The organism is Mediterraneibacter hominis (genome assembly GCF_014287475.1).
Taxonomy (GTDB): domain Bacteria; phylum Bacillota; class Clostridia; order Lachnospirales; family Lachnospiraceae; genus Mediterraneibacter; species Mediterraneibacter hominis.
Genome location: NZ_JACOPF010000001.1, coordinates 461,373 through 519,043, shown reverse-complemented (window position 1 = coordinate 519,043; position 57,671 = coordinate 461,373). Strand labels below are relative to the sequence as shown.

Genomic DNA, 57,671 nt, shown 5'->3' with positions numbered 1-57,671 from the left:
GTATGATTAAGGTAGTATGGAAGGTTCTCTCTAGTTTTTTTGCATATGCATCAAACTGGCCAAACACATTTTTTTCGTGTTCAGCCGGTATCTCCATCATCAGTTCTGCCAGACTCATCCTGTTCAACCCTTTCAATTGTTAATATCTCTGTATCGGCCTCTTCGGTAATAGGCTGGTTTAAATAAAGTATGCCCGAAGCGGTAGCCTTAGTTTGGTCTATGTGTATTTTAACACTATTTTCCTTAATTTGAATACCTTTTTCCTCCAATTCCATGCAAAATTGGTGGAAATTTTCACTGAGCTGTTCTTTTAACTCTTTTTTTGTATACTTTTTTTCTCGAAAAGCATACGATTTTACATTTTTAGCGCCGAACGAAATGGGAAGATAAAAATTTTCTCCCATTTTTACCTGATGTTCCTCTGTAGAAATTTCAGCATGTTTATATGTATTCTTTATTGTTCCGACAGAAAAACGCCAGTCTCCAAGCTGGATATAGTACTGCGTTCTGTGCTTTTTATCATATATTTTCTCTTGATAAGAAAGCGGCATACTGTCCGAATATTCCATGACCGTATCTGCATATATATCTGCATCCGCGACATGATACTGATAGTCGATTATCTCTCCACTGTCGTCCACAACATCTACTCTGCCAGATACCAATATGTCTCCTTTTGATACAGTATCGCCGCTGTGTACCTGTGGAACGCCAGAACGTGTCACAATTTTTGTGATAACACCGTCTTCAGCAGCGATTAAGTCTTTCGCCGCTGTCTCTTTTGTTCCGGCTTCCTCTCCCAGCAGCCGATCCTCATTTTCTTTTATCTGAATTTTGAGTCGCGTGCCATCAATAGATGCAGATACCCATACGATATCATTATACTCCTTACGGATTTCTTTTACAATTTCCGGGCAATCCACTTCACTTTTTCGCATAAAAGGTGTCACTTCTCTTGAAGCTAAAAATTCTGTCAGGTTTTCATCTGTCCATTTTTCATTTCCCTCAAAATGAATGTCCCAAATAAAACCGGAATAGAGATACATAAGTGCCGCGCATATAAAGAAGCCTGCAAAAAACAATTTCCTTTTTCTGTATCTATACATAAAAAAAGGAAATCCATATCTTTCTACCACATTGATTTTCGTGTGTGTTTTTCGGATAATTGGTTTCAGCTTGTAGAATCCTTTTAAGCTTATATACATCTCATAGGCATTTTTTGCCGGAACAAGCCCCCAAATATAGATATGGTGATGCCTGCACAGATTTAAAAACCTTTCCGGAGAATACCCTTCCACACGGATTTTTAAATATCCTTTAAGACAGCGTATCAGCGTTTGAATCACGATTCTGTCCTCCTGTCTCCAAATTCGAGTGCCTCAATCCTTCCCGTTATCTTCATCTCATCATTGGTATAATACTCTATCTGCAAATGTTTTCCTGACAGCTTTATCAATCTTTCTTTTGTCTGTACACGTATCAGATTTTCTGTATATTCAAGAATTCCCCGATAATTTTCAATACATACTTCACAGGTTCCTAAAACTGTAATAACTGAAGCGCCCAATACTACATCTTTCGGCATACTTGCAGCGGATGCCAGCTTTTCCCTGATATGTTCACGATCTTGTTCTCTTCCCATAAAAATGCCACACATACGCCTTTTATAAATAGTATATGTGCGGCAGTTGTACGCTTATTCCTTCTCTTATATACGATTTTGCTTTTATCTTACTTCTCTTCTTTCAGCCTTGCATACGCCTCTTTTGTAAATCTATGATATTCCAGCCCAAATGCGTCCTCTTCTATATAATATACATACACATCTGGATTTCCGTCAGTAAACCAGACTGCCCATTCACTCTTTGTTTCTTTATCCACCGATACCTTCTTTGAAAAAGACTGAAATACTTTAAGGGCATCTTCTAATTTCTTGTCCGGTGTTGTAATTATACGAAGCAAGGCTTTTAAAAATACATTCTCAGGAATATTTTTATGGATATACTGCGTCCCTTCCGGAGGAATTTTTACACAATATCTTCCGCGTTCTTCTGTCTCTTTTATTTCTATATCTCCTAGTTTTCCCTTCATCTGGCAGCAGAACTCTTTTATTTTTAAAGGAAGCTCCACCGAATTGGTAGAGAGAAGTTCCAACAAAGACTCCTCCGGATAATAAAGCCGAAGCTCTTCCTTCCGGTACCCAATCTTTATCTCCCATTCCTTTACTGTATCGTAAATATTTCTTTCTAGATCCATATGCCCTCCTTTATACAAAAAATCATATGATTGATTATAACATAATCATCCAGAAAACATTACATCTTTCTTTTTTTATGTTTTATCCAGAGAAAACATATTCCAAAAAACAAAATTCCATATATAGTGGTAATAGGCGTTGCAAGTCCTACCAAAGTAAGATTTGTATCAGGCAGCCTGGACATCAGAATAGATACCGGAATACGGATACAAAAGGCAGAGGTAACTCCCTGTACCATGACAGGAAAGCTATTGCCACAACCATTAAAGTAACCAATGCTGCTAAACAAAACACAGGTCATAATACATTCAGGCGAAAAGCCTTTTAAGTAAGCAGCGCTTTGCACAATGACTTCTGTATCGCCGGTAAAAAAAGACGACAGAATATTTCCGCCAAAAAATCCTGCCAAAAAGATCAAGACTCCCACACTGCATCCAGTCAGTAGTGCTGTAAAAAATCCCCTGGAAGCTCTTTTTTTCTTTCCTGCTCCTATATTCTGGGCTACAAATGCAGACACACTCTGCATGATTGCGGAAGGAACCAGCATAATAAAAGAGACTATTTTTTGCGCCACTCCATATCCGGCAGAGGGAAGCAGCCCCATATGGTTTATGATGGAGTTGATAACTAAAAAAGAAATCTGAACCGTTGTTTCCTGCAGTGCAATGGGAACTCCTACCCGCAAGATAAGGGATAATTCCCGTTTGTTTACTTTAAGCTGCTTTTTGGTAAATAAAAAAGGAAGTTTTTTCCTCTTTAGCAGGATAAGAGAAATGATGACAGATACCAACTGAGCAAATACCGTTGCGATAGCAACTCCTGCCACATCCATTTTCAAAAGACCTGTTAAAAGAAGATCCCCTATGATATTTACCACACACGCGATTCCTACAAACAAAAAAGGAAGATTTGCATTCCCTACACCTCTTAAAATACTGCTAATGACATTATATGCAATAATAACTACAATACCTCCGGAACAAATTCGAAGATAGAGAACTGCTTTGTCATAAGAGGCTTCCGGCACCTGCAGGAACTGCACGATATTTCCGGCAAAGACTTCTAAAAGTATCGTTAGAACCACACCTATCCCGATAAAAAGCAGTATCGTTGTTCCTACTGTATCTCCCGCGTCTTCAGGACGCTTTTCACCAATATGCTGCCCGATAATTACAGTCGCTCCCATAGCGAGACTGGTAATAATAAAGGTGACCATCTGCATAAAAGAGCTTCCTGTTCCTACAGCAGAAATGCTGCTCGCATCCCCGAACTGTCCCACCACCAGTAAATCTACTGCTCCATATGCCGCTTGCAGAACTAACGCCCCAAATACTGGTATGGCAAAACGAATAAGAGCTTCAAATACAGAACCTTCTGTAAATGAAATCTTTTTTTCTTTAATTCTCTCCATACTTTTCTCCTCCTTTCGGCATAGTAGCATAAAGCTTCTCCAAAATATGAACGGTTTCTTCTGCTTGTTTATTTTCAACGTCTGAAAGAGCATCTGCCCATGCTGTATGTAAATCTGTAACGTGTCTTTTCACACATATTTCTCCGTCTGCCGTCAATCGGAGCAAGGTTACCCGTTTATCCTGTCTGTCTGCATATTTTTCAATCATTTGCAACTGCTCTAGTTCCTGTATCAATTTAGAAATGCTGGGAGTCGTAATATTTAACTTTTCGCTCACTTCTCCTACTCTGCATCCTCCTTGTTCCTTTGTAAGCTCATATACTGCCTCCAGAACATGAATATGGCGTGGTTTCATTCCTTTTGGCAGTTCTGGCAGTGTTTCTATAATACGTTTTGCCAGAAAACAGCTATCTAATAATTTCTTTAAATAAATAATATCCATATCTCATATCTCCTTTTATAAAGCTCTTATATAGTTACTATTAGTAATTACTAATAGTAACTATATAAAGATTCAAAAAAATTGTCAAGAGATTTCCCTCAATTTAGGAAATTCCCTGTAACAGTTCAGCCATACAGTGTGCGGGAAGCACAAAACATGCTTGCATGTTTTTGCGAGCGTACATCTGTATGAGCTTAAGCGCCCGTCAATGAGTAAAACGGTGGCGGTAGCCACGATAAGCACGCAGTGCGGTTTTACGAATGGCGCGGGCTGAACTGTTACAATCCCCCGACCTTCTTTTAAATTTTAGCTTCTTTTGTTCTACGAATTATACTCCCATTTCCTGCATTTCACATTTTATCTGTTCTTCACACGAACGCATTGCCAGGATTGTCTTTTCAAACAATTCTTCCAATTCCCACCCCAGTTGTTCTGCTCCTCTTTTTATAACATCTCTGGAACATCCTGCCGCGAAGCGTTTATCCTTGAATTTTTTCTTTACACTGGAAACCTCCATATCCATCACACTTTTTGAAGGGCGCATCAATGCTGCTGCACCAATCAGGCCTGTCAGCTCGTCTGACGCAAACAATATTTTCTCCATCTCGTGAACTGGTTCGATATCACAGCAGATTCCATATCCATGGGAACAAATAGAACGTATCATATCTTCCCCCACTCCTGCTTCTCTTAATAATTCCGGTGCTTTTTTGCAATGCTCCTCCGGATAAAGTTCAAAGTCAATGTCATGTAAAAGCCCGACGATTCCCCAGTAATCCTGCTTGTCAGTGTATCCTTGTTCAGCGGCATACCAACGCATGACCCCTTCTACTGTCAATGCATGCTGAATATGGAATGTTTCCTTGTTATATTTTCTCAATAATTCTATTGCTTCTTTCCGTGTTATCTGGTTTGTCATGCCTGTTGTTCCTTTCATTTTTATCTGCATACTGCGCACAGTGCTTATATTTTCTATCCCAAATTGCCCGACAGTATTCTCTCAATCATCTGCGACGCCTCATTTTTTGTCAGTTTCTTCTTGTCTAACTCGATATCCAGACCTTTTTGTTTTACCAGACGTTTTAAAAGAGACAACTGCTTTTCTGTAGCTGGAAAGCTGACTGTAGCAGAACATTTTAATGGTTCAGGAGCAAATACCGACGGCATCTTTTCTTCATAATAATGCGCCAAAGTCTGGTATAGCTTTGCCGTTGCAAGTGCATCGTGATAGGCGCGGTGTGCTGAATGATTCTGTATTTGATAATGTTCACATAAGGCTCCCAATCTTTTGGAGGGCATCGATGGATGAACAGCCTTGGCAATTTTCAGAGTATCTATTCCTTGATGTTCAAACATATATCCATTTTTATGTGCATGATTCCAGATAAAGTTAAAATCAAACTGTACATTGTGCCCAATTAAAATGTCTTCCTGGCAGAATTTTACAAAATCAGAAAGTACCTCTTGGCAGCTTCTCGCTCCTTCTACCATTTCCTCTCGAATTCCTGTTAGTCCGGTGATTTCTGCAGGAATACCAAATTCTGGTTTAATAAATTCTATAAATCTTTCCGCTACTTTTCCTTCCCGTACCTTTAGGGCCCCTATTTCGAGAATTTCATGTTCCTGTGGATTTAGTCCTGTCGTCTCAATATCGAAAGCAATATACGATTTTTGCATATGAGCTTCTTTTTAACTCCCTTTTCTTTTGTATTATGTTTACATTTCCTTCTTTCTTATTTTCGTATAAACTCGCTGAAATGTCAATAAAGCAACACACATTTGGAAAGAATCCTTCAATACTTTCCTTTGTCACTTCTCCCTGTCGTTTTATCAATTAGTCCATTTACTGTCTTTTCCATCATCTGCCCATATACTGAGCCACATATATTATTAAAAATTCTAAAAAAAACTGCTCCAGGAACTCCAAGAAATCCGACTGCAATCGCCATTGCCCCCAGAGAGTTAAAGACCGCCTGCCATTGGTATGTCGCTGACAAGCCTACACCAATTCCGCCTAAAATACCAATGTAGGAATAAAAGCTTTCGGGTAAAACCAAAGAAATGGCTAAAAATATGATTCCCTCTGCTATATTGCCGGGGATTCTCTTTTTTACTCTGTCTTTCAAATCAGATTGGAACGGAAGCAATACAGACATTGCTGCAATTCCCGCCCACATTCCACGCGGCAAATGGAATACCTCAAAAAAGTAAAGTATTGTAGCTACTCCTATTGTCAGTGTAAACTGCCATCTTGTCCTAGAAGAGTCAAGGCGTATCTCCTCTCGGATAGATTTTATATTTCTTTTATATTCCTTATGATGATGCCCACGGTAATAGACAACCGCGGTAACAACTGCCCCTGCCGCCAAACCGACAATACGAAGCAGATATGCCCGCCCTGAGACATCATAGCCATAGAAAAGCAAATATCCAAGAACCAGTGTAGAGTGGTTCGCCATCATTACATTATGACAGCCTAAAAAAACAAGCGCTCCTATGAATACCAGATTGATTATCAATCCGCCTGCTGGATTCAGCTCATTAGCAAGTCGTGGTCCTACCGCAAGCATACCAAAAATCAAAAATAAAATTCTGATTCCTTCCCTGGTCTGAATCCCGAAATCAGCGTATCGAAATACCATAACGCAAAGAAGGACAACTACTCCTGTTATACTGTTATCCTCTCCAAAAAGCTGGGTATAGCCAATCACAAATATCATACAAAAAGCCATTGTCAATAAAATTTTAAACAGATAAACCATGATATGATATATTCGTTCTTTCTTTTCTGATGCGTTTTTTATCAAATTCTTAGAACCAGCCTGATTCAACTGCAGCTCCTGATAAAAGGTCATATGATTGTTTTCCTCCTTCACGCTTATATCTGCCGTTATCGGGGAGGAAGTATATCATCCCTGTTTCCTTTTGTCAATTTTTCCGAGATAATTTATGTATATTTAATAATCTAGCTGTTTTGCTTCTTTCTAAAATATTTCAAAAGACGATATTCCCTTTCGAATCAATACATTTCCATCCATCGGCTGTCTCTATCCATGCTCTCTCATCATAAAACGGTACATGCTTTTCCCCAGTGATTTCACCTATTTTTTCACCATTCCCCCCCCCCATAAAATATCCATTTTTGTCGTTTTCCATAAAGAAAATTCCTTCAGACAATGCCCCATGTCCATTATCCTTTACAGGACTGAACATTTCTTTTCCGGAAGTATCAATTACAGTTAGATAATTACTTCCTTGTTCATTTTCAATTTCAAGAATCGCATAGCCGCCTGTAAATTCCGGATTATTCACGATATTATAGCTGCTCAAATCGATGACAAGATTTCCATTTTGCTCATAAAATCCGGTAACGTCTCTCTTAAAATCAAGGGATATATCTGTATTTTCACTAAAAATAAGATTGTTATGCTGCGAGAAGAAAAACTCCCTTTCCTTACTTTCCCTCAATGTATCCTGTTCTTCCTCTGCCGTACTGTCTTCATCAGCATCTCCTGAAAAATACTGAACATTTCCTTCTGCATAATCGAAAATATATGCATTTGTTACAATGCCATAATCCTGCAACGTCCATGCATAACTATGAGAAGGAACCGAAGGTTCTACTACCCATTCGCCTGATGAATCCAAAATCCCAATATATGTTCCTGTATATTCGTAATCATCAACTGAAAACTCTACAGGAAAATAGCCGTAGTACGTGTCCCTTTCTGATGGAAGAACATTGAAAAACGATGAAATTTTAGTAACTTCTTTTCCATCAAAAAAATTTTCGGCTGCCATTTTCCCATCTGTATCCATAGCCCAGATTACGTTTCCATCTGTATCTATAATTGCATTTGCATAGCCTTCCTGCCCTGCTCCTATATCAGCTAAGGCTGTCCCCTTGCAAAAATTAGATATTTTTGCACTCGAAACTTCCGTCATATCGCCGTCTTTAGATAATATAAAAAATCCGTTATCGTCTCCTCCGTTTGAGGAAGCTCATACCAATAAACCGTTCTGGATTCCGAAAGTTGTTCTTTTTCTACATCTGTAACATGCATTACATTTTCAGGGCCTATTCTACATCCTAAAACCTCCGCCGCAGATAAACCTTTCGGAATTTTAAACGTTACAGAAACCTCTCCGTCTTCCGTCACATCCACTCCCTGTATTGATTCTTCTCCGCCGGTTCCGCCAGAATTTCCTCCGCAGGCTGTCAGAAATACGGTCACCGCCGCTAAACAGTGATAGAACACAAGCTCAAATCGCTGAATTTTTAGGATGTCAGCGCGAAGTGTACCGCAGATATGAAAAAGGAACCCGTCAAATTCCAGTAGATATGCTTATACAGCTTTCCAGATTGTACAATGTAAGTATTGATTATCTTGTAGGATTAACAAATGAGAAAAAGCCATACCCAAGGAGGAAGTAAATGTTCTCTCTCCTTCCCTGGTATGACTTTTTAGTAGAATGCCCTTATCATTATTTCTGAAATATGAAATGATAAACTATATCAGCGGACTTTTCCGCATTGGAAAAAAGAGATGGGTGTCCGCCGTTTTGGAAAAGATACACAGAAGATTGAGGAAATATGGCAGCCATTTCTCTATACTCTTCTTCCAAATCGTTTCGGCAGCTTTTATCTTCTTTGCTTCCCATGAGTAAGATAGGCGTTTTTAAGTTCTTTAATGGCTTATGAAACAGCGGACGCTTTTTCTCCGCACACTTCAATAATGCTTCTGTATCAAGGTCAACTACCTTTTCCCAGTCTGCGCCCTGACACCATTCATAAAATTTTCTTGACTGTATATCTTCTTTTGCCGCTTTTCTTTCAGATAAAAGGTTAGCGTAAAAATTGGGGTTAAGAGTACGTCCGTCAAAGCTGTCTGCTATGACTGCATGGAATAAGTCAGGGCGTTCCAGAGCCGCATTAACGGCCACCCATGCCCCGCCGCTTGTTCCAATAAGACTGACCTTTCCGCATTGCAAATGTTCAGTGAGGGCAATCGTCTGCAAGGCTTCATCATACCATATATCCGGCGAAAAGCTCTCTACTCGTTCTGACTGTCCATTGCCTAAAAAATCAATCAAAATACATCTGAACTTTTCCGCATACAGCGGCATGAGAAGTTCGGACATTTTAGAGGAGGCGGTATTACCATGCAGGAAAATAAGCGGTTCGCCTTGCCCATGTTCTTCATAATAAACCGATTTCCCTTGATACTTAAAATATGCCATTATATCACCTCTCTTTTCTGATTTTGTTAATACGACAATTTAGCATTTACTTAATCATTTATTTCAAATATATTTCAAATAATTTTTTTATTTCCAAAGAACAAGTATTTCTTTGAATACATTTATATTATAAATAAATTTCCTCAAAAAGTAACTTGTCAAATCGTGAGTTCAATTTGGTTGCCCTCTATCCCAATAATACAACTTTCGTAATATCCATCTCCTGTTGTCCGTGGGCCACTCACAACCTCATATCCATCGTTTTTCATTTGTTGCGTCAAAAAATCAACCTTTTCTTTGCTTCCAACACTGAATGCCATATGGATATAGCCTGTTCTCGCTAGTGGTTTTGCTTCGTCTTCTAACTGAGGTTTGTTCATAATCTCAAGTTTTGCTCCATCTTCAAAGAAAAGAAAGTAAGAGCGAAAATTTGTTTTGGGATTATGATAGCCATCATTAGACATAGCATCCAGATATTTCACGAAAAACTCTCTGGTACTCTCTAAATCATTTACATACATCGCAATATGTTCAATTTTCATTATCCGTCTGCCTCCACAACTTCCATGTTTTCACTCCATTTTTATCTATTATACCACCCACATATTCCCCTGTCATTTTCTTTCTTACATACAAAAAAGAGGGAGGAATAACATCTGTCCACCCTCTTTCAAACATTTTACAAAATCTATTTTCTTCGCGTCATATCCTCCCAACGCAAAAATACACTTATTTATGATACAACTCTCCATAACATATGCAAGTGCGGTTTCTCTGCTTATGGAAACAATTCTGTCTCGTTTTTAATAAGCTCCTCTGCAAGGTATATTCTCTGTACCTTATGTTCCTTGTTCAATCTGTCCAGCCAATTTACTCTGATAACTTATTTTTAATTTTGTTAACTGATTATTTCCTTCTATCTTTAAATTTTCTACATTCTCTTACATCATCCGGGTCTTCATATGTTTTGTACTCTGTACAATACCATTTATAACCTTTTCTTTCAGTGGGATCGACATTTTTACATTCCTTACATTTGCACCAATAATCAATTGACATTTTCTTTCCTCCATATTTTCTTATATTATCATTTAAACCACTATTTCGTTTGCTGCTCTGCACGATTGTAATCTTCAACAATCCTCTTGGTATTTTCTTTTGTACACGGTATCTCACCTCTAAGGAGTCCATATAACCGCTTCCTATACGCAATTATATATTGCGGGCAATTTTTCTCATCCCCACCTCCGCAAACCCATATAAGATTTCGTATAATATTCTCTTCTCGGTTTTCCAACTCAGAAATAGTTCTGTCAGAATCAGAATCATCTAAAAGAAGATTTAAGGCAAAAATTTGCCTTAGCCCAATATATCTAAGATTTGATTCCATATACTCTGCTATTTCTGGGTAACGGCTTTCCTCATAAAGAAATCTATTCTCAAAATATAAATCGCTATTAAACTCTGTTGTTCTCTTATCAAAACATTTTGTTGTAATATCATCAACTTCTTGATAAAGCTGCAGTTTTATACTATTTTCCTGCATTGATCCTTTTTTTGGAGTATAATCTTTTGATTTTCTCATAATGACTATCACTATTATCACTATAATTATAAAAATTAAACCTCCCATTTTCACTTCCTCCTTTATATGAGTATTTATTTACTCATGTAAATATACCATACTTTATTACTCATTACAATATGAAGGTAAATAAAATATTCTATTTTCAGGAGGACATAGTTATATGAATGATTTAGAATTTGGCACTATACGGTTACACTTAGAAGAATTAATGAAAGAGCGTAATATTTCAATCAATAAACTCTCTTTTCGCGCTGAAATGCAAAGAACACAATTAAAAAAATATTGCCGAAATGAAGTTCAACGGTTGGATATCGCTGTTCTGTCACGCCTTTGCTATGCTTTAGACTGCGATTTAAATGATCTTTTAGAATATATTCCGCCTGAAAAATCAAACAACTAAAAAAGCCCTGCCAAGAAGATAGATTTTTGTTTTTTCTACCTTCTTTAGCATGGCTCTTTCTTTTTACAAAAATGACATTATGGATAATTGTAAAAAACCGCCCTTACTTATGATACGGTTCTTTGCTGTTAATTCGAAAGCTTCTGTAAATCTGCTCCAGAAGTATCACTCGCATCAACTGATGCGGGAATGTCATCTTAGAAAAACTAAGTGAAAAGTCCGCACGCTTTAGAACCTCTTTTCCTAATCCAATTGAGCCGCCGATGACAAACGCAATACTGCTTTTCCCCTGTATGCCTAAATTTTTTATCTTCTCCGCTATTTCTTCCGAAGTCAGCATCTTTCCTTCTATCTCCAATGTAATCACATACATATCGTCTTTGATATATTTTAAAATACGCTGGCCTTCTTTATCGCGAATCCCTTCCTCCACTGTCTGACTTGCTGTATCCGGCGTTTTTTCATCTGACACCTCAATCATTTCCAGCTTGCAATATTTAGAAAGTCTTTTTGTATATTCCGCAATGGCATCTCTTAGATATTTTTCCTTTATCTTTCCTACTGTCAGAATTGTAATTCTCATCTTTGCTCTCCTGTCTGATACATATAGAGTTCATGCAGCGCCCTGGTTGCACATATATATGCCGCCTGCTTGAACAACGGATTTTTGTCATCATTTAAAACGGCAAATACCTGGTCAAACTCCAGTCCTTTTGCCAGATAAAATGTTGTGACAGTAAGTCCCTTTTGGAAGGTACTACTGTTTCTGTCTACATAGTTGGCATGCACATTCCATTTTTTCAGCAAAGAAAACAGATGCCGCGCCTCTCCTTCTGTCATTGTGAGAATCGCCGCTGTTTCATACGTATCTTCTCCAATGGATACATTCTTTAAGACCATATCCAGAAGCGCTTTTTCTGTCTGAAATTGCTGTTCGTCTACTTCCTTGCCATGCCGGTGAAACAGCTCCAAATCTGTAATACCGCTGATACGTTCTGCGAACTTAGCGATCTCTACTGTATTACGATAACTTTTCTTTATTTCAATACTACGGTATTTTTTTCCAAATATTTTCGTAAAAAACTTCAAAACATCCTGCGGTTCTGTTCCTAATGTCTGCGCCTTATCTCCCAATATCGTCATCCGGCAGGAAAACAGCCTATGAAGTATAAGATATTGTATATACGAATAATCCTGCATTTCATCAATCACCAGGTGCTTGATATTTTTGTGGACATTCTTTTTCTTAAGGCGGTATTTCAGATACAACATTGGATACACATCCTCATAGCAGAGCTTTCGCCTTTCATAAGGCACCTCCGGCAGCGTATCCATACCGCACCATGCAAGCAGCCGGTTATAAATCTCATAGATGTCCTTAGTCATGTACAACGCGTCAAATTTGCTTTTGAGATAGTCCTTTTCTTCATCAGAAATGTCTCGGCTATACAGCGTTTCGTATGAGTCCACAAAATATCCATCACCGCGTCCATTCTTTCAAGCAGCGGTGTATCTTGAAATTTGAAATAAAATAAGCGAATTAACTCTTCTTCTGTCAGTTTCATTCCCTTGAATATAATCTCCTTGAACTCCATCAGCTCATCTTCCAGTACCGCCAGAAATCCTTCTATCTCTCCTGCGAATTGTGCTGACTGCTTTCTGTTGAATGTATCTGCCTGCACGCAGTCCGGATATTTCATTCTTTGTTCTAAATCCTGGTACTTGTCTTCACAGTCTTCAGCTATATCTTTTAACTCGTGATAGGCAAACACATCAAAGCTCATCTCCTGGATGTTCTCTTCTCCCAGCTCTGGAAGGATATGAGAGATATAATCCGCAAAGACACTGTTTGGAGAAAGGATCAAGATATTAGAAGATTTCAGATTCTTTCTGTCATGGTACAGAAGGTATGCAATTCTATGCAGTGCTATCGATGTCTTACCACTTCCGGCAGCTCCTTGAATAACAAGAATTTTATCGTTTAAGTTGCGGATAATTGCATTTTGTTCTTTCTGGATTGTACGCACAATATTTTTCAGGCGTATATCTCCATTTTGTCCTAACTCCTGCTGCAAAATTTCGTCATCGATCTTCGTATCACATTCAAAAGCATATATCATTTTTCCGTTTCTTATTTTATACTGCCATTTTGCACATACTCTGCCTTTTACTGTGCCGGACGGGGCTTCATAGGCAGCGTCTCCATTGTCCGCATCATAAAAAAGGCTGCATACCGGCGCTCTCCAGTCATAAATAAGAGGGGTCATACCGGCTCTCAATGCAAAATTTCCTATACCGATATAAAACGGCTCTTTCTCGCTCTCTCCCTAAAAAAGAAAATCTACCCTTCCAAAAAAAGGTTCTCTGTACATTTTTTCAAAACGTTGTTTTAAGAGAAGCTTTTCCTGATTGGTATTTATCTGGCTTAAAAGGGCCTGTTGGTTATCATACTCTTCATAGCCATACTGATCCATTTCCGCATAATTTTCCCAGTAATATTCTTGTATACTGGCAATTTCTCTCTGCCCTTCGCTCAAAGTCTGTTCTATCTCTTCTATACGATTTTTCAGCTTTTCCGTAACCTCTTTTAAAAACTGTATTCCATCAAAATAACTGTACTCTTTCATTTCTTCCCTTTCTGCGATTTATGTCATCTAAGCCTTCCCTTCTTTAAGCACTGAAGATACTGCGGACGATAGTCTTATGGGATAGTATATCATGTATTTTGTAAAAAATAATCACATTTTCTTCATATTTTCATGCTAGAATAAACAAGTCGAAAAATAAAACGACTGTAAAAAAATACATTTAAGATGAAACGAGGTACTAGGTTTTGAAAAAAGAAAATCGTAAATTGGCACAGCAGCAGAGAGCTGCTGAAAGAAAAAAGAAAGAATTAACAAGAAAATTTAAGAAGTTTCTTGTTATTTTTATTCCCCTGCTGGCTGTTCTGCTTCTTGTTGCTGTCCTTGTATGGGACTCTGTCCGTTCAGATTCATCCGATAATGATTCTGCCTCTTCCGCGGACTCCCAGACAGATGCAAATAGCGGCGGCACAGATACATCTTTGTCAACAGATTCTTCCTTAAGTGTTGCGGACGGAAATACAGTAAATATTGACTATGTAGGCACTGTAGACGGCGTAGAATTTGATGGAGGAAGCACAAATGGCGCTGGTACAGATCTCACCATAGGTTCGGGGCTTTATATTGACGACTTTGAAGAACAGCTCATTGGCTCTCATCCAGGAGATACAGTAGAGGTTCATGTAACTTTTCCGAATCCCTATACAGGAAACCCTGATTTAAGTGGAAAAGATGCTGTGTTTACTGTAACGATAAATGGAATTTATCAGTAAAAAGCTGTCGGTATCTGCTCTATAACGGATGAAGCGGGAGTACAATACACTTCTTTTTATTTTGGCTCTCGCTTTTTCCCTGTAAATTCTGTCACATCAATGCGATATACGGCAACACGCTGCAGCATCTCTTCCTTAAACTGAATTTCTGCCTCTGGAGCCAAATTTTCCATCAAAAGTTTCAGTCCATATATTTTTTCCTTATTTTCCTCGATTTTGTGTATAGTTCCATTCCCCATAATGCTGCGGTACGCATAGGAGTAGCTGCATGTATAGTCTCCCTGAATCAGTGCATGTGTACAGTCCATTTCAAATGCAACCTGCATATTTTTTTTGAATGCCTCCGCCTTTCTTCCTTCACATGCACTGTGCACATACAGCTTTAGCTTCCTTTCTTCCTTTGAAAACACATACCCGAAATTCATCGGCACGATAAACATTCCATGTCCGTCACAGGAGCCAATACGAACCACTTTACATTCTTTTAATATTTCCTGCATTTCTTTCATATCGTGGATCTCTCTTTTATGGAGACGCATTGGGTACATTTTATTCCCTTCTCTCTTTTACAACTTTCGCGCTTGTTCTTATTTTTCATTTAAAAATACTTCTGCCAGCGTAACAGCATCTGTAATACATTTGTCACAAGGGGAAAGAATCTTTCCTGTCGCAACTCCTTTTAGCTCACGACAATATACAGAACCATTTTTCTCGCGGAATTTATCTGCATAATCTCTCACCTTCTTATAAGTGTCCGCTTTTGTCAGTCCTGCATTTTCAGTGCCGCCGCTGTTTTTCATTCCTATCAGCATAAACAGACCGGTCAGGGCGCCGCATGTATCCATAGAACCCATACCAAGTCCAAACCCTTCCGCCAGCTTATATGCTTGTTCCTCTTCCATTCCCAATTCTTTGCAGAAAGAACACAATACTGCCTGTGCACAGTTATATCCTTTTTTGTGATTTTCAAGGGCAAGTTCTTTTTTTGTCATTTTCCTTATCCTTTCTTACAGAAAATGCTCCGCATAAGTCTATTTGCCTGGTATATACCGGACACAGATCTGTGCGGAGCTTGATTTTGTTACATTTTGCTGTTTACTTCTTATTTTTCTTTTTTCTTTAAATACTCGTCAATTCCCTTCGCACCTGCTTTTCCCGCACCCATTGCGAGGATAACTGTGGCAGCGCCGGTTACGGCGTCGCCGCCTGCAAATACGCCTTCCTTAGATGTCTGCCCGTTATCTTCATCTGCAACAATACATTTTCTACGGTTTGTATCCAGCCCTTTTGTGGTAGAAGAAATCAGTGGGTTTGGTGAAGTACCAAGCGACATAATGACTGTATCTACCTCAATATCATACTCGGATCCAGGGATTTCAACAGGACGTCTTCTTCCAGAGGCATCCGGTTCTCCCAATTCCATTTTGATAACCGTCATACTTGTAATGTTTCCATTATCATCTACATTGATCTTCTTTGGATTTGTAAGGAGATCAAAGATAACTCCTTCTTCCTTCGCATGATGCACTTCCTCTACCCTTGCCGGAAGCTCTGCTTCACTTCTCCTGTATACAACATGCACTTCAGCGCCAAGACGCAGCGCTGTTCTGGCCGCATCCATAGCCACATTTCCACCGCCGACTACCGCAACCTTCTTTCCGGCTGCAATTGGTGTATCATAAGAGTCGTCGAATGCTTTCATTAAGTTGCTTCTCGTCAGATATTCATTTGCAGAAAATACTTCATTTGCATTTTCTCCCGGAATTCCCATAAACATCGGAAGTCCTGCCCCAGAACCGATAAATACTGCCTCAAAGCCTTCTTCCTCCATCAACTGATCAATCGTAGTAGACTTTCCGATCACTACATTGGTTTCAAATTTTACGCCTAACTCTTTTACCTTTTCGATCTCTTTTGCCACTACCTTCTGTTTGGGAAGACGGAATTCTGGAATTCCATATACAAGAACGCCCCCCAATTCGTGAAGAGCCTCGAATACTGTCACATCATAGCCCAGCTTTGCCAGATCACCGGCACAGGTAAGTCCCGAAGGGCCGGAACCAATTACAGCTACCTTATGCCCATTCTTTTTCTCTGCTCCTACTGGTTTTATATCATGTTCCAGAGCATAGTCAGCGACAAATCTCTCCAATTTACCGATAGATACAGGCTCTCCCTTGATACCGCGGATACATTTTCCCTCGCACTGCGATTCCTGCGGACACACACGGCCACAGATAGCCGGCAGAGCAGAAGATTTTCCAATCACCTTATATGCTTCTTCAATATTGCCTTCCTTTACTTCATGTATAAATCCAGGAATGTCAATCGCAACAGGACAGCCCTGCACACATTTTGCATTCTTGCAGTTTAGGCATCTTGCCGCCTCTTCCACTGCTTCTTCCTGATTATATCCAAGACAAACTTCTTCAAAGTTTGCTGCACGCTCTTTTGGATCCTGTTCTCTTACAGGCACCTTCTTCATTACATTTCCCATTAGTTGTCACCTCCACAATGTCCACAGCCGCCGTGATGTGTGTCACCTTCCTGAAGCTTCAGCATCGCGCGTCCTTCTTTTGTCTTGTACATCTGGCTTCTCTTCATCGCCTGGTCAAAGTCTACCAGATGTCCGTCGAATTCCGGACCGTCTACACAGGCAAATTTGATTTCATCGCCTACCTGAAGACGACAGGCTCCGCACATTCCGGTTCCATCTACCATAATCGGATTCATGCTGACAATTGTAGGAATCTCCAGCTTTTTCGTCAGCAGACATACGAACTTCATCATAATCATAGGGCCAATGGCTACGCATACATCATAATGCTTTCCTTCGTTTACCAGCTCTTCTACCATCGTTGTAACCATACCTGCATGTCCATATGATCCGTCGTCTGTACATGGATAATAATTACCTGCTACTTCCTTCATTTCTGATTCCAGGATCAACATATCTTTTGTTTTGGAACCAACAATTACATCTGCATCAATTCCATGCTCATGCAGCCATTTTACCTGCGGATATACAGGAGCTGCTCCGACGCCGCCCGCGACAAACAGCATTTTTTTCTTCTTCAGTGACTCCATATCTTCGTAAACAAATTCTGAAGCGCATCCAAGAGGACCTGTAAAATCGCGGAAACTGTCACCTTCTTTTAGTTCACCCATTTTTGTAGTAGAAGCGCCAACCTCCTGCACAACGATTGTAATTGTGCCTGCTTCTCTGTCATAGTCGCAGATTGTAAGGGGAATACGCTCTCCTTTTTCATCCATTTTTACAATTACAAACTGGCCGGGCTGACAATGACTAGCTACACGCGGTGCATGTACATCCATCAGAAAGATTTTATCAGCCAGTTTTTCAGCTTTTAATATCTTATACATGTTCTTCCTCCTTGTTAAAATCACCCTTTCCCTATAATACGCTATTTGCTGTGGAAAGGCAAGTATTCTTTCATGCCTGTACACACAACAGGGACAGACACAATCTCTTGCGCCTGTCCCTGAATGTATTCTTCCTCTTAGAAGTCAACCTCTGTTCCGTAGTATGTACATGTAAACAGTTTTTCCATTGTTGCGGGATCAATTTCACGCGGGTTGGAACCTGTACAGGCATCCCCTACTGCTAATTCTGCAATTTTAGCAATTTTCTCTTTAAATTCTTCTTCATTGATTCCGAAATCTTTCAGAGTCTTTGGAATATTCAGTTTTACATTGAATTCATCAATCTTTGCTACAAGACTGTTAATCAGCGCTTTTTCTGATGTTCCAGGAAGTCCCATTCTACGTGCGATTTCTGCATAACGTTTTGCTGCTATCGGGTCTTTTGCATTATATTTGATAACATAAGGAAGATAAATTGCATTTGCACATCCATGTGGAATATGTCCTGTTGAGAATGCAGCACCTGTCTTATGTGCCATAGAATGAACAATTCCGAGCAGTGCATTTGAAAATGCCATTCCTGCCAGACACTGTGCATAATGCATCTGCTCTCTGGCTGCCATATCGCAGTTATAAGAAGCCGGCAGATAATCCAGAACCATTTCAATCGCCTGCAAAGCAAGTGGATCTGTAAACGGTCCGTTCAGTGTTGAAACGTAAGCTTCAATTGCATGTGTCAGTGCATCCATACCTGTGTATGCAACCTGTTTTACAGGAAGTCCTGAAACAAGATCTGGATCCACAATCGCAACATCTGGTGTAATGTTAAAGTCTGCTAAAGGATATTTTACACCTGTTTCATAGTTCGTGATAACAGAAAATGCTGTTACTTCTGTAGCTGTTCCTGATGTGGAAGGAATTGCCGCAAATTTTGCTTTCTGTCTTAATTCTGGGAAACCAAACGGCACACAAAGCTGTTCGAATGTCACATCTGGATATTCATAAAATGCCCACATTGCTTTTGCTGCGTCGATCGGTGAACCGCCTCCCATAGAAACAATCCAATCCGGTTCAAACGCACGCATCGCTTCAGCACCTTTCATAACTGTCTCTACAGATGGATCTGGTTCAACACCTTCAAATACCTGAACTTCCATTCCAGCCTCTTTCAGATAATTAACGGCTCTGTCAAGAAAGCCCTGACGTTTCATAGAACCGCCGCCCACTACTAAGATTGCCTTTTTTCCTTTCAAATTTTTCAGTTCTTCCAGACATCCTTTTCCGTGATAGATGTCTCTTGGTAAACAAAATCTGCTCATAATCTGCATCTCCTTTTGCTTATGTTATTTTTTTAACAATTGTATTATAACACCGCCCTTGAAGTTGCGCAAGACTTTTTATAAAATTTTAAGTAACAGTTCAGCCATACAGTGTGCGGGAAACATAAAACATGCTTGCATGTTTTATGTTTCCCGCACACTGTATGGCTGAACCGTTACTCCAGATTCAAACTGTAGCGCTTTGTTGTAACCTGCGTTGTCTTTCCATTGTTGTTATTTACAAGAATCGCTTTAAATGTTGTCCATTCACCGACTGCTACTTCCGGCATATCCACCGGCCCTGTGTACTGTGTAGACGCTGTAGTGGGTTCTGTCCCATCCATTGTATAATATGCCGTATACCCCTCCGGTACATTTACAGTGATCTGTGTTGCAGAATTATACGTTCCTGTAGATGGGTTAACAGACGGCGCATCCGCAATTGGAATCTGCACACTGTAGGTTTTTGAAACAACAACACTTGGAATTCCTTTTTTATTTACCGCAAATGCCTGTATCTGTGTTTCTCCTTCTTTTAATAAAATCGGCTCTGTATACTGCGTGCTTGAAGTAGTCGGTTCGGATCCGTCAACTGTATAATAAATTGTACTTCCTTTCGCTTCAAGAGACACCTGCTGTACTTCCTCATAATTTCCCTCCTCTGGGGTAAATACCGGTGCATTTGAGACATACGCCTTTACTTTTGACAGTACACTTTCATCCTCACATCCTTGCAAAAGCTCTGAAATCTTTTCCAGTTGTTCCGTATCCATATAAAACTGGATTGCAGCCTCATAAATATCTGCATTGGAAGGCTGCGTTTCCAATGCTGCCAAAAAGACTTCCTCAGCCATCTCTAAATCTTCCTGCTGCATATATACTTCAGCCAATCCTGTATAGGCTTCCGGTTTTCCGGGGCTTCTTGCAATTGCACGATTAAAAAGGCTTTCCGCCGAACTATACTCACTGGTTTTAAGCGCCTGGTATCCCTGGTTTACAATCCCCGTATAGGAATTGCGGTAAAGCAGAAAACCTGCTATTCCAAGTAATATCACAAATACAAGACAAGCAATAAGAATTTTCTGCATTCTCTTTTTTGCCGCCTGTTTTCTTTTTGCCTGTTGTTGTCTGCGCCTTGCTTCGGGGCTTTTCCGGATCATACCTGTATTTGCCCTTATGTTGGATGTTCCCTGTTTGTTTTGACGCATATTCTCTGTATTCTGCCGCATGGTTCCAGTATTTCTTTTCGTACGCATACTCCCAGTTTCACGTTCCTGTCTCATACGTCCGGTTCCTCTGCCTTGCTGCGTATTTCCAGTGTCTCTTCTCTGCGCTAAGTTTTCCTGTCGTGCCTGGTACTGCCCTCTTTTGCTTCCCCTGATTCTGTCAAGCTCTCCCTGACTTAGGACACGTGTGGAATTTCCATATTCTATTGTTTCTTCTTTTCGTATCTTACGCAGATCTTTTGTCCCAATTGGCCGCGTGGCGTCCTCTACAGAGCCTTTCACCTGCTGCGCGAGGACATCCTCCAGAGGATTATAATCCGGCACAATCTGAATTTGCGTACCACATTTTGGACAGATCAGCTCTTCATCCGAAAATACAGCTCCACAATGCCTGCATCTCATAGTACTTCCCCCTACCTGCGTGCTGTTTCTACACAGTTATTCATCAACATGGCAATTGTCATCGGTCCTACTCCTCCTGGAACAGGAGTAATTGCAGATGCCTTAGGTTCTACATCTGCAAAATCGACATCCCCGCATAAACGGTTCTGTGCATCTCTGTGCATTCCGACATCAATTACCACTGCCCCCTCTTTTATATATTCTGACGTGATAAACTGTCTTTTCCCTATGGCAACAATCAGAATATCTGCTCTTTTTGTAATTTTCTGTAATTCCTTTGTACGGGAATGTGCAACCGTCACAGTTCCATTTTCTCTTAAGAGCAGCGCTGCCATTGGCTTCCCCACTATATTGCTTCTTCCGACAATCACACATTCCTTTCCTTCTATAGAAATACCAGAACGTTTCAAAAGCTGTATAATTCCTGCCGGTGTACAGGATAAAAATCCCTTTTCTCCGATCCAGAGCCTGCCCACGCTTTCCGGATGAAAACCATCTACATCCTTTTCGGGAGAAATTGCCTGTATGATCCTGTCCTCATTGATGTGCTTGGGAAGCGGCAGCTGCACAAGAATCCCGTTCACTTCCGGAGAGTCATTCAATCTTTTCACAAGATCTACTAATTCTTCCTCTGTCGTACTTGCAAGCAATTCATAGGACTGTGACTCAATCCCTATATAAGCACATGCCTTTTTCTTATTATTTACATATACGGTAGAAGCAGGATCCTCTCCCACCTGCACGACTGCCAGACAGATATTTTTCCCTTCTTCTTTCAGACATTTTACTTCCTCTTTTAACTCCTCTTTTATCTCTTTTGAAATTTTCTTTCCGTCAATTAATACTGCCATCGGCCTCTCCTTTTAAAACAAACCTGTGATTTTTCCGTCTTCAGTTACATCAATTCCATTTGCTGCCGGCACTTTCGGAAGTCCCGGCATGGTCATAATCGCACCCGTCAGAGCAACGACAAATCCTGCTCCTGCATTTACGTATACCTCTCTGATATGGAGGTCAAAATTTTCAGGGCGCCCAAGTCTGTTCGCATCATCTGATAAAGAATATTGATTCTTTGCCATACAGACAGGAAATGTATCAAATCCCAAAGAAGCAATCTTCGCAAGCTGCTTTTTTGCTGCCGGCTCATAGAGCACATTTGCTGCTCCGTAAATCTCTTTTGCAATTGTTTCAATTTTATCTTCCAGAGACATTTCATCTGGATAAAGTGTATGGAAGTTGCTTTCTTTGTGTTCTAACGTATCCAGCACTTTTTCCGCCAGTGCAATGCCGCCTTCTCCGCCTTTTTCCCACACTTCTGACAACGCGAACTGACACCCCTTTTCTTCACAAAATCTACGGACAAATTCATGTTCTGCTTTTGTATCTGTAACAAAGGAATTCAGTGTGACAATAATAGGCACACCATATTTCTGCATATTTTCTATATGTTTTTCTAAGTTTACAATCCCCTTTTCCAGAGCCTCCAGGTTCTCTTTTGCCAGCTCTTCCTTTTTTATCCCCCCGTTATACTTTAACGCCCTCACCGTTGCAACTAAGACGACCGCATCCGGCTTCAGGCCTGCCATACGGCATTTAATGTCCAAAAACTTCTCCGCCCCTAAGTCCGCGCCGAACCCCGCCTCTGTAATTGTAATATCACTTAATTTCATAGCCATTCTCGTTGCGCGCACACTGTTGCATCCATGGGCAATATTGGCAAAAGGCCCGCCATGTACGAGAGCAGGCGTATGTTCTAATGTCTGTATAAGATTTGGTTTTATTGCATCCTTTAAAAGCGCTGTCATCGCTCCCGTTGCCTGTAAATCTTCCGCAGTAACAGGCTCTCCGTCAAAATTATATGCCACAATAATTCTTCCCAGACGCTTTTTTAAATCCTGCAAATTTTCTGCCAGGCATAAAATCGCCATAATTTCAGAAGCGACTGTAATAACGAAATGGTCTTCTCTTACCATACCGTCCATTTTATTTCCAAGCCCTACTACAATATTGCGCAATACGCGATCATTCATATCCAGACAGCGTTTCCAGACAATCTGTCTGGGATCTATCTTGAGTGCATTTCCCTGCTGAATATGGTTGTCCAGCATAGCCGCAAGTAAATTATTTGCCGATGTGATGGCGTGGAAATCCCCTGTAAAATGAAGGTTTAAATCCTCCATAGGAACTACCTGTGCATATCCTCCTCCGGCAGCCCCTCCCTTTATTCCAAAACAAGGGCCCAAAGAAGGTTCCCGCAGTGCAATCAAAGCGTTCTTTCCCAATTTTACCATTGCTTGTCCAAGCCCTACTGTTGTTGTTGTCTTTCCCTCACCGGCAGGCGTCGGATTGATCGCGGTTACAAGCACCAGCTTTCCATCCGGCCTTTCCTGGATTCTCTCCCACAATTCCTCTGACAGTTTTGCCTTATATTTCCCGTAAAATTCAAGCTCATCCTCTTCTATTCCACTCTGTTCTGCCACCTCTTTGACAGGCTTCAATTGTGCTTCCTGTGCGATCTGAATATCTGTTTTCATTTGTGTTATCCTCCTGAATTTTTATATATTTATCAGCCTACGGGTTTTCCTCTATAAACTGTTCAAATTCTTCCTTTGACATCAGAACCTTTCTTGGCTTTGTTCCTTCTTCCGGCCCTACGACACCTGCTTCACAAAGTTGATCCATAATGCGTGCTGCCCGGTTAAATCCAATTTTAAACATCCTTTGCAGCATACCAATAGAAGCCTTTTCTTTTTCTACAATCAGTCTTCCTGCCTCTGCAAAATATGTATCCCTGTCATTTTCACTCTCCTGTCCTGGTCCAGGCGTTCCTTCCCCTTGCCCCGCAGCGTTTAAGTTTACATGTTCTTCTATTTCCTCGCTGTAAGAAACATTCCCGCTTTGTTCGATAAGATAATCAACGACTTTCTGTACCTCTTTATCCGACACAAAAGATCCCTGTACACGTACCGGCTTCGGATAACCTGCAGGGTAAAACAGCATATCACCTTTTCCAAGCAGTTTTTCCGCCCCATTCATATCTATGATCGTTCTGGAATCCACACCGGAAGATACGGAAAATGCGATTCGCGAAGGCATATTCGCTTTAATCAGTCCGGTAATGACATTGACAGAAGGACGCTGCGTCGCAAGAATCAGATGCAGTCCCGCTGCTCTGGCAAGCTGTGCCAGCCGGCAGATTGCCCCTTCCACTTCTCCTGGCGCTACCATCATCAAATCCGCAAGCTCATCTACAATAATAACAATCTGCGGCATTGTTTTTGGAACCCCTTCGCCTGGCTCCATCTGTTCAATTTTCTCATTGAACCCTTTTAAGTCACGAACGTTATATTCTGCGAAAAGCTGGTACCTCTTCATCATCTCCGCTACCGCCCAGTTAAGAGCGCCTGCCGCTTTTTTCGGATCTGTGACAACAGGAATCAGCAGATGAGGAATCCCATTATAAACACTCAGCTCTACCACTTTTGGGTCTACCATAATTAGTTTTACGTCTTCTGGGTTTGATTTATATATGATGCTCATTATCAGTGTATTGATACAGACGGATTTACCAGAACCTGTTGCACCTGCTACAAGCAAATGCGGCATTTTCGCAATATCTGCCACAACTACCTTTCCCGCAATATCTTTTCCTACAGCGAAGGAAAGCCCCGACTTACTTGTTTTAAATGCGTCTGACTCCAACAGATCCCTTAGCATAACTGCTGTATTCTCACTGTTTGGGACTTCAATTCCAACCGCTGCTTTCCCTGGAATTGGCGCTTCAATACGCAGATCTGCAACTGCAAGATTTAACTTAATGTCATCGGCAAGCCCGACGATCTTGCTCACTTTCACACCCTGTTCCGGCTGCAGCTCATAACGTGTAACAGAAGGTCCGCAGCTTGCATTTGTCACATGCACTCTGACTCCAAAATTCTGGAACGTCTGCTCCAGTTTCATAGCCGTAGCACGCAGATGTGCATCGGAATCCCCACTGCTTTTTTTCCCTTTTTTCAGCAAATTCAACGGCGGTATAGCATAATGCTTTGTCGGTTCTTCTTCCTGTGCCTGAATAGACTGTGCTACATTCTGCATCTGCTCCTGCACCTGCGCAGCACTCTGCTGTGTTTTTTTCTGTCTGGACATCTTCGGCAAATTTTCTTCTATTGAGGAGTTAGATAAGCTGCCGCTTTCCTCTGCTTTGTCTACAGAAGGAACAGACTCTGCACGAGTAATGTAAAATTCTTCATGTGGTTCTGATGAAAAGGAAGGTGCTTCTAACGTGTTTGTATCTTCTTTGGCAGGCAGTCCTGCCGAAAGCTCTTGAAGCTCCGGCGATTTTTTCTTTCCTTTTCTCTGTCTTGCCAGCGTTTCTTCCTTTTCCTCCTGTATATTTTCGTCTGTTAAAGTTGTCGCAAAGGACACGCCGGAAACTTTTTTGTCACTGCGCTTTGCTGCTCTTTGCGCACTGCGTGCTTCTTTTCTTTCCTGTCTTAACACTTGCGTATGCTCGTGCTTTTTCTTCGCTCCTTCATAGGCTTTCTTTCCCTGGTTTCCAAGCGGTGTTAAGAGCGATTTTTCCGTAATCAGGATGATACAGATGATTGCCAGAATAACAATTACAACATAGGCGCCTGCTATACCTATCAGCGGACAGAGCAGGCTTATCACGGCACCGCCCGTGAGTCCTCCTGCATTTTTGTGCGCTCCTGCCTGATGATAATAGTCAAGCAGAGCGGTATCTGCATGGTATTTATTGACAGCCAGCTCCAAAAAAGCTGCGATAAGTATAAACAGCAAAATTCCTGCTGTCACTTTTATGTACGCCCGTGTATTCCCCTTGTTTAATACAACAAAGGCAATACAGGCAAACAGGGCGAATGGAAGCACATACGCCATATACCCAAACAATCCGAACATAATAGAGGAAACAGCCTCCCCTGCCATTCCTCCAAATCCAAAATTGCTGATTACCAGCAAAATACAGACTGCCAGGGAAACTAAAATCATAATTTCTTCTTTTAATGATGTATTTTCTTGTGTTTTTCCTGGTCTGCGTTTTGTGCTTTTTTTCCTTTTTGTTGACTTTGCAGCCATATAACTCCCCCTTAGGTAAATAAACATACTATATCTAGTATAGCATTATTTAAAAACTGTGTCATTATTTATTTTTTACAATCTTCCTTTCTGCTCTTTTCCAGCCTTTTATCTATCAGCTCATGGAGTTTCTCAAATGCCTGGCTGATCCCACCGACTTCATCAATTAAGCCCTCTTCCACAGCCTCTTTTCCCTCCAGCATGGTTCCCACATCTTTTACAAGCTGTGTAGAATCCAGCATAAGCTCTAAAAGGCGTTCCTGAGTAATATGCGAATGTTCTGCTATAAATTGTGTAATTCTATCCTGGGTTTTCTCCATGTTGCGGTAGCTCTGAATCACACCGATAAACATGCCTGTGGAACGCACCGGATGTATGATCATTGTCCCTGTAGGCACAATAAAAGAATAGTCAGCCGATACAGCAAGAGGCCCTCCGATAGAATGGCTTCCTCCGAGTACTAAAGATACCGTCGGTTTGCTCAAAGAAGCAATCATTTCTGCGATAGCCAGGCCTGCTTCGACATCCCCTCCCAGAGTATTAAGTAAGATCAGGATCCCATCTGTCTCATCCTCCTCCGCCTGCGCCAGCCTGGGCAAAAGGTGTTCATATTTCGTAGCCTTCGTGTTGCCGGAAACCGCTTCATGTCCTTCAATCTCTCCTATAATCGTCAAAAGCTGTATTTTATGCTTTCCCTGGCTTTCTGTAAGCTTCAGCGCTCCCATTTCCTTTATTGCCTCATTTTCCTCTTTTTCTTTCTCTTTCCTATCTTCTGCCTGTCCAGCTTCCCACTGTTCTTTTTCCATGTTTGATATCCTCCTGTTGTTTTTGCACATTGCTTTTACTTAAGCTGCACCTACTCTTAGTATCTGGATATCCTACAGGATTTATTCTGCTTTTCATAAAGTTTCCTATACGATAAAAATGGTATGAATGTAAATTGTATACATCCATACCATTTTAAATTTACTTAAGTGCCTGCTCTAAATCGGCAATTATGTCATCAATATTCTCAATCCCTACACTGAATCGAATCAAATCAGGCTGCACTCCTGCTTCCTTCAATTCTTGCTCATTCATCTGACGGTGTGTGTGGCTTGCCGGATGAAGCACACAGCTTCTGGCATCTGCCACATGTGTCACGATCGCAATCATTTTTAGTTTGTCCATCATTTCAACCGCAGCCTCTCTTCCGCCCTTTAATCCAAAGGTAAGAACACCGCATGTACCGTCCGGCATATATTTTTGCGCCAGGTCGTAGTACTTGTCACCCGGCAGTGACGGACAGCAGACCCATGCTACTTTTTCATGCCCTTGAAGAAACTTAGCTGCTTTTTGGGCGTTCTCACAGTGACGCGCGACTCTTAAATGAAGCGTCTCCAATCCGATATTCAAAAGGAACGCGTTCTGAGGCGCTTGAATAGAGCCCAAGTCTCTCATCAGCTGCGCTGTGGCTTTCGTAATATATGCGCCTTTTCCAAATTTTTGTGTATATACAATTCCGTGGTATGTCTCATCCGGTGTTGTAAGGCCGGGAAATTTTTCTTTCTGTGCTTCCCAGTCAAAATTTCCGCTGTCTATGATTGCTCCGCCGACACATGCCGCATGCCCGTCCATATATTTTGTGGTGGAGTGCGTCACAATATCTGCTCCCCACTCTATAGGGCGGCAGTTAATCGGAGTGGCAAATGTGTTATCTACAATAAATGGAACACCATGCGCATGCGCTGCCTTTGCAAATTTTTCTAAATCCAGCACAACCAGAGCCGGATTAGCGATTGTCTCGCCGAATACAGCTTTTGTGTTCTCTTGAAATGCGGCGTTTAACTCTTCTTCTGTACAATCCGGATCTACAAAGGTCGCCTCTACGCCCATTTTACGGATTGTATGCGCGTAAAGATTATAAGTACCCCCATAAAGCGCAGATGCACAGACAATATGATCTCCTGCGCCGGCGATATTCATAACTGCATAAAAGTTAGCTGCCTGGCCGGAAGAAGTCAGCATCGCCGCTGCTCCGCCCTCCAAATCACAGATTTTGGCGGCTACCGCATCATTGGTAGGATTTTGCAGTCTTGTATAGAAATACCCTGTCTCTTCCAAATCAAAAAGGCGTCCCATCTGCTCACTGCTTGTATAGCGAAATGTCGTGCTCTGGTAAATCGGAAGAATTCTAGGTTCTCCGTTTCCTGGTTCATAACCGGACTGTATGCATTTTGTTTCTATTTTATAGTTACTCATCTTCTCTCCTTCACCTGTCTTTTCTTATGAATATAAATATTTTTCTTCCAGCTTCCTGACCATGTCTGTATATAGTGCTTTACATTCTTCTTTTTTATTTTCTTCAATCAAATGAATGCAAGGGCTTAAGTACACTTCCCATATATTTCTGTAAATCTCTGCCGCTTTTGGTTCCTTGTCTATTCTTTTTACAATAGTAGGGGCAATGTTGTAATATTCCTTCACAATCTCTTCCCCCTCTTTGGTTGCAAGAAGATACTGGTCTCTGTATTCTCTAAGTGTAGTCAATTCATAACAGTCATCCGGTCTGTCGAGGCTTTGGCACACTGCTGTAGTTATATAGCAGAAAATCCCTTTCTTAAAGCCGCCTTGTATGCCGGAGACTGTAGAATGTCCAATTTTAAACTCCGGCATCTTTTCATTCCAGATTTCCACCATTTTTTGTGTCATCTCTTTTGCCATCAGTGACGGCGCTTCTCCCATCAAGGGCACAAAATAGGAAACCATATTCATATTGTAATCTAACGCAGCAATCTCCCGTTTCCTTTTATTTGGCATCTTTGCAAGCTGCTCTGCCACATACTCTGGTACACAGGAAGCTACTTCTGTCATGTCCTCCTCTGTGCCTTCACATGCAGATGCCACATCTTTCAGTAGTCCGGCATATGTATCTTTTAATTCATTGATATCGGATTCATATGTTTTTTTCTGGAACTTATAATCGAACGTTTTCTTATATAAATCGATCATATCATTCTTAAGAGTGTCCTGAATCATAGCTCCTCCTTGTTATTCATTCCAGTTATGATACACATCCTGGACATCATCATCTTCTTCCAGCAAGTCTAAAGTCTTCTGGATATTTTTTATATCTTCCTCATTCGTAAGCTCTACATAGGTCTGGGGTATCATGGTCACTTCTGCGTCTGCCATTGCAATGCCCGCTTCCTCCAGCTTCAAACGCACCTCACTAAAGTCTTCAGGAGCCGTCAAAATTTCGTAGCTGTCCTCTTCTTCTATAAAATCCTCCGCGCCTGCGTCCAGAGCCATCATCATCAACTCATCCGAGTCCATTTTGCAGTCTTCTTTTGCCACGAAGATCTGCCCCTTTTCATCAAACATAAAAGAAACACACCCCGGCGTCCCGACATTTCCGTTTCCTTTTGTGAACGCATTCCTCACATTGGACGCTGTCCGGTTTTTATTATCCGTCAATGTCTTTACAATGATTGCTGTTCCATTTGGACCGTACCCTTCATATGTAATATGTTCATAATTGTCGGCAGAGCCTTCGCCAGCCGCTTTTTTAATATTTCTCTCAATTGTGTCATTCGGCATATTGTTTGATTTTGCTTTGGCAATCACGTCGCGCAGCCTGCTGTTGTTCGCAGGATCTGGACCGCCGCCCTCCTTTACCGCAACCGCCAGCTCTCTTCCGATTTTAGTAAAAATTTTCCCCTTTGCGGCATCATTTTTTTCTTTCTTATGTTTGATATTCGCAAATTTAGAATGTCCTGACATCTCTTTTTCAATCTCCTCTTCTATCTTCCTGTATTACTTTCTAAAATTATAAGGCCTCAAATATGCCTTTTATCACGCCATACAATTTTAGCACTCTTTTCCCATTCTGTAAAGCGTTCTATGTAGGAAGCTCTAGACTGATCCGGATTGCCTCATCTACTTTTCGCATCATGCCGGTATCAATATGGCAGACAAACTCCTTGAGCCGCTGCTTGTCAATCGTCCGAATCTGTTCCAGCAAGATAACGGAATTCTTTACGATTTGGTAGTCTTTCGTGCTGATCTCTATATGTGTGGGAAGCTTCGCCTTATTCATCCTGGAGGTAATAGCCGCACAAATAACCGTCGGGCTATGCCGGTTTCCCACATTATTCTGTATGATTAATACCGGACGGATCCCGCCCTGTTCTGACCCAATCACCGGGCTTAAATCCGCATAATATATATCCCCTCTTCTAATAATCAATTTTTTCCACGCTCCGATTTTTTACTTTGTCATACATGGCACCACTGCCGGACAGACATGTCTGCCCTTTGCATCTGCCTTTATTTTCTGAGTATTTCCATTTTTTTCGGAGGTATTCAATGAAAGAGGGAACTATTTACGAAAAGGAGTCTGACTGCCGTATCAGTTTGCCGCCCCTCCAATAATTTCTCGGAATTCTTTTCCCCAAGCAGCACACAAACTCATAGGGAAATCTGCCGCTTAAATCACTGAGCTCTTCAACTGTAATTTCTTCTTTTCCATCCTTTCCAACCAGAACCACTCTGTCCATGAAAGAAACATCCTGAATATCTGTCACATCTACCATAAACTGATCCATACAAATACGCCCAAGAATCTTTGCCCTTTTCCCATGTATCAGTACTTCCCCTTTATTGGAAAGAGCACGCGGATACCCGTCTCCATATCCTACTGGAATTGTGGCGACTTTCATTTTCTTTTGTGCTGTAAAGGTACCGCCGTAACTGATAGAAGTCCCTTTCTCCACTTCCTTTACATAGATGACATGACTTACAAGCTCAAGCGCCGGTTTTAATTTTACTGTTTCTTTTTTTACTTCTTTTGAAGGGTACAGGCCATACATGGCAATGCCTGCTCTTGCCAAATCATGCCGCATAGCAGGCAAATCAATGATTCCTGCACTATTGTCACAGTCATAATACTGTATGTGAATTTGTTTTTCTTCCATTTTATGCTTCATCCACTGAAATTTCTCGTGCTGTTCCAACGTATATGTTTTATCTGTCTCATCTGCTTTCGCAAAATGAGTAAACATTCCTTCCAGACAGACATTCTCATAAGAGCTGATACATGCAATCTGTTCTACGCTTTCTTTGCAGACTGGAAAACCAATCCGCCCCATACCGGTATCTATTTTTATATGAAAATAGGCTGTTTTTCCCATTTCCACTGCCATCCTTGCCATTGCCGCCGCACTTTCTTCTGTATATACTGCAGCCCGAATTTCGTTGCGAATCATTTCCTCATATTGCTCTGGGAAAACGCAGCCTAAAACCAATACTGGTTTCCTTATCCCTTCCTTTTTCAAAAGAACTGCTTCCTCTAATGATGCGGTCGCATATCCCCATACATACTCTGTCCCCTCTAGCATTTCCGCAATGGGAATTGCTCCATGTCCATATCCGTCTGTCTTTAAAACTGCCACAAGTCTGGCTTCCTGACCGATTCTGTTTTTCATCTGCTCCATATTGCAGGCAACTGCATCCAAATTTATATCTGCACATACTCTGCTGTATGATTTCATAATTATTCTCTCTCCTTCACATTTTTCAGGCATCTTTGTATACCGCATATCAAATCTTCTGCCAGCACACTGTATTCCCCTTTTTCTTTTGCTGCTTCCTCTCCTCCGCAGGCGTGAAGATATACCCCCAGAATACATCCCTCATAAGGGGACAGCCCCTGGGCAGTTAGTCCAGTGATCGTCCCTGCAAGCACATCACCGGAGCCGGCTTTTGCCATCGCACTGCTTCCCGCTGTGTTTACAAACAGTTGTTTTCCTTCGGCAGACACAACCGTTCTGCTGTCTTTGAGCGCACATACTACAGGATATTTCTGTGTAAAAGCAACAAGTCCTTCCAGACGATTTTCTTTCCACTCTTCTATACTGCGTCCTGTAAGACGCGACATCTCTTTCATATGCGGTGTGAGTATCCACGCCCCTTTTCTGTCCTTTAAAAGTTCCATATGACGGCTTAACAGATTCAACCCGTCTGCATCAATGATACAGGGAACCTTCACTTGCTTTAATGTCTCTGTCAAAATGGAGGAAGCTGTTTTGCTCTGTCCTATACCACAGCCGATACACACAATATCTGCCCATTCTAATAGTCGATCCAACTGTTCTTTATCATACTCTCTATAGACCTCAATAATCGCCTCCGGCAAAAGCTGCTGCAAGATCACCTGGTTGTCCTGGGCAGTATAAATCTGCACCAGACCAGCGCCCGCAGTATAAGCAGCTTTTGCCGCCAGATACGCTGCTCCTGCCATTCCTTTACTTCCTGCAATCATAAGAACTTTCCCATAGGTTCCTTTATGAGAATCTGCTTTTCGTTTCGGAAGGTTCTTATAGAGATCGTCCCGTTCATACGCAAAACACACAGAAGAAGCTTCCTTAAAAATTTCTGTACAGATTCCAATTTCTGCCGAAATTACTTTTCCCGCATAATTTTTCCCCGGATATAAGACACACCCAAGCTTCTCACACGCAAATGTAACCGTCAGTTCTGCCCGAAATGCCGTTCCCATCACGCGGCCATTACCTGCATGAATACCCGAGGGAATATCAACAGCAACCTTTTCTGCCTGTATCTGATTCATCTGTTCTATTATTTCTGCATAATGCCCTTGTATCTCTCTGCTTAACCCCACGCCAAAAAGCGCGTCTATTACAACAGTATATTCATCCGGTAAAATTTCTGTGCATGGCACAATTCCCAGCTTTTCAATAATTTCTTTTTGCAAGCGGCATTGTGCACTTAACGACTGCTCCTTTCCTGCAAATACAACGGTAGGAGTATAGCCTTTTTCCATTAAAAGCCGCGCTATCGCAAAGCCATCTCCACCGTTATTTCCGCTGCCGCATACAATCAATGCCTTGTGCAGGTTTATTTGCTCCCTTTCCATAATCTCTACCGTCTTTAATGCCGCGCGCTCCATCAGTACCATCGATGGAATCCCAATATTTTCTATGGTATGTGTATCTGCCTTCTGCATCCACATCCCATCTGGAAGATACCGCATAAATTTTTCCTCTCTTTCTTGAAAATATTTCAGCTTCAAGCTTCCCTGCTCATAAAAATGAAAGAACGTGTAAAAAGGAAATCCTGATTACACGTCTCTGCCGGTACCGGCACTGTTATTTCTGATGCTCTTCATTATAACGGCTGATATTATAAGAAAGCTTCATCAGACTGTCTGAAAGATGTACGTTTTCCACAATTACATCTTCCGGAAGATTTAAATCTGTATGCGCAAAATTCCAGATTGCCCGAATGCCATTCTCAATTACCAGCTCTGCCACTTCAATTGCTTTAGACTTAGGCAATGTTAAAATTGCAATTTCGATCTCATTTTTCTGAAGAAATTCTTCTAGATCATCCATCATTCGAACCGGAATTCCACGAATAGAAACCCCTTCCAAACGAGGATTCACATCAAAAAGACCTTTCAAAGTAAATCCACTTTTTTCAAAAGAAGCATAATTCGCAAGCGCCTGTCCTAAGTTTCCTGCTCCTATAATAATAATCGGATGCTCTCTGTTGAGCCCTAGTATCTTTCCTATCTCTGTATAAAGATATTTTACGTTATAGCCGTATCCCTGTTGTCCAAACCCTCCAAAGTTATTTAAATCTTGTCTTATCTGCGACGCCGTCACACGCATCTTCTTACTCAAATCACTTGAAGAGATTCTTTCTACTCCCGCTTCCAGCAATTCTCCTAAATATCTGTAATATCTTGGCAGTCGTCCAATCACTGCACGGGATATTCCTCTTTCTTCCACAGTCATCGCCCTCCAAACTTTATCTACGCCCTATTATATAAAAATGTCAATATGATGTCAAATTATAGTTGTATTTTCTTTGTTTTCCGATATAATTGATTACGTATGCACAGACTTATCAAATCGTTCAGGAGGATTTCCATGATACTCGCATGTCATAATATCAACAAATCATTCGGAGAACATCTGATTGTACAGGATGGCTCTTTTCATATAGAAGACAGGGAAAAGGCAGCCCTTGTCGGTATCAACGGTGCCGGCAAATCCACTATTTTTAAGATGATCATGGGGGAAGAACCGTCCGATGGCGGAGAAGTAATTCTTGCAAAGGGAAAAACAATCGGGTATCTTGCACAGCATCAGAATCTCTCCTTAGGAAATACTATTTATGAAGAATTAAAGACAGCGAAATCCCAGCTTATAGAGATGGAACAGCAAATTCGTTCCATTGAGCTGGAATTAAAAAATCTAAGCAAAGAGGCATTAAAAGAACGGTTGGAAACCTATAACCGCCTGGTATCCACATTTGAAGCTATGAATGGATATGCCTATGAAAGTGAAATTACCGGAGTTCTTAAAGGCCTTGGATTTCAGGAATCTGATTTTTCCAAACGGACAGACACTCTCTCCGGAGGACAGAAAACGCGTGTTTCTCTCGGAAAGCTCTTACTTACACAGCCGGATATTTTACTGCTGGATGAGCCCACCAACCACCTGGATTTACACTCTATTTCCTGGCTTGAAACATATCTTTTAAATTATACAGGTGCTGTATTTATTGTCTCCCATGACCGCTTCTTCTTAAACCGGGTTGTGACAAAGGTTGTTGAGATCGAACAGGGGCATATACGCATGTATTCGGGAAACTATAAAGCTTACGCAGAGAAAAAGCAGCAAATCCGCGATGCGCAGCTAAAAGAATATTTAAACCAGCAAAGAGAAATAAAACACCAACAGGCCGTTATAGAAAAGCTCCGTTCCTTTAATCGGGAAAAATCTATTAAACGTGCTGAAAGCCGTGAAAAAATGCTGGAAAAAATATCTCCTGTTGAAAAACCTTCCGAAACTGTGTCAGAAATGCATCTTACATTAGAGCCTTCTTTCATCAGCGGCAATGATGTACTGACTGTAGAACAGCTTTCCAAAGGATTTGATTCAAAGATACTTTTTAAAGATGTCAGCTTTGAAATCAAACGCGGTGAACATATTGCTGTCATCGGCGGCAATGGCACAGGAAAGACAACCCTTTTAAAAATACTAAACCAGGTAATCTCGGCTGATGCTGGTTCTTTCACACTTGGTTCTAAAGTAAAAATCGGATATTACGACCAGGAGCATCATGTCCTGCATGATGACAAAACAATATTTGATGAAATATCCGATGATTATCCGACATTAAACAATACACAAATAAGAAACACGCTCGCAGCCTTCCAATTTACGGGAGATGAAGTCTTTCAGCTCATCGGAAAGTTATCCGGCGGGGAAAAGGGACGTGTTTCTCTGGCAAAGCTTATGCTGTCAGAGGCAAATTTTCTTATTCTTGATGAGCCGACCAACCATTTAGATATTACTTCCAAGGAAATACTGGAACATGCTCTCAACGAATATACAGGCACTGTACTCTATGTTTCTCATGATCGTTATTTTATCAATCAGACCGCAAACAGAATTTTAGAGCTTGTAAATCAAACATTTGTAAACTATATCGGAAATTATGATTATTATCTTGAAAAAAAAGAGGAACTGACCGCAGCATATGCCCCTTCTTCTGCCGTTTTACCCACAGACACTGCGTCAACTACTGTCCCTGCCTCCGATGCAAAGTTAAGCTGGCAGGAACAAAAAGAATTGCAGGCAAAAGAACGGAAACGTAAAAATGCCTTAAAAAAGACAGAAGAACAAATCACTCTTCTAGAAGAACGAAACCAGGTAATCGATCAACTAATGACGCAGGAAGAAGTATACTCCAATTCCGTTCGCTGCCAGGAACTCTCCGAAGAAAGACACAGCAACGATTGTAAATTAGAAGAACTATATGAACAATGGGAAACCTTAGCTGAATAAATTATAAATTTAACGAAGCAACAAGCAGTGCGAAAAGAACAGGCAAACTCTGTGTCATGCTTGCATGTAAACAGAAGTTTGTCTGCTTCTTTTCATTCGGCGACTGCCGATAGCGAAATGGAGCGTACGCGGAATTGAGCTGGCACTGCGGAAATTCGCAAAAGGGACGTGTGAAAGAGGCGCTTTACATCGTTCGTCAGGGCTTCGCCGAAATTCCTCACTTTTGTAACACACGCCCTCCCTCGCTTACACTTTCGCCAGCTTAAGTTTATAATTCGTAACGGAAAAAATCGGCTTCACGCTGCTATGCATTTCCAATCGGAAGTAGTATAGATACTTCTAATTGGAGGGCTATAACAACGTGAAGCCGGTTCTGTTCTGTCTGAAATTGTGAATTTAATTGGGGAAGAACGTAAGCAGAAAGAGAAGGCAGTGCATAAGCAGGGAATTTTAAGCGGAGCGTGGTAGATACAGATTGTTCTGTTTGTTAAGTGGGAAGCATGGAGTTCCAATGGACGATATGCTTCTTCACTGTTACAAACATTCAATCGGATTTACCACAGTGGAGCCCTGACCTGCGTTGCACTGCCTTCTCTTTTTGCGTACCATTCTTTCGTCAATTAACTTTATATTATATATTTATTAAGTTTTTCGGGATTCCAAGTGTATGAATTGTTTCCATAGCTTTATCAATATATGTATATCCCTTTTCCAGTAAAAAAGTGCCATGGGAGGGAAGAAGAATATCAGGATGTATATACGCTAATTTTTTGCATGTTTCAATATATTTTTGTAAATCACAGTCCCATATAGACTGCATAGAAATCATACCATAGTTGAAAATAGCATCTCCGGAAAACAAAATTTTCTTATTTTTAAAATTCATTTCATAGCAACCATGTCCGCTACAATGTCCTTCTGTTCGATGTATTTGTAATGTAATGTCCCCAATTATAAAATGTTCCTTATCTAAAAGAGGAGTTACAGGACACGCTTGGTAGATATAATCTTTTCCAAACACACCGGCTTGAATTGCTTCTTTTATAGAAATACTATCCACATCTCCACTCGAAACGTAATTTGCTGTTTCTTCCAATGCATATACTTTTGCATGGCACGCTTGACTCAACGCAACTGCCCCACCGGAATGATCTCCATGGCCATGTGTCAATAAAATGGCTGAAATCTTTTTTATATCTATCCCTTCCTTATCAATATTCTGTAAAATACGGTTTGAATCTATTCCAATTCCTGTATCAATTAAAGCATATTCCCCTCCTCCATCCACCATGTATACTGTACAATCTGACTCATGTGATATTCCTATTCCTGTGACACCAGAACCAACGATATATATTCTTTCATGTATTTGCATCTTTTCTCCTCATACATTTTTCAAAAATGTCTATTCCGATCCTTCAATTGTTTCATTTTCAGCTCCAATTAAAAATTCCTTTACTATATTCATATAATATTCTTCAGATAGTAGCACTTGTTCTTTTTCTATATACTCGTCGACGATGTGTGCTTGATTTAAGCTTCCAGGCCCACATATTACGGTTGGTATTCCATGTTCTACCAAAAAGCATTGTTCACAAGAAGCATCAAATGCAACTGGTCTTTGCTTCCGATGTAAAACTTTTTCTCCAATCTGGCAACATCTTTTTACTACTTCATGCTGAAGGTCTATCTCTCCGCCAGGCATGAAAAAATGTTTTGTTATTTCATATTTTCCTACATTTTTAAGTATGGATTCTTCTAATTTTCTACATTCTTCAAAATTCATTCCTGGAAGGATTCGAAAATCTGTCAGCAGCCGAACATTTCCTGGAACAATATTATCATTTTCATATCCCTCTATTTTAGTAACTGCAATACTAGGTGGCGGAAGTATTTCATGGTGATATGATTTTAATGTCTCATTTAACCTGAAAAGAGAAAGCATTGCCTCCGCAGCGTTATTCACCGCATTAGATTCTCTTTCTGGAAGTGCAGCATGATATGGCCGCGCTATAATATCTATATAATCTCTTAATACCCCTCTATGCGCAACTGCTAATTGCAACTCTGTAGGTTCTCCTATCACTGCCATATATGCTGTTCTCTTCTTTTGCAAAAAATTTCTCATGCCCAGATTACTAAACTCCTCATCTGCAACAAAAACAAGGGTCACTTTTCCATCTAGTTGAATCTTATCCTTTGCAAGCTTTATCAATATAGCACTCATAGCTGCAACTGCACCTTTCATATCCGTTGTGCCTCTTCCATATAATCGGGTTCCCTGCCATGTTGCTTGAAATGGAGGATATGTCCATTCCTCTGTTGACGGGACTACGTCCAAATGCCCACAAAAAATAATTTCCGGTTCAGCTACTCCATAAGAAGCAATCAAGTTCGCCCTGTTATTACCCAAATTTTGTACTTCTGTATAAATATCATATTCTAAAAATAGCTGCTGCAAATATTCTACTGCATTTTTTTCATTTCCAGGTGGATTTGTAGTATCTATTTTTATCAATTCTTCTAATATTTTAAATACAAGCTCCTTGTTCATAGTTGCTCCTTTAAGTCTAAGCTATGCATCATTTCATAATACATCAGATATTTTAAATATAGTTTCTGATACTTCCTATAGTTTTCCTCATTTGGAAGTTGTGTTTCTATTATTTCAAGCCTTTCTTTTGCCGTCTGTTCTGGTGATGCAAAGAAACCAACAGCCTCTCCTCCAATCAGCGCGGCACCAATTGTTGAAACATCCGGATTATCAAATAATTCAATAGGTATTCCGAATACATCCCTAATAATCATCGGCCATATAGAAATATGTGTTCCTCCTCCACCCATCATAAGCTTTTCAATTTTAGTCATTTTCTGAAAAACGAGTAAAGTCTGGCGAAGATTATAGGAAATTCCTTCCAACTGGCTGCGAAAGATTTCCTCCCGCGTTGTATTTATTTTCATCCCAAATATATGTTGTTTGTCCGACGGGCAAAAATAGGGCGAACCACTTCCATTTAAAAAGGGGAGTGTCAACATTCCATTACTTCCTGCCGGCACTGACATTGCTTTTTCAGACAACTCTGCAATCATTTTATAGTCGATTGCTCCTTTTTCCGACAATATGGAAGAAATCCAATTTGCTCCTGCTCCACCATTGATATGAGAACCCAAAGCATACATTTTCCCTTTTGAGATAAGCGGATGAAAGGTTACTTGTCCATAACAGCTACTGTCTATTTGTGATATAAGTGTAAAAAATGTAGCACATGTTCCCAACGTAAGTGCTGTATCTCCTACTTTTGAAAGCCCGCTTCCCAAAACAGCACATGCCATGTCTGCACCGCCAGCCACCACTGGAATTCCTTGTTTCAATCCGTATTTCTCCGCGGCTACTTTCGTAACTTTTCCCACAATATCTGAAGGACTACATAAAAATGGAAAACTACTTCTGCGTAATGTGCTTTCTTTTATTATATCCTCGTCCCAATCCAATGTTTTCTGATTGACGCATAAAGAATTGTACGCATCGGTATACTCCGTCGCAATCACACCTGTCAGGCAGTATCTGACATAGTCCTTTGGGGACAACCATGCCTTTATTTTTTTATATACTTCTGGCGTTTCTTCTTTTAACCATAAAAGCTTTGGCAAAGAAAATGCATTATTTATTGGATTTCCTGTCCTTTCTTTCACCATTTCACCAATTGTTTCCATAAGGACTTCGCTTTGATGTTGGCTTCTACTGTCAGATAGCATAATACAAGGGCCTAATACTATGCCTTGTTCTGATAAAAGTACAATTCCACTCATATGCCCTGAAAAAGAAATCACTTCGACCTTATCTAGATCTAATTTTTGCTTTAGTCGATGAATTCCAGTTTTTAATGCTTTTTCCCAATCCTCTGGATTTTGTTCCAGCCATCCAGTATGTTTTACAAAACTTGGGTATGCTTCGGACACTGTCATTATTATATTTGCCTTTTCGTCCATAATCATTAGCTTCATCTGTGTAGAGCCTAGATCAACCGCCAATATATATGCCATTTTATGATGCTCCTTTTATCACTGCTACAATTTCTTCTATTACCTCATCAATAATCCTTTTTCCTTTTTCTGCACTAGCTGCTGCAGCATCCCCCAATACTGCTTTTTCCATAAATTCACTCCACCTTATTGATGTATATTCATAATCTTCAGGGAATTCAATATCTTGTGAAATAGCTTTTCCCATATCTACTGCTTCAGGAGCTAAATACAGCATATAAGAGGTTTCTATCTCATCTGCGTGAAAAAGTACTTTGTGAGGACGCTGGGAAGTACATACCTGCTGAATCACCTTTTCTGCTCGCGGATAAGTAAAATAATATACTTTTATATGCAAGCTTTCGTATGCTCTCCTTGCCATTGTTTTGATTGCATTTCCGTTTCCCATATGAGAATTAATCACAACCATCTGCTTTACACCGGCCCGTTCAAGACTCTTTGCAATTTCATAAAGATAGGCACTCAAAATTTCATCTGGTATGTGTATACTTCCCGGTACATCTCTTAATGACCATACTTGTCCGTATGGTATACATGGAAGAATCGCACAATTTTCTATCCCTAGCCGTTCTTCTAATTTCTTTGCAACCCCCATCGCTAAACGGCAGTCTGTATCTAAGGGAAGGTGGTCTCCATGTACTTCAATTGCCCCTATTGGTAAAATAGCTACCATATTTTTTCTTGATAAATAGTTCTTTGCCTGTTCCTGATTTAACTCATAATAATTCATATATTAGTTCACCTTCTTAAATGTAAAGCATTCTTTTGGATTATTAATAAAAATGTCTTCTATCAGTTTTTCTCCATTTATCCCTCTGTTTTCTGCTTCTTCTATCAGTCTTGGAACCCATGTTTTTTTAATATACGGAAGGCCGACCGCGTAACTATAACTATGATAATAACTTCTTCTGGCAGTATCGCCACTGACCAGTATTTGTCTTTGATAACCACGTTTTACCAATTCCAGAATGCATTGAATCCGTATTGACTCTGGATTATATTTCACTTTAGCGATACCGTCGAAACACAAAAAGGCTCCTGTATCTGCCACCTTCAAATGCATATAGCTATCTGGATTTCGATCCATATGCCCAAAGCTTACATGGTGCAAGTTGACTCCTTCTTCTTTCAAATACTGCATTTGCTCCAATGCCATAGTGCCTGCTTCTGTGTGTGAATGAATCGGTGCTCCAGTTGCAAGATGTGCACGGCATACTGCTCTGATAGTTTTTATTTCTAACGGAGAAATACTATTATAGCCTGTTCCGAATTTTACCTGCCCTCCTTTTATCTTTGTTCCCTGCATTCCTTCTGTAACTTCTTTAATAACAAAATCGGTTAATTCCTTTTCACTGCTTTTCTCTATCCAATCATTATACGTACAGTCTCTCCCTGGCATTTTTGCATCCCACAAAAAGCCTTTATTAAAGCCCGCTGTCCCTATTATCTGCATTCCTGTACTTACAGAAATATCGTAAACCGCCTGGGGATCCCGTCCATAATCAATTGCGGTGGCATCTACGATTGTATCTACTCCACACTTTTTCGCTGCCAAAACCTCTTCTTCTCCTTTATGTACGTCGTCTAATATCAGATCCATATCGCCTCTTTCCATCCAATGTCCTGGACGGCAAACAATATGTTCGTGGGAATATGTAAACCCCATTTGTTCTGGTTTGATGTCCCCTGTCATTAATCTTACAAAACTCATATTTTAACACTCCTTTTTTATTTCTAAACTCTATTGATTCCTCTTTAATTGCCACTGATTTATCGCCACCATAACCGCTATAACTAGCCCTTGGCTTAAATACTCTCCCGCATCCGATATACCCAAAATTGTCATCAAGCTTTGCAAAATTACAATAATCATAACCCCTGGAAATGTTCCTTCTAAAGTTCCAATTCCACCTATAAATGCCGTTCCTCCTATCACAGATGCTGCAATTGAATTTAATGTATACTCGGTTCCTATTCCCATTGACGCGACACCGATATAGGCACTTAATACTAATCCTGCAATTCCTGCAAGAACAGAGGTCATCACATATGCCAAAATTACAATCGCATCTGCATGATAACCGGACATTCGTGCCATAACTGGATTCGCTCCCGTGTAATACAGTTTTCTTCCATATATTGTTTTACGTAATATTACAGACAGTATAACCCATATAATTCCCCATACGATAATTGCAACTGGAATTTTCCCTACCCATCCTTCTGCAATATATCTAAAGGAACTAGCAACATTCCCACTTGGAATTCCCTGCGTATAAATGTAATAAGCGCCTTCTATAATAATTGACATTGCAAGAGTAACTAAAAAGGGTTGCATTTTAAACTTCGTGATAATCACTCCATTTACAAGCCCTATCAAGCTGCATAGAAGCAACGATATAATTACTGCCGGTCCTATTTTTCCGTTACTTCCATTCATAATTGATGCACAAACAAGATTGACCATAGAAATAGTTGTCCCTACCGAAAGATCCAACCCTCCAACTAACAGTGCTATTGTCTGTCCAATTGCTACAATTCCCAACGGAGCCGCTGAACGTGCAATATTCAGTAAATGTACCGGAGATACAGTACCATTTGTAGATAATAAAAACACAAAAATAATAACAACTAAAAGTAAGTATGCTCCAAAAGGGAAACTGGAATACTTATATTTTCCTTTTATAGCCCTCATATTACCTTCTCTCCTTTCTCTTTATTTGAAAAATCATAAGCGACAATACAAGAATCAATCCCTTTGCAATATACTGATAATAAGGCGATATTCCTATATTATTCATAATATTATTTACCAATGTCAAAATAATCGCCCCAAATAATGCACCTATTACGCTTCCAATACCTCCATTCATTGAGACACCGCCAACGACTGCTGCTGTAACAGAATCCATAGCATAGCTATCACCTACGAGTGGATTTCCTGTTGAAATTCTTGCTGAAAGAAGGACTCCTGCAACTGCTGCTATCATTCCTGATAAAATATACACAATAACAATATTCTTTTTAACTTTAATCCCTGATTGCTCTGCATATTTCTCTCCATTTCCAATTGCGTAAACATTACGTCCAAACCGCGTATAATGTAGAACTAAAAAAGAAATGACATAAAGCAAAATCGCCAGAATAACAGCTATATTTAAAATTCCAATTCGTGTCTTCATAAAAGCTGTAAAATTAGGATTTACTCTGCCACCACTGCTTGGCATAAGAATTAAACATAAACCTTTTAAAAATGCCTGTGTGGAAATAGTGATAATCATAGCCGGAATCTGAAATTTTACTACTCCAATTCCGTTCACAGCTCCTGTTAAAGCACCAATCCCAACTGCAAAAAAAATGCTAATAATTATTCCATATACAGTTTCAGCGCTGTATAAAGCCATCATGATCGTACTGATAGAAATAATACTGCTTACAGACATATCGATCCCGCCGATAAATAGTACACAGCACTGCGCTATAGCTACCACTGCTAAAACTGCCACCTGTGCCGCAATATTCCGTAGATTATATGCGTTTCGAAAAGAAGGAGAAACCAATGCTGCAACTATGATCATAAGTAATACAATAACCAGAGCAGGGAAAGCTTGTTTTATCTGTTTCCTTATTGAACCTGTCATAATTTCTAATTTCCTCCTTCTTTTGCACTAAATTGCATAATTCTTTCTTCTGTAGCTTCTTTTCCACTGATATGTCCTGAAATTTTACCTTCGTACATAATATAAATTTCATCTGATAATCCAATTAATTCCAGCATGTCACTCGTAAAAATGACAACACTGACTCCAGTCTTTGTTAAATCCCTAATCAATTCATAAATTTCCAATTTGCTTTGAACATCTACCCCTCTTGTTGGTTCATTTAAATATAAAATTTCAGGTTTTGTTTTTATCCATTTGGAAAATACTACTTTTTGCTGGTTTCCACCTGATAAATGAGATACTTTCATTCCTGTATGATTTACCTTTATCCCAAATTGCCGGATTCCTTCTTCTGTTTCTTGTTTTTCCATTTTTTTATTGATAAATCCAAACTTAGCATTTTTACCTAATATCATAGCTAATATATTTTCTCTTACAGAAAGTGAAAGACATAACCCTTCTGTTTTGCGATCTTCCGGCACATACGCAATCTTGTATTTTATTGCCTCGGATGGAGAATGTATTTTTACCTTTTTCCCATCAATCATATAATCTCCCTTTGTAAAAGGTGACAATCCAAATAAAGCTTTACTTAATTCACGTTGCCCTTGTCCTTCCAATCCGCCTATTCCTACAACAGTTCCTTCAGGAATATCTATATTAATTTTTTGGATGCGGGAATTCACTTCTCCATTTCTAATAGATACTTTAATTTTCTCACTCTTTTTTTGTCTACGTTCTGGATATACGTTTTTAAAATCCCGTCCAACCATTTTGCTTATTAACATATTTTCTGTCGTATCTTTTAACGGGCTTTCAAAAACAAATTTCCCATCTTTCAAAACAAATACCTGTGTACATGTTTGATAAATATCATCCATACGGTGGCTAATTAAAATAACACATACATTTTTTTCCAGGATTTTTCTTATAAATCGAAACAATACTTCTGATTCCTCTTTATTTAAACTAGATGTCGGTTCATCTAAAATCAATATTCTTGGCTTTGATGCCCATGCCTTTGCTATTTCTGTTATCTGACATTCTGAAGGGGAAAGATTAGATACTAACCTGTTGACATCAATTTGGTATCCTATCTCATCTAGAATTTCTTTTGCCTGCTCATGTAGTTTTTTTTGCTCAATAAACGGTCCTTTCATGGGCTCGCGCCCTAACATAATGTTTTCCCCAACTGTCATTTCTGCCATCAGGCTTAACTCCTGATGCGCAAAAGCAATCCCTTTTTTTCTTGCTGCTACAGAGTTTCTAAATACCACTTCCTTTCCATCCATTTCAATTTTTCCTTTTGAAGGACTTAAACCTCCGCTAATAATATTCATCAATGTAGACTTTCCTGCTCCATTTTCCCCTACAATAGCAATTGCCGTTCCTTCTATACATTCAATAGATACATCTTCTAGAACGACATTTCCATTAAATTCTTTTGATAAATTTTTCCCTGTTAAAATCTTATTCTTTGTCTCCACACATGTTCCCTCCAATTAGAAAACAGAGCCAAATAATTCTTTTTTATCTAGCTCTGTTTTTTATTGATTTACTTCCTATTTGAATATTTCTTTTAAAACATCTTCTGGAAGTTCTGTTCCACACCATACATCATCTGATAGTTCTGGATAGTATGATTCTTTCATTTCTTCTAGTCCGGAAAACTTTTCTACAGGATAAATATTATCTTTCTCAACTTCTTCTCCGTTCATCAGAGAAATAGCAGTATCAAGCGCCACTCTTGTCAGCCAAGTAGGTTTTGCAACCGCTATACCCTCCATCTCATTTTCTACACATGCCTTTAAATAGCCATTGTTGTCTTCTCCGGTCATAGGCACAAGTTCTCTTCCAGATGCCTGGAATGCCTCAATAGCTCCAAGTGTCATTGCTCCCCCCTGTGACCAAATACCATCGATATCCGGATATGTTGCCAATAAATCCGCCATAACCGTTTTAGCCGTTGCATAATCCCATCCGGCATCTTCATCTGCAATGATTTCAATATCTGGATAGTTCTCAAATACACTCAGAGCACCTTCTTGTCTAAGCATGCTTGTGGAGTATCCTGAAATACCTTCCAGCATAACAATTTTCCCTTTGCCGTCCAACTGTTCCGCTAACCATTCTGCTCCCGCTGCTCCAAATTCTTTCTCATCTACTGTAATCAAAGAATCATATGTATCTCCTTCAATCGTAGCCGCAAGCAGAATCACTTTAATTCCTTCGTCCATAGCTTCCTGCAATGTGCTATTCAAAGCTGTCGTATCACAGGGGGTTGTGATAATTACATCTACGTCCTGGGCAATCAAATCTTCAATATTAGAAATTTGTTTTGTAATATCATTGTCCGATTCAACATAAGTGACATCCACTTTATCAGCATAATTATTTTCCACGTTCCATTTGAATTCCTGATACTGCTGCACCGACCACGAATTGCCTAAATAGTAAATATCATACCCTATTTTTATTTTCGCATTTTCTTTTTCCTTCGTATCCTTACTTTCTCCTCCTGATGAACATCCAGCCAATGAAAATAGCATCAGACCGGCCAATAAAGCTGTAAAAATTCTTTTTTTCATAACACAATCCCTACCTTTCAATTTACTTCTCCAAGTTTTCTTTGGAAGCTTTTCCTATAAAAGTCAGTTTTCTGTGCTCTTAAAGAGCATACGTTATTTTTACTATTTTTCTTTTTCTCTCCTTTCTTTTTTTGTGTATTTTTACTATCTATAACGCATTATACCATTGACTACTTGACTAGTCAAGTAGTCAATGGTATGGTTTTCATAATCACTATTTTATATCTTATCTATTCTAATAACTCACTCATTAGTTGACCAATTGATCAACCAATGGTATTATTTAGATAAATATGTAAAATTTAGGAACTACAAATAATTTAGAGGAACTATTATGGAACAATTTGACAACCACTTACCACATTATGTAAAAATTAAACATTATTTACGTCAGCTTATAGTAAATGCCCAACCGCATACGCAAATGCCCAGCGAGCTTGAACTTGCTAAACAATTCAATGTAAGTCGTGGGACAGCGAAACAGGCAATTATGGATCTGGTATATGAAGGCCTTTTATATCGTAAACAAGGAAAAGGGACTTTTGTTTCGGAAAGAATTTCACGTATTTATGACAAGCTTCCATCATTTACAGATGACATTAAACGTGCTGGACGGGTTTCTACAAGTAAGCTTCTTAGTTTTACACACGATGCGCCAGCTCCGCGCGCAAAGCAGTTCTTTGGACTAAAGGATGAAGAACATGTGATACGTTATAAACGTTTGATATTTGACAACCATAAGCCTGTAGCTTTAGTTATTAGTTTTCTAAACCCACATTTATATAAAGGTCTACAGGTTTCTGAAATCGAAACCTCTTTATATGAAACTCTTCGCCGAAAATTTGGAAAAGCACCTACAAAAGCTCGAGACAGATATAGTTTTGTTAATATTTCTCCTCATACGGCAAAATTATTAGACTGTCCTGAAGATGATTATATTTGCTATTCAGAGCGTTTAGGATATTTGGATGATAAAACTCCTGCTGAGTTCGTAGAGAGTTATATAAGGGCCGACTATTTCCGTTTAGAGTTGCTTTTTGGTTTAGACAGCGATACAGATTATCCTTCTCCCACTTTCCAATCCCAAGTCCCCTCAACATTTTCAGATTGATTGAAGAAGTTGTCGGTTAATAATACCGATTTTCAGACTCTAAATCTTAAAATACGAATCTTCCATAGAAGTCAGTATTTTTCATACTTGAACTTCTGTGAGAGATTCGTATCTTTCTGGTTCTATATGTATTTTAGGGCGCAAAACCCCTGAGCTGCATTTTTGTGCTTTTCTAAAACTGGGACTAATGTATTAGAATCTGTCCGGTCAGAATATGATCCTCTTGCTTTCTCATAAATTCAGCAAAGTCTCCCTGCGCAAAACCTTTTTCTTCTCAAAATACTCAATGTCTAATTCTTGTAAGTCAATAATATCTTCCTTTTCTACCGCTCTTTTCACTTCATCCTCCAGCTCGATGAATACCGTATCCTTCTCTTTCTCCGGGAACATCGGAGGATTACATTCTCTGTAAAATCCGCAGCGAAATTCCTCCAGTTGAATAAACTGATCGTCTTTCACATATCCATCCAACCCATATTTCTTTTCCTCTGCGATCAGTCTTTGTTTCAGTTTATCACGGATTTCCAATACCGCCTGATTTGGATTATCGTAGAGTAAATTCGTAGTTTCATCAGGATCATTTTTCATATCAAACAGCTCTTCTTTTCCTCCACCGTAATAATATGTGTATTTATACTGTTTTTCTCTCAGACATACCCATCGTTTGCTCCCATGGCCGTGCTCAATATAAAGATAACCTCTGTCCGTATTTCCATCTATTTCAAAAACAGACTCTCCCGGCAATATTTCCGGATTCGGATATGTTACTCCGGCAACATCTAAAACCGTAGGAAGAATATCGTCCAGAGAAACCAGCCTCTCATCTATGCTGCCCGGCTTAATTTTTTTCGGATATCTCATTATGAAGGGAATCCGCGCGGAGCTGTCATACGGCAAAAACTTCTGATATGACTCATAGTCTCCCATAAGTTCTCCATGATCACTCGTAAAGATGATCAGAGTGTTTTCGTATTCTCCACTTTTTTTCAGTTCTTCAATGATTTTACCGACATTGTAATCCACAAACGAAATAGATGCGAAATAGGCTTCTCTTGCCCTTCTCAAATATTTTTCATTTGGGTAATCGGCAACCGGACGATTAGCATTCACAAGATCCGATACCGGTGTTTTCGATTTCTTCAGTTCTGGGAGTGCCTTTTCTGTATAGAGATCCGCCCATTCTTCCGGTACATCAAAAGGCGGATGAGGTGCTATGAAACTGCTCCAGATAAAGAACGGACGTTTTCCGGCGTTTTCTTTGATATGATGAATACTTCTTTGCGCTACCCAGGCGCTTCCATGATGCTCCTCGTCAACTAAAGACTGCTGTGGCAGCATATATAAAAGGTGTCTGACTCCATGAATGCTTTGTATATCTCCGAATCCATTCTCTTTTAGATACTGTGCATATTCATCGTCCTGTAAATGTCGTGGGATTTCCTCCATTAATTCCATATGCGTAAATCCATTATGCCTCCTGCATGGCTGAAAATGCATTTTTCCAACTGCAATAGTAGCATAGCCGGAATCAGATAACAATTGTGGAAACGTTGGAAGCTCATGGGGAATCACCTTAGGATCATCCTCAAAATAATTGTCATCAAACCCGTGATATCTGGCAGGAAGCCCGGTGATAATATTATGTCTTGCCGCCATACAAACCGGATTATTTGAATATGCATTTGGATAACAGCACCCTTCTGCCGCCAGTCTGTCAAGATTAGGTGTGACCATATAGTCATATCCCATCGCATGGATTGTATCATAGCGCTGCTGATCTGTTGTGATCAATAAAATATTAGATCTTTGCATAACATCCTCCTCTTTCACAAAAATCACATACCCTTTTCTTTTTCATAATTATCCTGCATTTCTTTATATCTTTTTCTTGTGATTTCATAGAAACAAGTAATGACAATAACTAAGATCAAAGTAATTGCAGGAAGCCCGAATCTAAGGAATGTAATCATATTAAGCACAGCTTCCGGCTGCTGCTGATTTGCAACAAAACCAACCGTACCCAATAAGAAGCTCGGGAAAAAACCGCCCAGCGCCATTCCAACTTTGATCGTAAACAAAAAAATCGAAGTAATTAATCCGTTTCCATCCAGTCCATATTTCCATTTTGCATAATCTACGCAGTCCGGCAGCATGGACCATCCGAGACTGTCTGGAATATTGTAAAAGAGTCCAAAAACACTCAGCATCAAAAATACCATTCCAATAGAAGGAGTTGGAGTAAACCACATAATTGCTAAAGAGATAACGCCTAACGCGCTCGCGCCAATATATACCGCTTTTTTGTCAAACTTTTTAACCAGCAAAGGAGTGACCAAAATGGAGAGCAGTCCAGCAGCCATAATAGCGGCAGAAACCGTTGGAACCAGGTCCTCTCTTCCTAATACGTATTTAAAATAATACATATTGGCCGAGTTGTAGATTGTATTACAAATTGCCAGCACACCATAAGAACAGATCAAAATAATAAACGGCTTCACTTTTATCACAGTAAAAAGATCTTTTCTGATGCTTCGTTTTTCTGTCTGTTTGGTTTCCGATTGGTCTGTCTCTACTGTATCGTATGGTTTTGCTCCCCACGCGACAACCCAATACGAAATCGTAAAGATAATTCCAATAATTGCTCCGTAAATAGACCATCCCTGTTTCCCGCCTCCGAAAATTTCTACCAGCGGCAATGCAAGTACGGTAATTATAAATCTTCCGGTCTGTGTCATAACGGATTTCCATGCGATAATGACAGTCCTGTGGTAGTAGTTTTTCGACATAGATGGCAGCAAAGCACAGTATGGAATATTGATCATTGTCAGGGTAACGGAATAAAGTATATAAATAATGTAAGCATAAACCACCTTCATAGTCGCCGATAAATCAGGAGCTGTAAAAAGCAGGAATAATACAATTCCCTGTATGGGCGCGACAAAAATGATCCATGGACGGTACTTTCCGAATCTGGTTCTTGTATGATCCGACAACAATCCCATGATCGGATCTGTGACGGCATCCACCACGCGGGACGCAAGCATAAGTCCTGCAACAGCCATTGGGCTGATCCCAAAAATATCCGTATAAAAGAAAGACAAATAGCTCATGACCAGAATATTACACAAACTATATCCCAGTCCTCCAAAAGAATATGTCGCCGTAGCTTTATAATTAATTTTTTCTCTCATTTTTCTTTTCTCCTCAACTTCCTCAAAGAAATTTAAAACGGTATCCGGTTACGATCGGTATGATAAGATCCTTTGAGACGCTATTTTTGCCTCTGCCAGTATTTTTTCTTCGTCGCAATTTGCAAGTTCTCTGTTTTCCATCAAAATATTTCCATCAACCATCGTTAATACCACATCGCTTGCCTGCCCCGAATACACCAGAGCATCATAATAATCCGTAATCGGAGTAAAATGCGGCTCTTTTGTTGAAACAATGATCAGATCTGCATTCATTCCCGCTTTTATACATCCGCTGTTTTCTATTCCCAGTGCTTTATAACCATTTTTTACTGCCATGCGAAGTATTTTTTCTGCCGGGATAACTGTAGGATCACAGTAGATTCCTTTTGCTAACAGTGCCGCAATATTCATTTCTTTGAAAATATTCAGATTATTGTTGCTTGCAACTCCGTCTGTTCCAAGACAAACCGTGATACCTTTTTTATCCAGCTTTGAAATATCTGCCATCCCGCTTCCAAGCTTTAAATTACTCACAGGGCAATGGCTGACACATACGTGACGCTCTTTTAATATCGAATAATCGTTATCCGTAAGATATACACAATGCGCTGCTATTGCCGGAACGTCAAAGACACCCAGTTCAGCCAGTTTTTCTACAGGGGACACTCCATATTTCTCATAACAGTCTTCTATTTCTTTTTTCGTCTCTGAAACATGAATCTGTATTCGGAAGCCGTATTCTTTCGCAAGCTCCACTGTATTTCGAATAACGTCTTCCGGAACCGAATACAGCGCATGCAGCAGAAGTCCTTCTTCTACCCGCCCCTTACTTCTTTCCGATATTTTTTTACTGTGTTCCAGGATCACACTTTTTTCCGTGGTGCCTGCTAACCCTTGATCTTTTCCGTAACTTCCTGCAATCAGTGCCTTCAGCCCTATATCTAAGGCTATTTCACCAAGAATATCCGCCCATGCATACATTTCTGCAAATGCTGTCGTTCCACTTTTGATCATTTCTATATAGGCCAGCTTTGCACAGCTTCTTATTTCATCTTCTGTCACATACTGCTGAAGCGGGCGAATATTTTCAAACATCCACTTTTGCAGTGGAAGTCCGCCCGCAAAATTCCGAAACATGGTCATGGGCGAATGGCAATGGGTATTGACAAATCCGGGCATCACCAGATTTCTCTCTGCGTGAATGATTTTATCAGGAATAAAGTTTTTCGGTCTTTCTGTTCCGGCATAAATAATTTTTGTGCCGTCAATACATACAATTCCATCCTGAATGATTCGATTTTCATCATCTAATGTAAGTATATCCCCATGCTGTATTTCAATTTTCATAAACATACCTCCAAACAACTCAATTCTTTATGACACTATACTTCAAAAAGCTTTCGGATACTGCTGTCGAAAGGCGGCCTTAAAATCCTTTTCTCCGTCACGATCGCCGTAATAAGGGAATGATCGGTAACATCAAATGCAGGATTATAACATTTCACTTCTTCCAATGCCATTGGTTTTTCATAAAATTCTTTCTTAATCTCGTCCGGATTTCGAAGCTCTATCTTGATGTCATCCCCTGTCTTACAGTTGACATCAATTGTAGATGTAGGACCTAGAACATAGAACGGAATCCCATAATACTTTGCCAGGATCGCAACCCCGCTTGTTCCGATCTTATTCGCCGCATCCCCGTTTGCCGCTATTCTGTCACATCCGACTAGACAGGCCTGAATCCATCCATTTTTCATAACAACGGAAGCCATGTTATCACAGATCAGAGTTACATCTATCCCCGCCTTCCAAAGCTCATACGAGGTCAGTCTCGCTCCTTGCAGTAACGGTCTTGTCTCATCTGCAAACACCTTAAACTCCAGCCCTTTTTCTTTACCCAGGAATAACGGACCTAGCGCTGTACCATATTTCGACGTTGCAAGCTGTCCGGTATTACAGTGAGTTAAAATCCCATCTCCTTCTTTGATAAGCGTCAAACCGTATTTTGATATTTTTCGGCACATTTCGATATCTTCCCACTGTATCTTATATGCTTCGCTTTCGAGAAGCTCTATAATTTCTTTTACTGTGCTGTTTTTGTTATTTAACACGACCTGCTCCATCCTGTTCAGCGCCCAGCTTAAATTAACTGCCGTCGGCCTGGATGAATTCAAATATTCCTTGTACTCATGGAACTTTTTATGAAATGCTTCATATTTTGTCGTATCAATTGTCTGTGCCAGACAATACATCCCATATGCTGCACAGATGCCGATCGCCGGCGCACCCCTCACTCGAAGCTTTAAAATTGCCTCATAGAATTCTTCCACTGTGGTTAGTGTCAAATACTCTGTTATTCCAGGCAGTTTTGTCTGATCAATGATAATCACAGCTCTCTTATCTTTACTTAGTTTTATATTGTCAACGTCTTCTAATTCTTTTAGAATTCCCATAATGAACTTCTCCTCTTATTGATAATATTTCCCAATTCTAACGATAGTTTCTGTAAGTAACTTTTTAAATAATGGAGCAGTCCTTTTAGAAATTTCATATACTTCTTCGCTTGTCAATGGCTCCCCTGACATCCCAGCTCCTAAATTTGTTATACAGGAAATCCCGCAAACTTTCATATTCATATGATTTGCAGCCAACGCTTCACACGCCGTACTCATTCCAACCGCATCAGCTCCCAACATTCTGCACATTCTTATCTCTGCCGGAGATTCAAACTGAGGGCCAGGCAATTGAACATAAATCCCGTCTTTAACAGAAATATCCAAATCCTCCGCTACTTGTTTAATAATGTTTCTTAAATTCCGGTTGTATACTTCTGCCATATCGGGAAAGCGAACTCCCAATTCTCCTCTGTTTTCTCCTCGCAGCGGCGAAGGAATAAAGGAAGCAATCTGATCTGTGAGCATCATAAAATCCCCCGGCTGAAGCTCTGGATTTACACTTCCGGAAGCATTCGTCAGGAATAATACCTTCGCTCCCATTAACTTCATCAGTCTTGTAGGAAGAACAACATCCTCCATGGAGTATCCCTCATAGTAATGCACTCGCCCCTGCATGATTACAATCGGAGTTTCCCCCACATATCCGAAGACAAACCTTCCTTTATGTCCTTCCACTGTAGACGTTGGAAATTCTTTAATATCACTGTAATTTAATATGGTTTCTACTTGAATACTCTCTGCATAATCTCCCAGCCCCGATCCGAGGATTAGCGCCAGCTCTGGTTTGAAGTCAACTTTTTTTCTGACATCCTCATAACATTTTAACAATTTTTCATAAGCAGAATTCATTTAATCCCTTTCCGTGTCACTTTTCAAAATTTATGATTGTCATAACAATCCCTGAACAAAAAAATTCAAATAAAACTAATCTTCTCCGTTTATCTCGACGGGCGTCCCGACCGTCAGTGCCATATGGTAGACTTTTGCCACGTCTTCTGCATATACACTGGACAAATATGCCTGATCAACATCTTTTCCGACTGCTACCACTCCATGATTAGCCATAAGACAGGCATTTTTTCTCTTTAAAATAGGCACTGCATTTAATCCTACTTGAGAACTCCCCTGACTGGCATACGGACTCACCTCCAAGCTTCCATTCAAAAAAGGGAGCATTTCTATTAATATGACAGGAATCTCTTTTTGAAGCACAGCAAAGCTTGTCGCATAAGGCGAATGTGTATGCACAACTGCATTGACGTGTTCTACATTCCGGTATATTTCTGCATGCATTTTCCATTCTGAGGACGGTCTGAGCCATCCTTCTTCAACATTTCCGTCCAAGTCTGTTACTACGATATCCTTCTCTTCCATAATTCCGTAATCATATGAACTTGGTGTAATTGCCATCAATCCTGAATCTCTGTCAAATACGCTTATGTTTCCGCTTGTACCTGCCATCAGCTTTTCATCAAATGCTTTTTTTGCAATCCTGAGTACATCCTGCTTCATCCTTTCATCCTTTCCAATTTTATTAATGTTGTACAACATACCCTATAATTTTCAAAATAAAGATAGCATAATTTAACGACAAAAAATAGGACATATACCCTAATTTCGACCAAATTGTGTCTAAAAACAAATTTATTTGTTTTACATTCTTCTTAAATTTTTATATAATTAAATTCATAAGCATGACCAGTCTTCCACATGGCTTAACTGGCTTTTCATCTGCAAGGGGTATTGTATGGATATTTTAAAAGATTTTCCTTATATCGAGGCATTATTTAGCTGCTTTGAAGATTCAGAGCTGAAATCCTTTCAAGTAATTTCATATCCGCCAAAATCTACAGTTGTTGAGAAAGATCAGATCCTTGACAATATATACATAATATTAGACGGAATCTGCGGTGTAATGAAACCTCTTCCAAACGGCAGCACAATCATAGGATATTACATGACAAGTTTAGATATTATTGGGATGGCATGTATCTCCTCTCCTATGAACAGATGCTATGCAACCACTGTAAGCATCACCAAACTTGTCGTACTGAAAATGTCGAAAGATGATTTTCTGTTTTATCATCACAAATATCCACAGTTTGCATTATCTATTTTGAAAAATGTAAACATGCGCCTAAATAACGCATTAAACTTTATAAATAACTGTAAGGCCAGTACAACCGAAGAAAACATTTTATACTACTTGCTCGATCGCTATCAGGTTTACAGAACATCCTATCCTTCAGCATATCGCGATGATGTTAAAATACTCGAAACCAGACAGCATATCAGCGATTTTCTTAATATTGATGTTCGTTCGCTCAATCGCTATATCTCAAAATTCAAAGAAGACAATATGATTACGGTCACAAAAGGAAAAATATATATCAGCCATAAGCAATATAAAAAAATACTACGTCTGGTCAGCTGGCTTTTTTGATATAATCGTATCAGAGATGTGTGAATGGTATGTTAAAACTCCTCATTTTGCCACTATCAGTTATAACTTCCGGCATTGCTTCTTTACAGAAAAAGAACCTCTGTCTCGCCATAGCTTGACAGGGGTTCTTTGACAGTCTAAGAGGCAGATGTAACTCACATGAGTTACATCTGCCTCCCATTTAGAACTATCTATTTCCCGATAGTATCTTTTAACATTTTCCGCAGTGCTAACTTAATTTCTCATACGCTTCTTTTCGCACTGCTTATTACTTCGTTAAATTTATATTACAATCTCTTGGCAATTGCTTTTATAAATTCTTTACTGTTTAATACAGTAGGATTTTCAATTGTAGTGATCAGTGCCAGGTCTTTTGTCATGGAGCCGGATTCGATTGTATCGATGGTTGCCTTTTCCAGCCTGTCTGCAAATTCCATGAGTTCTTTATTTCCATCTAGTTCACCGCGTTTTCTTAAAGCACCACTCCAGGCAAAAATAGTTGCTACGGAGTTCGTAGAGGTTTCTTCCCCTTTTAAGTGTTTATAATAGTGGCGCTGTACCGTTCCATGTGCAGCCTCATATTCATAATATCCTTCTGGAGATACAAGCACTGAGGTCATCATAGCAAGCGAGCCAAACGCAGAGGATACCATATCGCTCATAACATCTCCGTCATAATTTTTACATGCCCATATGTACCCGCCCTCTGATTTCATTACTCTTGCCACAGCGTCGTCAATTAAAGTATAAAAATACTCGATTCCCGCCTGCTTAAATTTTTCGTCATACTCTGCGTCATATATTTCCTGGAAAATATCTTTAAATGTATGGTCATATTTTTTAGAAATCGTATCCTTCGTTGCAAACCAGAGGTCTTGCTTTGTATCCAGTGCATAATTAAAGCAGCTTCGCGCGAAGCTCTCAATAGACTTACTGATATTGTGCATCCCCTGTACAATGCCCGGACTGTCAAATACATGCACGAGTTCCTTTTCCTGTGTTCCGTCCTCCGCCGTATATACAAGCTCTACCTTTCCTGCTTTGGGAATTTTCATCTCTGTTCCTTTATAGACATCCCCGTAAGCGTGTCTTGCGATTGTAATCGGCTTTTTCCAATTCTTTACACATGGCTCAATCCCTTTTACTACAATCGGCGCTCTAAAAACAGTCCCGTCTAAAATTGCACGAATCGTTCCATTTGGACTCTTCCACATTTCTTTTAAATCATATTCCTCCATCCGTGCGGCATTCGGCGTAATCGTAGCACATTTTACAGCGACTTTATATTTTTTTGTCGCGTTTGCAGAATCGATTGTCACTTGATCGTCCGTCTCATTTCTGTGTTCCAATCCAAGGTCATAATATTCTGTCTTCAGGTCAATATAAGGATTAAGGAGATTTTCTTTGATCATTTTCCAAAGAATTCTTGTCATTTCATCTCCATCCATCTCAACAAGCGGCGTCGTCATCTTGATTTTTTCCATTTTTGTCTCCTCCTAAATATCTTCGTATCCTTGTTTTTTCAAGTTCTGCATTACATGCAGGATATGCTCATTTGCCAACTGCTCCGCCAGATTTTGATCCTTATCTCGGATTGCTCTGAGAATCTGTTTATGTTCCCGTATAGACTTTCTTGCTCTCTCCTCCGATACAACTGAAGATTTTCTCGCCGGCTGTACATATTTATGAAAATCCGCAAGAACATGGCTTAAAATTCTGCTGTTGGAAGCTTCATATAAAATTGCGTGAAACCTTCCATCCAGCATTGTAATCTGCTCTACATTATAAGAGCCTTCTCGTTTCATGTGAAATTCAGAGAGAAGAATTGTTTCCTCCAACTCCTCCATTTGCTCTTCCGTAATGTTCTCTGTTGCCCATCTGGCACAGAGCCCTTCCAGCATGGAACGAATCATATAGATATCTTTTACATCCTTTGGAGAAATTCCTGTTACATATGCTCCCTTATTCGGAATAATGGAAACAAGTCCTTCTAACTCCAGTTGTCTTAACGCCTCCCGCACCGGGGTACGGCTCACTCCTAATTCTTTTCCGATTGTATTCTCTCTTAGTTCCTCGTGTTCCTTATATTTTCCCTTGAGAATGTCTTCCCGAATTCGCTGGAACACCTTTCCCCCAAGAGAATACTCCTGATATTCTTCCATGTAGAAAGCCTCCTGGTTACAGTGTGATA

57 protein-coding genes and 1 pseudogene (2 of these 58 cut by a window edge) are annotated in these 57,671 nt (G+C 40.0%); 6 read left to right on the top strand and 52 right to left on the bottom strand.

What is annotated here, in order from left to right; translation table 11 throughout:
• From H8S37_RS02365 to H8S37_RS02315, 11 genes are all read right to left on the bottom strand, one after another.
• On the bottom strand, positions 1-118 hold the 5' end (the start) of the coding sequence (locus H8S37_RS02365; protein WP_186874446.1) for a PhoH family protein. It extends 872 nt beyond the left edge of the window; 118 of the gene's 990 nt are visible here — the first part of the coding sequence; the start codon lies at positions 116-118; its stop codon lies off the left edge, out of view.
• A complete protein-coding gene (locus H8S37_RS02360) occupies positions 81-1,346 on the bottom strand; it encodes a sporulation protein YqfD (protein ID WP_186874445.1) in 1,266 nt (421 codons plus the stop codon). The genes H8S37_RS02365 and H8S37_RS02360 overlap by 38 nt, the downstream gene beginning before the upstream one ends.
• The gene (locus H8S37_RS02355) at positions 1,343-1,657 is read right to left on the bottom strand and encodes a YabP/YqfC family sporulation protein (protein ID WP_186874444.1); all 315 of its coding nucleotides are present in this window, start codon (positions 1,655-1,657) and stop codon (positions 1,343-1,345) included. Before H8S37_RS02355 ends, H8S37_RS02360 begins: the two co-directional genes overlap by 4 nt.
• A gap of 74 nt (positions 1,658-1,731) precedes the next feature.
• Positions 1,732-2,256, bottom strand: a complete 525-nt coding sequence (locus H8S37_RS02350) for a DUF3877 family protein (protein WP_186874443.1) — start codon at positions 2,254-2,256, stop codon at positions 1,732-1,734.
• A 59-nt stretch (positions 2,257-2,315) separates the two neighbouring features.
• On the bottom strand, positions 2,316-3,668 hold the full coding sequence (locus H8S37_RS02345) for an MATE family efflux transporter (RefSeq protein WP_186874442.1): 1,353 nt from the start codon (positions 3,666-3,668) through the stop codon (positions 2,316-2,318).
• Complete coding sequence (locus H8S37_RS02340) at positions 3,655-4,110, bottom strand: MarR family winged helix-turn-helix transcriptional regulator (RefSeq protein WP_186874441.1); 456 nt, start codon at positions 4,108-4,110, stop codon at positions 3,655-3,657. Before H8S37_RS02340 ends, H8S37_RS02345 begins: the two co-directional genes overlap by 14 nt.
• Positions 4,111-4,438: 328 nt before the next feature.
• On the bottom strand, positions 4,439-5,029 hold the full coding sequence (locus tag H8S37_RS02335) for a hydrolase (protein WP_186875741.1): 591 nt from the start codon (positions 5,027-5,029) through the stop codon (positions 4,439-4,441).
• A 53-nt stretch (positions 5,030-5,082) separates the two neighbouring features.
• A complete protein-coding gene (locus H8S37_RS02330) occupies positions 5,083-5,787 on the bottom strand; it encodes a 3'-5' exonuclease (RefSeq protein WP_186874440.1) in 705 nt (234 codons plus the stop codon).
• 116 nt (positions 5,788-5,903) lie between these two features.
• Entirely contained in the window at positions 5,904-6,965 is a 1,062-nt protein-coding gene (locus H8S37_RS02325; RefSeq protein WP_186874439.1) for an FUSC family protein, read from the bottom strand.
• A gap of 139 nt (positions 6,966-7,104) precedes the next feature.
• The gene (locus H8S37_RS02320) at positions 7,105-8,055 is read right to left on the bottom strand and encodes a hypothetical protein (protein WP_186874438.1); all 951 of its coding nucleotides are present in this window, start codon (positions 8,053-8,055) and stop codon (positions 7,105-7,107) included.
• Positions 8,052-8,369, bottom strand: a complete 318-nt coding sequence (locus H8S37_RS02315) for a hypothetical protein (protein WP_186875823.1) — start codon at positions 8,367-8,369, stop codon at positions 8,052-8,054. Before H8S37_RS02315 ends, H8S37_RS02320 begins: the two co-directional genes overlap by 4 nt.
• On the opposite strand from H8S37_RS02315, the gene H8S37_RS17600 reads away from it, so the two are divergent.
• The gene (locus tag H8S37_RS17600) at positions 8,285-8,545 is read left to right on the top strand and encodes a helix-turn-helix domain-containing protein (protein WP_207723867.1); all 261 of its coding nucleotides are present in this window, start codon (positions 8,285-8,287) and stop codon (positions 8,543-8,545) included. The two genes, H8S37_RS02315 and H8S37_RS17600, sit on opposite strands and share 85 nt — an antisense overlap.
• Positions 8,546-8,595: 50 nt before the next feature.
• Here the strand turns inward: H8S37_RS17600 and H8S37_RS02305 are convergent, their stop codons facing one another.
• The 4 genes from H8S37_RS02305 to H8S37_RS02290 all read right to left on the bottom strand — a co-directional run bounded on the left by H8S37_RS02305 (position 8,596) and on the right by H8S37_RS02290 (position 10,984).
• Positions 8,596-9,351, bottom strand: coding sequence for an alpha/beta fold hydrolase (locus H8S37_RS02305; protein ID WP_186874437.1), 756 nt, complete (start codon positions 9,349-9,351; stop codon positions 8,596-8,598).
• 158 nt (positions 9,352-9,509) lie between these two features.
• Positions 9,510-9,893 carry a VOC family protein gene (locus tag H8S37_RS02300; RefSeq protein ID WP_186874436.1) on the bottom strand — a complete coding sequence of 128 codons (384 nt, stop codon included), beginning with the start codon at positions 9,891-9,893 and terminating at the stop codon, positions 9,510-9,512.
• Positions 9,894-10,257: 364 nt separating this feature from the next.
• Positions 10,258-10,410 (bottom strand): hypothetical protein, encoded by a 153-nt coding sequence (locus H8S37_RS02295; RefSeq protein ID WP_186874435.1) that lies wholly within the window; start codon positions 10,408-10,410, stop codon positions 10,258-10,260.
• Between the two features lie 40 nt (positions 10,411-10,450).
• Positions 10,451-10,984, bottom strand: a complete 534-nt coding sequence (locus tag H8S37_RS02290) for a hypothetical protein (RefSeq protein ID WP_186874434.1) — start codon at positions 10,982-10,984, stop codon at positions 10,451-10,453.
• Positions 10,985-11,099: 115 nt separating this feature from the next.
• On the opposite strand from H8S37_RS02290, the gene H8S37_RS02285 reads away from it, so the two are divergent.
• Positions 11,100-11,339, top strand: coding sequence for a helix-turn-helix domain-containing protein (locus tag H8S37_RS02285; RefSeq protein ID WP_186874433.1), 240 nt, complete (start codon positions 11,100-11,102; stop codon positions 11,337-11,339).
• 103 nt (positions 11,340-11,442) lie between these two features.
• Here H8S37_RS02285 and rlmH read toward each other — a convergent pair whose 3' ends face one another.
• Together rlmH and H8S37_RS17595 are read right to left on the bottom strand one after the other, a co-directional pair.
• On the bottom strand, positions 11,443-11,922 hold the full coding sequence (gene rlmH / locus H8S37_RS02280) for a 23S rRNA (pseudouridine(1915)-N(3))-methyltransferase RlmH (RefSeq protein WP_186874432.1): 480 nt from the start codon (positions 11,920-11,922) through the stop codon (positions 11,443-11,445).
• A pseudogene (locus tag H8S37_RS17595) lies at positions 11,919-13,966 on the bottom strand (HelD family protein). Before H8S37_RS17595 ends, rlmH begins: the two are co-directional and overlap by 4 nt.
• A gap of 206 nt (positions 13,967-14,172) precedes the next feature.
• On the opposite strand from H8S37_RS17595, the gene H8S37_RS02270 reads away from it, so the two are divergent.
• Positions 14,173-14,697, top strand: a complete 525-nt coding sequence (locus H8S37_RS02270; protein WP_186874431.1) for an FKBP-type peptidyl-prolyl cis-trans isomerase — start codon at positions 14,173-14,175, stop codon at positions 14,695-14,697.
• A gap of 56 nt (positions 14,698-14,753) precedes the next feature.
• Here the strand turns inward: H8S37_RS02270 and H8S37_RS02265 are convergent, their stop codons facing one another.
• From H8S37_RS02265 to H8S37_RS02185, 17 genes are all read right to left on the bottom strand, one after another.
• A complete protein-coding gene (locus H8S37_RS02265) occupies positions 14,754-15,245 on the bottom strand; it encodes a pyridoxamine 5'-phosphate oxidase family protein (RefSeq protein WP_186874430.1) in 492 nt (163 codons plus the stop codon).
• A gap of 39 nt (positions 15,246-15,284) precedes the next feature.
• Positions 15,285-15,689 carry a C-GCAxxG-C-C family protein gene (locus H8S37_RS02260; RefSeq protein WP_186874429.1) on the bottom strand — a complete coding sequence of 135 codons (405 nt, stop codon included), beginning with the start codon at positions 15,687-15,689 and terminating at the stop codon, positions 15,285-15,287.
• Positions 15,690-15,799: 110 nt separating this feature from the next.
• On the bottom strand, positions 15,800-17,194 hold the full coding sequence (gene gltA / locus H8S37_RS02255; RefSeq protein WP_186874428.1) for an NADPH-dependent glutamate synthase: 1,395 nt from the start codon (positions 17,192-17,194) through the stop codon (positions 15,800-15,802).
• Complete coding sequence (locus H8S37_RS02250) at positions 17,194-18,081, bottom strand: sulfide/dihydroorotate dehydrogenase-like FAD/NAD-binding protein (protein WP_186874427.1); 888 nt, start codon at positions 18,079-18,081, stop codon at positions 17,194-17,196. The genes gltA and H8S37_RS02250 overlap by 1 nt, the downstream gene beginning before the upstream one ends.
• A 137-nt stretch (positions 18,082-18,218) precedes the next feature.
• Entirely contained in the window at positions 18,219-19,400 is a 1,182-nt protein-coding gene (locus H8S37_RS02245) for an iron-containing alcohol dehydrogenase (RefSeq protein ID WP_186874426.1), read from the bottom strand.
• Between the two features lie 176 nt (positions 19,401-19,576).
• Entirely contained in the window at positions 19,577-21,028 is a 1,452-nt protein-coding gene (locus H8S37_RS02240) for a chitobiase/beta-hexosaminidase C-terminal domain-containing protein (RefSeq protein WP_186874425.1), read from the bottom strand.
• A gap of 11 nt (positions 21,029-21,039) precedes the next feature.
• The gene (gene folD, locus H8S37_RS02235; protein ID WP_186874424.1) at positions 21,040-21,879 is read right to left on the bottom strand and encodes a bifunctional methylenetetrahydrofolate dehydrogenase/methenyltetrahydrofolate cyclohydrolase FolD; all 840 of its coding nucleotides are present in this window, start codon (positions 21,877-21,879) and stop codon (positions 21,040-21,042) included.
• A 12-nt stretch (positions 21,880-21,891) separates the two neighbouring features.
• The gene (locus H8S37_RS02230) at positions 21,892-23,562 is read right to left on the bottom strand and encodes a formate--tetrahydrofolate ligase (RefSeq protein ID WP_186874423.1); all 1,671 of its coding nucleotides are present in this window, start codon (positions 23,560-23,562) and stop codon (positions 21,892-21,894) included.
• Positions 23,563-23,599: 37 nt separating this feature from the next.
• Positions 23,600-26,125: an FtsK/SpoIIIE family DNA translocase gene (locus H8S37_RS02225; RefSeq protein WP_186874422.1), complete on the bottom strand. Its 2,526-nt coding sequence runs from the start codon at positions 26,123-26,125 to the stop codon at positions 23,600-23,602.
• 68 nt (positions 26,126-26,193) lie between these two features.
• Positions 26,194-26,931, bottom strand: coding sequence for a ClpP family protease (locus H8S37_RS02220; protein ID WP_186874421.1), 738 nt, complete (start codon positions 26,929-26,931; stop codon positions 26,194-26,196).
• Positions 26,932-27,091: 160 nt separating this feature from the next.
• Positions 27,092-28,366 carry an O-acetylhomoserine aminocarboxypropyltransferase/cysteine synthase family protein gene (locus tag H8S37_RS02215; protein WP_186874420.1) on the bottom strand — a complete coding sequence of 425 codons (1,275 nt, stop codon included), beginning with the start codon at positions 28,364-28,366 and terminating at the stop codon, positions 27,092-27,094.
• A 24-nt stretch (positions 28,367-28,390) separates the two neighbouring features.
• Positions 28,391-29,143 (bottom strand): CFI-box-CTERM domain-containing protein, encoded by a 753-nt coding sequence (locus H8S37_RS02210; protein WP_186874419.1) that lies wholly within the window; start codon positions 29,141-29,143, stop codon positions 28,391-28,393.
• 12 nt (positions 29,144-29,155) lie between these two features.
• Entirely contained in the window at positions 29,156-29,887 is a 732-nt protein-coding gene (locus tag H8S37_RS02205; protein WP_186874418.1) for a YebC/PmpR family DNA-binding transcriptional regulator, read from the bottom strand.
• Positions 29,888-30,005: 118 nt separating this feature from the next.
• Positions 30,006-30,353 carry a type II toxin-antitoxin system PemK/MazF family toxin gene (locus H8S37_RS02200; RefSeq protein WP_186874417.1) on the bottom strand — a complete coding sequence of 116 codons (348 nt, stop codon included), beginning with the start codon at positions 30,351-30,353 and terminating at the stop codon, positions 30,006-30,008.
• 136 nt (positions 30,354-30,489) lie between these two features.
• Positions 30,490-31,656: an alanine racemase gene (gene alr / locus H8S37_RS02195; RefSeq protein ID WP_186874416.1), complete on the bottom strand. Its 1,167-nt coding sequence runs from the start codon at positions 31,654-31,656 to the stop codon at positions 30,490-30,492.
• Positions 31,657-31,658: 2 nt separating this feature from the next.
• A complete protein-coding gene (locus tag H8S37_RS02190) occupies positions 31,659-33,158 on the bottom strand; it encodes an NAD(P)H-hydrate dehydratase (protein WP_186875739.1) in 1,500 nt (499 codons plus the stop codon).
• 115 nt (positions 33,159-33,273) lie between these two features.
• Complete coding sequence (locus tag H8S37_RS02185; protein ID WP_186874415.1) at positions 33,274-33,918, bottom strand: redox-sensing transcriptional repressor Rex; 645 nt, start codon at positions 33,916-33,918, stop codon at positions 33,274-33,276.
• Positions 33,919-34,059: 141 nt separating this feature from the next.
• On the opposite strand from H8S37_RS02185, the gene abc-f reads away from it, so the two are divergent.
• Positions 34,060-35,985, top strand: coding sequence for a ribosomal protection-like ABC-F family protein (gene abc-f / locus H8S37_RS02180; protein ID WP_186874414.1), 1,926 nt, complete (start codon positions 34,060-34,062; stop codon positions 35,983-35,985).
• 631 nt (positions 35,986-36,616) lie between these two features.
• On the opposite strand, the gene H8S37_RS02175 is transcribed toward abc-f, so the two are convergent.
• From H8S37_RS02175 to H8S37_RS02135, 9 genes are all read right to left on the bottom strand, one after another.
• Positions 36,617-37,360 (bottom strand): MBL fold metallo-hydrolase, encoded by a 744-nt coding sequence (locus tag H8S37_RS02175; protein ID WP_186874413.1) that lies wholly within the window; start codon positions 37,358-37,360, stop codon positions 36,617-36,619.
• A gap of 30 nt (positions 37,361-37,390) precedes the next feature.
• Complete coding sequence (locus tag H8S37_RS02170; RefSeq protein ID WP_186874412.1) at positions 37,391-38,539, bottom strand: M20 family metallopeptidase; 1,149 nt, start codon at positions 38,537-38,539, stop codon at positions 37,391-37,393.
• The gene (locus tag H8S37_RS02165) at positions 38,536-40,029 is read right to left on the bottom strand and encodes a xylulokinase (protein ID WP_186874411.1); all 1,494 of its coding nucleotides are present in this window, start codon (positions 40,027-40,029) and stop codon (positions 38,536-38,538) included. Before H8S37_RS02165 ends, H8S37_RS02170 begins: the two co-directional genes overlap by 4 nt.
• A gap of 1 nt (position 40,030) precedes the next feature.
• The gene (locus H8S37_RS02160; RefSeq protein WP_186874410.1) at positions 40,031-40,759 is read right to left on the bottom strand and encodes a creatininase family protein; all 729 of its coding nucleotides are present in this window, start codon (positions 40,757-40,759) and stop codon (positions 40,031-40,033) included.
• 3 nt (positions 40,760-40,762) lie between these two features.
• Positions 40,763-41,740 (bottom strand): phosphotriesterase family protein, encoded by a 978-nt coding sequence (locus tag H8S37_RS02155; protein ID WP_186874409.1) that lies wholly within the window; start codon positions 41,738-41,740, stop codon positions 40,763-40,765.
• A gap of 30 nt (positions 41,741-41,770) precedes the next feature.
• The gene (locus H8S37_RS02150; protein ID WP_186874408.1) at positions 41,771-42,724 is read right to left on the bottom strand and encodes an ABC transporter permease; all 954 of its coding nucleotides are present in this window, start codon (positions 42,722-42,724) and stop codon (positions 41,771-41,773) included.
• Between the two features lies 1 nt (position 42,725).
• Entirely contained in the window at positions 42,726-43,670 is a 945-nt protein-coding gene (locus H8S37_RS02145; RefSeq protein WP_186874407.1) for an ABC transporter permease, read from the bottom strand.
• A 5-nt stretch (positions 43,671-43,675) separates the two neighbouring features.
• A complete protein-coding gene (locus tag H8S37_RS02140) occupies positions 43,676-45,178 on the bottom strand; it encodes a sugar ABC transporter ATP-binding protein (RefSeq protein WP_186874406.1) in 1,503 nt (500 codons plus the stop codon).
• Positions 45,179-45,253: 75 nt separating this feature from the next.
• A complete protein-coding gene (locus H8S37_RS02135) occupies positions 45,254-46,279 on the bottom strand; it encodes a substrate-binding domain-containing protein (RefSeq protein WP_186874405.1) in 1,026 nt (341 codons plus the stop codon).
• 334 nt (positions 46,280-46,613) lie between these two features.
• Between H8S37_RS02135 and H8S37_RS02130 the strand changes: the two genes are divergently transcribed.
• Entirely contained in the window at positions 46,614-47,390 is a 777-nt protein-coding gene (locus H8S37_RS02130; RefSeq protein WP_186874404.1) for a GntR family transcriptional regulator, read from the top strand.
• Between the two features lie 231 nt (positions 47,391-47,621).
• Here H8S37_RS02130 and H8S37_RS02125 read toward each other — a convergent pair whose 3' ends face one another.
• The 6 genes from H8S37_RS02125 to H8S37_RS02100 all read right to left on the bottom strand — a co-directional run bounded on the left by H8S37_RS02125 (position 47,622) and on the right by H8S37_RS02100 (position 54,549).
• Positions 47,622-49,202 carry a sulfatase family protein gene (locus H8S37_RS02125; RefSeq protein ID WP_186874403.1) on the bottom strand — a complete coding sequence of 527 codons (1,581 nt, stop codon included), beginning with the start codon at positions 49,200-49,202 and terminating at the stop codon, positions 47,622-47,624.
• A gap of 23 nt (positions 49,203-49,225) precedes the next feature.
• Positions 49,226-50,581 carry an MFS transporter gene (locus H8S37_RS02120; RefSeq protein WP_186874402.1) on the bottom strand — a complete coding sequence of 452 codons (1,356 nt, stop codon included), beginning with the start codon at positions 50,579-50,581 and terminating at the stop codon, positions 49,226-49,228.
• 48 nt (positions 50,582-50,629) lie between these two features.
• Entirely contained in the window at positions 50,630-51,928 is a 1,299-nt protein-coding gene (locus tag H8S37_RS02115; RefSeq protein ID WP_186874401.1) for an amidohydrolase, read from the bottom strand.
• Between the two features lie 35 nt (positions 51,929-51,963).
• The gene (gene mtnA, locus H8S37_RS02110; protein WP_186874400.1) at positions 51,964-53,034 is read right to left on the bottom strand and encodes an S-methyl-5-thioribose-1-phosphate isomerase; all 1,071 of its coding nucleotides are present in this window, start codon (positions 53,032-53,034) and stop codon (positions 51,964-51,966) included.
• A gap of 15 nt (positions 53,035-53,049) precedes the next feature.
• Positions 53,050-53,886, bottom strand: a complete 837-nt coding sequence (locus tag H8S37_RS02105) for a purine-nucleoside phosphorylase (RefSeq protein ID WP_186874399.1) — start codon at positions 53,884-53,886, stop codon at positions 53,050-53,052.
• 75 nt (positions 53,887-53,961) lie between these two features.
• Complete coding sequence (locus H8S37_RS02100) at positions 53,962-54,549, bottom strand: class II aldolase/adducin family protein (RefSeq protein WP_243207040.1); 588 nt, start codon at positions 54,547-54,549, stop codon at positions 53,962-53,964.
• A 235-nt stretch (positions 54,550-54,784) separates the two neighbouring features.
• On the opposite strand from H8S37_RS02100, the gene H8S37_RS02095 reads away from it, so the two are divergent.
• Positions 54,785-55,480 (top strand): Crp/Fnr family transcriptional regulator, encoded by a 696-nt coding sequence (locus tag H8S37_RS02095; RefSeq protein WP_186874397.1) that lies wholly within the window; start codon positions 54,785-54,787, stop codon positions 55,478-55,480.
• A gap of 287 nt (positions 55,481-55,767) precedes the next feature.
• Here the strand turns inward: H8S37_RS02095 and H8S37_RS02090 are convergent, their stop codons facing one another.
• The 3 genes in view from H8S37_RS02090 to H8S37_RS02080 are tightly spaced (at most 16 nt apart) and all read right to left on the bottom strand, a layout consistent with a single transcriptional unit that may run on beyond the window.
• Entirely contained in the window at positions 55,768-56,964 is a 1,197-nt protein-coding gene (locus tag H8S37_RS02090; protein WP_186874396.1) for an NADP-dependent isocitrate dehydrogenase, read from the bottom strand.
• Between the two features lie 12 nt (positions 56,965-56,976).
• Positions 56,977-57,642 (bottom strand): GntR family transcriptional regulator, encoded by a 666-nt coding sequence (locus H8S37_RS02085; RefSeq protein ID WP_186874395.1) that lies wholly within the window; start codon positions 57,640-57,642, stop codon positions 56,977-56,979.
• A 16-nt stretch (positions 57,643-57,658) separates the two neighbouring features.
• On the bottom strand, positions 57,659-57,671 hold the 3' end of the coding sequence (locus H8S37_RS02080) for a 2-isopropylmalate synthase (protein ID WP_186874394.1). Its footprint extends 1,376 nt past the window's final position; the window shows 13 of its 1,389 coding nt (coding positions 1,377-1,389); the start codon falls outside the window, past its right edge; its stop codon occupies positions 57,659-57,661.

Bases quoted from the DNA above. Each gene is read 5' to 3' on its own strand.
- H8S37_RS02355 (WP_186874444.1), bottom strand. From the start codon at position 1,657: ATGTGTGGCATTTTTATGGGAAGAGAACAAGATCGTGAACATATCAGG.
- H8S37_RS02350 (WP_186874443.1), bottom strand. From the start codon at position 2,256: ATGGATCTAGAAAGAAATATTTACGATACAGTAAAGGAATGGGAGATA.
- H8S37_RS02345 (WP_186874442.1), bottom strand. From the start codon at position 3,668: ATGGAGAGAATTAAAGAAAAAAAGATTTCATTTACAGAAGGTTCTGTA.
- H8S37_RS02340 (WP_186874441.1), bottom strand. From the start codon at position 4,110: ATGGATATTATTTATTTAAAGAAATTATTAGATAGCTGTTTTCTGGCA.
- H8S37_RS02335 (WP_186875741.1), bottom strand. From the start codon at position 5,029: ATGACAAACCAGATAACACGGAAAGAAGCAATAGAATTATTGAGAAAA.
- H8S37_RS02330 (WP_186874440.1), bottom strand. From the start codon at position 5,787: ATGCAAAAATCGTATATTGCTTTCGATATTGAGACGACAGGACTAAAT.
- H8S37_RS02325 (WP_186874439.1), bottom strand. From the start codon at position 6,965: ATGACCTTTTATCAGGAGCTGCAGTTGAATCAGGCTGGTTCTAAGAAT.
- H8S37_RS02320 (WP_186874438.1), bottom strand. From the start codon at position 8,055: ATGACGGAAGTTTCGAGTGCAAAAATATCTAATTTTTGCAAGGGGACA.
- H8S37_RS02305 (WP_186874437.1), bottom strand. From the start codon at position 9,351: ATGGCATATTTTAAGTATCAAGGGAAATCGGTTTATTATGAAGAACAT.
- H8S37_RS02300 (WP_186874436.1), bottom strand. From the start codon at position 9,893: ATGAAAATTGAACATATTGCGATGTATGTAAATGATTTAGAGAGTACC.
- H8S37_RS02295 (WP_186874435.1), bottom strand. From the start codon at position 10,410: ATGTCAATTGATTATTGGTGCAAATGTAAGGAATGTAAAAATGTCGAT.
- H8S37_RS02290 (WP_186874434.1), bottom strand. From the start codon at position 10,984: ATGGGAGGTTTAATTTTTATAATTATAGTGATAATAGTGATAGTCATT.
- H8S37_RS02285 (WP_186874433.1), top strand. From the start codon at position 11,100: ATGAATGATTTAGAATTTGGCACTATACGGTTACACTTAGAAGAATTA.
- rlmH (WP_186874432.1), bottom strand. From the start codon at position 11,922: ATGAGAATTACAATTCTGACAGTAGGAAAGATAAAGGAAAAATATCTA.
- H8S37_RS02265 (WP_186874430.1), bottom strand. From the start codon at position 15,245: ATGTACCCAATGCGTCTCCATAAAAGAGAGATCCACGATATGAAAGAA.
- H8S37_RS02260 (WP_186874429.1), bottom strand. From the start codon at position 15,689: ATGACAAAAAAAGAACTTGCCCTTGAAAATCACAAAAAAGGATATAAC.
- gltA (WP_186874428.1), bottom strand. From the start codon at position 17,194: ATGGGAAATGTAATGAAGAAGGTGCCTGTAAGAGAACAGGATCCAAAA.
- H8S37_RS02250 (WP_186874427.1), bottom strand. From the start codon at position 18,081: ATGTATAAGATATTAAAAGCTGAAAAACTGGCTGATAAAATCTTTCTG.
- H8S37_RS02245 (WP_186874426.1), bottom strand. From the start codon at position 19,400: ATGAGCAGATTTTGTTTACCAAGAGACATCTATCACGGAAAAGGATGT.
- H8S37_RS02240 (WP_186874425.1), bottom strand. From the start codon at position 21,028: ATGAGATGCAGGCATTGTGGAGCTGTATTTTCGGATGAAGAGCTGATC.
- folD (WP_186874424.1), bottom strand. From the start codon at position 21,879: ATGGCAGTATTAATTGACGGAAAGAAAATTTCAAAAGAGATAAAAGAG.
- H8S37_RS02230 (WP_186874423.1), bottom strand. From the start codon at position 23,562: ATGAAAACAGATATTCAGATCGCACAGGAAGCACAATTGAAGCCTGTC.
- H8S37_RS02225 (WP_186874422.1), bottom strand. From the start codon at position 26,125: ATGGCTGCAAAGTCAACAAAAAGGAAAAAAAGCACAAAACGCAGACCA.
- H8S37_RS02220 (WP_186874421.1), bottom strand. From the start codon at position 26,931: ATGGAAAAAGAACAGTGGGAAGCTGGACAGGCAGAAGATAGGAAAGAG.
- H8S37_RS02215 (WP_186874420.1), bottom strand. From the start codon at position 28,366: ATGAGTAACTATAAAATAGAAACAAAATGCATACAGTCCGGTTATGAA.
- H8S37_RS02210 (WP_186874419.1), bottom strand. From the start codon at position 29,143: ATGATTCAGGACACTCTTAAGAATGATATGATCGATTTATATAAGAAA.
- H8S37_RS02205 (WP_186874418.1), bottom strand. From the start codon at position 29,887: ATGTCAGGACATTCTAAATTTGCGAATATCAAACATAAGAAAGAAAAA.
- alr (WP_186874416.1), bottom strand. From the start codon at position 31,656: ATGAAATCATACAGCAGAGTATGTGCAGATATAAATTTGGATGCAGTT.
- H8S37_RS02190 (WP_186875739.1), bottom strand. From the start codon at position 33,158: ATGCGGTATCTTCCAGATGGGATGTGGATGCAGAAGGCAGATACACAT.
- abc-f (WP_186874414.1), top strand. From the start codon at position 34,060: ATGATACTCGCATGTCATAATATCAACAAATCATTCGGAGAACATCTG.
- H8S37_RS02175 (WP_186874413.1), bottom strand. From the start codon at position 37,360: ATGCAAATACATGAAAGAATATATATCGTTGGTTCTGGTGTCACAGGA.
- H8S37_RS02170 (WP_186874412.1), bottom strand. From the start codon at position 38,539: ATGAACAAGGAGCTTGTATTTAAAATATTAGAAGAATTGATAAAAATA.
- H8S37_RS02165 (WP_186874411.1), bottom strand. From the start codon at position 40,029: ATGGCATATATATTGGCGGTTGATCTAGGCTCTACACAGATGAAGCTA.
- H8S37_RS02160 (WP_186874410.1), bottom strand. From the start codon at position 40,759: ATGAATTATTATGAGTTAAATCAGGAACAGGCAAAGAACTATTTATCA.
- H8S37_RS02155 (WP_186874409.1), bottom strand. From the start codon at position 41,740: ATGAGTTTTGTAAGATTAATGACAGGGGACATCAAACCAGAACAAATG.
- H8S37_RS02150 (WP_186874408.1), bottom strand. From the start codon at position 42,724: ATGAGGGCTATAAAAGGAAAATATAAGTATTCCAGTTTCCCTTTTGGA.
- H8S37_RS02145 (WP_186874407.1), bottom strand. From the start codon at position 43,670: ATGACAGGTTCAATAAGGAAACAGATAAAACAAGCTTTCCCTGCTCTG.
- H8S37_RS02135 (WP_186874405.1), bottom strand. From the start codon at position 46,279: ATGAAAAAAAGAATTTTTACAGCTTTATTGGCCGGTCTGATGCTATTT.
- H8S37_RS02130 (WP_186874404.1), top strand. From the start codon at position 46,614: ATGGAACAATTTGACAACCACTTACCACATTATGTAAAAATTAAACAT.
- H8S37_RS02125 (WP_186874403.1), bottom strand. From the start codon at position 49,202: ATGCAAAGATCTAATATTTTATTGATCACAACAGATCAGCAGCGCTAT.
- H8S37_RS02120 (WP_186874402.1), bottom strand. From the start codon at position 50,581: ATGAGAGAAAAAATTAATTATAAAGCTACGGCGACATATTCTTTTGGA.
- H8S37_RS02115 (WP_186874401.1), bottom strand. From the start codon at position 51,928: ATGAAAATTGAAATACAGCATGGGGATATACTTACATTAGATGATGAA.
- mtnA (WP_186874400.1), bottom strand. From the start codon at position 53,034: ATGGGAATTCTAAAAGAATTAGAAGACGTTGACAATATAAAACTAAGT.
- H8S37_RS02105 (WP_186874399.1), bottom strand. From the start codon at position 53,886: ATGAATTCTGCTTATGAAAAATTGTTAAAATGTTATGAGGATGTCAGA.
- H8S37_RS02100 (WP_243207040.1), bottom strand. From the start codon at position 54,549: ATGAAGCAGGATGTACTCAGGATTGCAAAAAAAGCATTTGATGAAAAG.
- H8S37_RS02095 (WP_186874397.1), top strand. From the start codon at position 54,785: ATGGATATTTTAAAAGATTTTCCTTATATCGAGGCATTATTTAGCTGC.
- H8S37_RS02090 (WP_186874396.1), bottom strand. From the start codon at position 56,964: ATGGAAAAAATCAAGATGACGACGCCGCTTGTTGAGATGGATGGAGAT.
- H8S37_RS02085 (WP_186874395.1), bottom strand. From the start codon at position 57,642: ATGGAAGAATATCAGGAGTATTCTCTTGGGGGAAAGGTGTTCCAGCGA.